The sequence below is a fragment of the Streptococcus sp. VTCC 12905 genome, assembly GCF_049893385.1.
GTDB lineage: Bacteria > Bacillota > Bacilli > Lactobacillales > Streptococcaceae > Streptococcus > Streptococcus suis_AA.
Window position 1 is genome coordinate 1 of record NZ_JBMVJC010000009.1, and the last position, 57,671, is coordinate 57,671.

A 57,671-nucleotide genomic window follows, 5' to 3' on the forward strand; every position below is an offset into this window, starting at 1 on the left:
CCTTGCCCACGAGAAAGATTACCAAGGGGCTGTTGAGAAGTATGGTGTTTCCTACCAACAGGTCTATTCTTGGGTCAGAAAGTTCGAGAAGGATGGTTCTAACGGTCTCCTAGATCGTCGTGGGAAAGGCCTGGAAAGCAAGCCTAATCTGACTCCAGAAGAAGAGTTACGCCTCAAAATCAAGCAACAGGAAGAGCGGATTAAGTATCTTGAAATGGAGAACGGCCTGCTAAAAAAGTTAGAAGAAATCAAACGACGAAACCGATGGTAAGACTAGGTCGCCACTTGGAATCCTTCCAAGCGATTAAAGAATATGCGGATGAACAGGAAGAGGCTTCTATCAGCCACTTGTGCCGTATTCTAAAGGTATCTCGCTCAGGCTACTATAAGTGGTTACAACATCAGGAAACAGCTTCTGAACAGGAAAATTTAGGATTGATGAATGTCATCAAGGACCTTCATAGCCAACATAATGGTATTCTTGGTTATCGTCGTATGACGCTATTTGTCAATCGCAAGCTTGGAACCAGCTACAACAAGAAACGGATTCGACGATTGATGCACATTCTAGGTCTACGTTCCATTATCAGAAGAGCCAAGGGTTATTGTACTAAGACTAGCTTTGTCAATGTAGAGGACAACATTCTCAATCGTAATTTTACAGCTACTGCTCCAAATCAGAAATGGTGTACAGATGTGACTTTCTTGAAGTACGGTTTCAGCTGTAAAGCCTATTTGAGTGCTATTAAGGATCTTTACGACGGCTCAATTGTCGCCTATGTAGTTGGTCAATTTAATGATAACGAATTGGTATTGGAAACACTTCGTAAAGCACAAAAAGCTAATCCTAATGCGACACCTTTAATTCACAGCGACCGAGGTTCGCAGTATACTTCGAAGGATTATTACCGTTTAACTACCCAGTATCAGATGACCCGCTCCATGTCTCGTGTTGGTAAGTGTATTGACAATGCACCAATTGAGAGTTTCTTTGGGCACTTTAAGACGGAGTGCTATGATTTGAAGAAATATATGACTTTTGAGGAGCTAGTTTCAGATATTGATGCCTACATCTATTTTTACAATCATCAACGTTTTCAAGAGCGCAAAAACGGCCTTGCCCCTCTTGAAATGAGGAACAAGGCCGTCGCCTAAAATTTTATTATTTCATTGTCCACTTGACAGGGAGCTGTTCAAACAGAGCGATTGGTTTTTGGTGTCTTCTTTACTAGAATGAATGAAACCCGTCACACCCACTTTATTATCCACATCTATCAGTTATTACGTATAAATATGTTAATTCGAGTCACACCACTATAGCCTCTAGTAATCAACTGGATATTTTCACACTTTACAATTTTAAAAAAACCGACATTACTGCCGGTCTTCACTTAATTTTTCTCTCAGTCTGCGCCGATATAAAATCTGCGAAGGGATGAAGTAAAGAAAACTCACAAGAATAATCCAGCGTTTATCCACTCCGCTAAAGAAAATCACTAGAATCAAAATAAATGCAATCGTCAAATAAAAGAAATGATTGGTGAACAATTTTTTCATAACCAGCTTCCATGACTACCTTTCGACATTAGTATATCAAAATAGAGATAGAGAGTACAGACTATTTCTGAAATTCTTACCTGTTTTTTGTATCTAAGATAATGGTAACTGGTCCATCATTGACTAGACTGACCTGCATATCAGCCCCAAAGACACCCACCTCGACTGGTACAAATTCAGACAAGGCCTGATTAAACTCATCATAGAGTTGACTAGCCATAGCAGGAGCTGCCGCTCCTGTAAATGCAGGGCGATTACCTTTTTTTGTATCCGCAAAAAGAGTAAATTGAGAAATGGATAATATCTTGCCTTCCACATCTTGAACAGATTTGTTCATCTTACCTGCCTCATCTGAAAATATCCGCATACTAACGATTTTTCGCACAGCATAATCTAAATCTTCTTGACCATCTTCCGGACCAATACCGACCAAAAGAAGAAGGCCTTGCTTGATCTGCCCATGTACCATATCTTCGATAGTCACACTAGCTTGAGAAACACGTTGTAATACTATTTTCATCTTATCCGTTGGTCCTTTTCACTGAATAAACCTCTGGAACCGACTTAATTTTGTCGACCAAACTTGTCAAGGTTGCCAAATTGGAAATCCCAAAGGATACGTGAATCGTCGCAAATTTCATATCCTTGGTTGGTTGTGCATTAACAGACGAAATGTTTTTGCTAGCATTAGTCAATACTTTCAAAACATCATTGAGAAGTCCCGAGCGATTCAGTCCATAAATATCAATATTGGCCATGTACTCTTTTGTTGAATTATCATCTTCCCAGTCAACATCAATTAAGCGCACATCGTAATTTTCTTGACTCTTAAGGTTCATACAGTTCACACGGTGAACAGCCACCCCACGCCCCTTGGTGATATAACCAACAATTTCATCACCCGGTACTGGATTACAACATTTGGCAATCCGAATCAGCAAGTCAGAAGCGCCCTCGATAACCACACCACCCTCGTGTCGGATTTTTAAACTGTCTTTATTGTCGTGTTTGACCTCTCCACCATTAACCAGTTCATCTGCTACCGCTTTTGCCTTGGCACGTTCGGCCTCACGACGTTCCTTTTCTGTCAAACGATTGAAGATTGACACAGCAGAAACTTCTCCAAAACCGACTGCCGCATAAAGTGCCTCGTCTGTTTTATAGCCGGTCTTTTGCAAAACTTCATCCATGTGACGACGATCTAGATACTGGTTCGGAACGTAGCCATTTTCTTGAAGCAAGCTTTGAAGCATCTCACGTCCTTTGGAAACCGATAATTCCTTATCTTGATTTTTAAAGAACTGCTTGATTTTGTTACGGGCTTTATGGGTTTTTACAAGATTAATCCAGTCACGACTCGGACCAAAGGAATTGGCTGAAGTAATAATTTCTACCTGATCCCCTGTTTTGAGTTTGGTTGTCAGAGGGACCATGCGACCGTTGACTTTAGCACCTGTCGCTCGCTCACCTACCTTGGTATGAATTTCATATGCGAAGTCGATTGGCACAGAGTCCTTAGGCAGTTCCCGTACCGCACCATCAGGAGTGAAGACATAAATTCGTTCTGTAAAAATGTCTTCTTTGACAGAATCTACAAAGGTTTGAGCATCTCCACCAGCACCTTCTTGAAGTTCGATCAAATTATTAATCCAACGCAATTCTTTTTCAGAAGCGGTTGCCTTACCACCACGCTTATAGGCCCAGTGTGCTGCAACCCCGTACTCTGCAACTTGGTGCATCTCTACAGTACGAATTTGAAATTCGATTGGACCTTTAGGCCCATATACAGTCGTATGAATGGATTGGTAACCATTTGCTTTCTGATTTGCGATATAATCTTTAAATCTTCCTGGCATTGGTTTCCACAACTCATGTATGTAACCTAGCATCGCATAAACATCACTTTGAGTATCCATGATACAACGAATAGCAGTCAAATCGTACAACTCATCAAAACGCTTCCTCTTATCATGCATTTTCCTATAAATAGAATAAATATGTTTTGGACGACCATAGATTTGTCCGTGAAGATGGCGTTCCTCTGTATACTCTCGCAGTTTGTTGACGACTTCAGTCACTAATTCCTCACGCTCACGGCGCTTCTCACGCATCATATGCGTAATTTTATAAAATTCAACTTCATTGAGATAGCGGAAAGACATGTCCTCCAATTCCCACTTAATGGAAGAAATACCTAAGCGGTGAGCAAGAGGTGCATAGATTTCCATTGTTTCACGTGAAATACGTTCCTGCTTGTCCTTGCGCAAGTGCTTAAGAGTCCGCATGTTATGTAAGCGGTCAGCGAGTTTAACCAAAATCACCCGCATATCTTGAGACATAGCAATTAGCATATTTCGGTGGTTTTCTGCTAGTTGTTCTTCATGAGATTTATATTCAACCTTACCCAGTTTGGTCACACCGCCGACAATATGGCGGACTTCCGGGCCAAATTCAGCTTCCATCTCATCCAAGGTCACCTCTGTATCTTCAACCACGTCATGTAAGAAACCACATGCAACCGTCACCGCATCTAGCTTGAGACCTGCTAAAATACCTGCCACCTGAATAGGGTGTACAATATAGGGCTCACCTGATTTACGAAATTGTGTTTTGTGCGCTTCTGTAGCAAAATCTAATGCTTTTTTGACAAAGGCAACATCTTCTTCCGGTAAGTAGGTCGCCGTTAAGGCAACCACTTCCTCCCCAGTATAATTTATTTCTTTCATGTCATTACTCTTCCTCTTATATTTCCTACTATTTTACCATTTTCATGAAAAAAGAAAAAGGATAGCGCTGAAAGGTTTGAGAAAGTCTACTTTTCAGATATACTATCTTTATGACTAATACATTATTTGACACTATTCCATTTCTTGACCACCCTCCGATTTTACTACGACACATCCAAGAAAGTGATCTAGACAATCTTTGGGAAATCTATTCCAATCCCCTTCATTTCCAATACACTCCTAACACATCAACTAAAAGTAAAGAAACCCTTCGCAAACGAATCAGTCATTTCCAACGTGATTTTAATAAGAAAAAAAGGTTGTTTTTAGGACTAGAATTTCAAGGAAAATTGATTGGCGTCTTGGAAGTTTTCGACTACAAAAAACGAACTGCGTCGGTGACCATTGGCTACCGTCTTCATCATGCTTTCTGGAATCAAGGTCTGGCTAGCCGAGCAGTCAGTCTGCTCTGCCATTTCCTACTAGAAGAATGCCCGATAACAACAATCGTCGCCTTTGTCCTGCCAGAAAACTATGCTTCTCAGCAGGTACTCCTGAAAAATGATTTTCAACAGGTCGGGCAAGTCGAGGAGGTCTGGAAGGGCTTGGGGCAGGTCAGCCTCTTGCAATTTGAACGAAAACAGTAAAAACCAGGGGAATCCTGGTTTTCTTATACAAAATGGCTCCAAATCACCGCAATAAGAATAGCTAGCAACATATTGGCCACGCGGATTTTTCGATCCCAAACAATATTAACTCCGACACAAAAAATAAGAACTGACCCTATTAGAGAAAGGTTCGCAAGTGCTTGTTCCGTCATAATCGGTTGAAGCAAACGTGCCAAAATTATTACTGAGCCCTGGAAAAAGAAGACGGGTACGGCCGAAAACCCTGCTCCCTTACCTAAACTAGATGTCATAATCAAAATAATTATAAAATCCAAAATGCTTTTAATAGCTAATAAACGGTAATCTCCCGTCAAACCATCTTGAATAGAACCAATAATGGCCATAGCTCCAATACAAACAGTCAAGGAAGCTGTCAAAAAGGCATCTAAAAACTGAGAATCTTGACTATTTCCCGATTTTTCACGGAGCCAAACACCAAGTTGCTCAAACCAACCTTCGATATGGAGTACTTCCCCCACCAAGGTTCCTAACGCCAAACTAATGACCAGAAGCATACTATTCTGACTTGTGATCTGACCATCTACAACTGTCAGTAACCCCTCTAAACTACCAGAAATCCCCAGAAAAAGAACAGCAACACCAATCGCCATCGTCAACCCCGACTGATGGCGTTCTTTTAGTAAATGCCCAAACCAAGACCCTAGCAAACCTGCTAGGGCAATGGCCAAGGTATTGATAATCGTTCCTAAAGCAAACACATACTACCTCAACAACTCCGTCGCGTAGCTAATAGCAGAAAGAGCATAGAGTGGAGCCGTTTCTGCTCGTAAGATACGAGGACCAAGACCTGTCTTGACCGCTCCTGCTCCTTCAAATGCGGCTACTTCCTCAGGCGATACGCCACCTTCTGGACCGACAATGACAAGGACTGATTGACCAGTTTCTAAACTAGATAAGGCCTTCACCAAATTGGCTTGTTCGCCCGCTTTTGCAGCCTCTTCGTAGGCTAAGATAATCTGGTCAAATCCTGTCAACTGAGCTAGGAAATCCGTTTTTTTCTCGAACAAGCGAATTGCTGGAATGCGATTGCGTTTGCTTTGTTCGGCTGCACCTTGGGCGATTTTTTCTAGCTTCTCTACTTTTTTGCCTAATTTTTTACCATCCCATTTGACCACTGACCAGTCAGCTGGAAAGGCCCAGAGGGCTATCATGCCTAATTCCGTTGCCTTTTGGGCGACAAATTCGAGCTTATCTCCCTTGGGGAAGCCCATGGCAATAGTGACGGAAACGGGTAATTCGACATTGTCTGCCAGTTCTTCGATGATTTCAACCGATTGGCTTTGGCTGTCCACTACCCGTGCCAAGCGTTTAATCCCGTCGTCAAAGACTAGGACAATCTGTTCATCTGCCTGCAAGCGCATGACAGAAAACATATGCTTGGCAGTGTCCTTATCCTTAATCTGGAAAATGCCCTGCGGTGCTCTGCCATTGACAAAATACTGCTGCATCCTAGCCTCCAATCACACCTGAGCGGTCCGCCGTTTTCTTGAAGATACAGCAATTCCACTCACCTTGAATCATGTGGGTCTCAAGAAAGAATCCAGCCGCCTCCGCAGATGCTCGCACCATGTCCCACTTTTCCGCTATGATACCGCTCATAATTAGGTAGCCCTCGTCCTTGACCAGACGGTAGGCATCCTCCGTCAGATGGATGAGAATATCCGCCAAGATGTTGGCAACGATGACTTCTGCTTCAATATCAACGCCACGAAGCAGGTCGCCTGCCGCGACATGGATGTTGCTGGTGTGGGCATTGAGGTCAATGTTTTCCTGGGCCACACGCACCGCCACCTCGTCCAAGTCATAGGCGTAAATCTCCTTGGCACCCAAGAGAGAACTTGCAATGGAGAGAACACCTGAGCCTGTGCCGACGTCAATGACCGTTTCGCCACCACGAAGGACCTGAGAAAGAGCAAAGAGGCTCATCTTGGTCGTCGGGTGGGTACCCGTACCGAAAGCCATGCCTGGATCCAAGCGGATAATTTTCTCACCTGCTGTCGCCTCGTAGTCTGTCCAAGATGGCACAATGGTCAAATCATGGGTAATGCGCGCTGGTTCATAGTATTTCTTCCAGTTGTCCGCCCAGTCTTCCTCTGCCAGTTCCTGACTTTCTAGACTGACCTGACCAATCTCCAAGCCAAAGCCTGTCAAATCCGCCAAGCGAGTCGCCAAGTCTGCCTTAACTTCCTCAATATCTACAGTATCAGGATAATAGGCCGTAATCGCAATCATATCTGACTGCTCCACTTCGGGATAGAGTTCACCAAAACGGTCCTCCTGTCCCACATAGTCAGCCGAGTCGCTAATGGCCACTCCCTGACTGCCCGTTTCAATCATGAGATTTGAAACTGCCTCTTCTGCATCACGATGCACGTGAACCGTTAATTCTTGCCATGAGTTCATGTTTGTTGTTCCTTTTCTTTTCTATGCGTCAATCACTGTATTATTGTACCGATTTCTAGCCTTTTTTACAAGTTAATGTTGCGCGATGGAGCCCTAATAATACTTTTTCGAAAATTTTCTAATCGCACTGCGAATAAACATGTGTAGGAAGGTTTGAGACGGCGGTTCCAAGTTTCTGAACGGAGGTGATGCCCATGAAAGTGGACAGCAAATCTGCTAGAAAGGCTAGCCCATGCCAGATGGTAAGTAAACTTACTCATCTGGCAACGACAAATCCTATAAGATTTGTCTAAGGCACGCACTAGCTCGAGTTTTGAAAAATATCGTTTCAAAACTCTCACGTCGGAGAACTCTGGATTTATATTTATCAGGTCTACTTGTTGAAATGCTGAGCTTGATAATCGTCATCATTTTAGCTATTCGAGATAAAAAATAACCGTCAGCAAACTTTGACACAGTTCTGACGGTTATTTAATCTAACGAACTGAACCACCGTTTGGCGATCCTACAAGGCGTTGAGTTACCGCTCAACGCTTTTTTTATTTTTAGAATAGCAAACTTTCACAATAAAGTTAAGTATTGCTCAGGTTTGATCGACTGTCGTTTTGCCATCCACCCGCTCCTGTAAATAATCCCGCAAGCGAGCTTGGAGCTGTGGGATAACCTGCTCATGCTCTAAAAATTCGGAAACGGTCATCATCTGATAGCCCTGCCCCTCATCGCCAAAAACAATCTCATCCACTTGCTCTTGCCTTATTCTTCCAACCATAAACACCGATTGTTTGGTCGGCTTTGTCACACTGGGATAGGCTTTCTGCCACAGAATAGCTGTCTCGTCAATGCGAATGCCTAGCTCTTCCACGATTTCACGTTGCAGACATTCGAAGGCTGTCTCACCATTCTCCCTTCCACCACCCGGCAAATCCCAGTGATTTGGATAGGGAATGGTCGGTTTATCATCCCGCAAAATCGTCAGCACCTTGTCGTCACAGAGCAGGGCGACCTTGCTTCCAATAAAATCCAATGCTTGTTCGACAACGACCATCATTTCATCCTTTCTTCAGCAGCTAAATCGCCTAATACCTCGGATATGGGTAAAATTCCCCTTCCAGCAATTCTGCTCTGCCTTTTTCAAAAGCCTCTCTATCCCATGCAATCGCAAATTCTTGGGCTTCTGGGTCCGCCAAAAAGTCCATGAGGTCATCTAAACCTTGGTCGGCGGTATCTTTGAGAAAACCTGCGAAGTAGGTCAGAAACTCCGCTGAAAAGCCCTTCTTGGCGTCAAATGGCAGAGCGACCAGGTAGTCTTCCTCGTCAAAGCGAGACTTGCCCTGGTTATAGAAAAGGACATACTCCTCCAAGAAAATATCCTCAGAAGACGCATTGCCTTCGTCATCCACCGTTTCAATCCCAGCCGCATTTTGTGCTTCCAAGATGAAAGCCAACTCAACTGCGTGGTTTTTCTTGTCCCAGTTAAGCTCGTAATCGTAGGTAAAATGTTTGTCCAGTGCCACTTCCAGCACATCTAAAAATCCTTGGTTCGCCATTCTATTTCCTCTTTTCTATAAATTCCAATAAATTTATTTCTCGACCGTATTTGACGGAAGCCCGCTCGTCTTTCTCCAAAATGGACTTGGTTAAATCTAGTTGATTCACCGCTGCCAAGGCTACAGCATAGTGAATAACGTCAGCTAGTTCTTCTGCCAGACAAGCACAGAGCTATCTTCTTCGCCGTCCATCATCTTGCGGCCTGCACGCTTGTTCAACAGCTCTGCCACTTCACCAATTTCTTCCACTAATTTCATAAAGAGACTTTGCTCGGGAACTGTCGTCCCATAGTGGTCACGCAAGTATTCTTCCAAAACACTCACCGTCAACTCCACCATCTTCGTTTCTCTCCAAATCTTAAAATTGTAGTATAATGATTATACCATAAATACACTGAAAGGAAGCCTATGCCAGCCAATCTCGCCCTTCGTATGAGGCCCAAATCCATTGATGAAGTCATCGGTCAGGAACACCTGGTCGGTCCTGGAAGGATTATCCGTCGCATGATTGATGCCAATATGCTGTCGTCCATGATTCTCTACGGTCCGCCAGGGATTGGCAAGACCTCGATTGCGTCCGCAATCGCTGGTACGACCAAGTATGCCTTTCGAACCTTTAATGCCACGACGGACAACCAAAAGCGCCTCCAGGAAATCGCTGAAGAAGCTAAGTTTTCCGGTGGTTTGGTTCTCCTGCTCGATGAAATCCACCGGCTCAACAAGACCAAACAGGACTTCCTGCTTCCTCTCTTGGAAAATGGCAATATCATCATGATTGGGGCAACGACGGAAAATCCATTTTTCTCAATTCTGCCTGCCATTCGTAGTCGGGTGCAGATTTTTGAATTGCAGCCTTTGCAAACCAGCCACATCCGACAAGCCTTGGAACTGGCTCTGACAGACAGCGAACGTGGATTTGACTTCCCTGTCACCATTGAACCGGAGGCTCTGGACTTCCTAGCCAATGCTACCAACGGTGACCTGCGAGCTGCCTATAATTCGCTAGAATTGGCTGTGCTTTCGACCAAGGAAAGTGATGATGGTAGTCGCCACATTGATCTGGATGCCGTGGAAAATAGCCTGCAAAAGTCCTACATCAGCATGGACAAGAACGGCGATGCCCACTACGATATTCTCTCAGCCCTGCAAAAATCTATTCGAGGCAGCGATGTCAATGCCAGCCTCCACTACGCCGCCCGTTTGATTGAGGCAGAGGACCTGCCTAGTCTGGCTCGTCGCTTGACGGTCATTGCCTATGAAGACATCGGCTTGGCCAATCCAGAGGCACAAATCCATACGGTGACCGCCCTTGAAGCTGCCCAGAAAATTGGTTTTCCAGAAGCACGGATTATGATTGCCAACGTGGTCGTTGATTTGGCTCTCTCACCTAAGTCTAATTCTGCCTATCAGGCTATGGATGCAGCTCTGGCTGATTTGCGGAAAAACGGTCATCTGCCTATTCCAAATCACCTGCGAGACGGTCATTATGCTGGAAGTAAGGAGCTGGGAAATGCCATTGGCTACCAGTATCCGCATGCCTATCCTGAAAAATGGGTGGACCAGCAATACCTGCCCGATAAGTTACTTCATGCGGACTACTTTACCGCCAATGACACCGGTAAATACGAGCGTGCCTTGGGTATGACCCAAGAAAAGATAAAAAATTTGAAAAAAAATAATAGATGAAACCTTGATAACACAAGGTTTTTAACCAATAATATTTTGGTGGCGCTTACATATTTTGATTTTTTCTCTTGATTTTTCTAAAAAAAGTGGTAAGATTAGATTATAGATAAGAACTGCTGTGGTATACGAATCCATACCTATGTGTTGACCGACTATTTTTGTATTATTAGGGAGACAAAGATCTTCTGACAGTATGCAAGCTGGCGCACCCAGAAGCAACTAAGTCAGAAACGTGTCACCCACCTGCTTCTAGCGTGCGGGATCAATACAAATCATGGATAACCGGTACCAATACAGCATTTTTATTTTTTTATCCTTCCTTAGCTCAGCTGGCAGAGCAGCGGACTCTTAATCCGTGGGTCGTAGGTTCGATCCCTACAGGGAGGATTAGTTGATATGTGGGAAACCACCTGTCCGAAGGGGCAGGTGGTTCCTTGCGTAAAAAACAAAAATTCAGTCACAAAGAATCGATATTCCTTCATTCAAAGTAAATATGTAATTAATTTAGATGAATCACCTTGTTTCTTTTAGCAATCGGAGGCTGGGCTTTTGGGAGAGCTCGTCAGTAGAGCGCATCCGTTTTGTCTTTGATTATTAAAATCAATAAGTCGTAAACCAAAAGCCCTTGCTAAGATTCTTCACTTAGCGAGGGCTTCTTGTTCATTTTTATTATTCAATGGAGAAACTGTCATAGACATCTCACATAGCCTATCATGGTATTTTACACGTCTTAAGTTGATAGAAAAAATGCATACTACCCAGTCTTGACCTAGCTTATTTAAAATCTGCTAAATAGTCTTGCAAATCACGAATCATTTGTTTTCGGCCACTAAAACTCTGCCCTGCTATCAATTTTTCGTATTGCTCTAGTTGTTCTGATTTTAACTGTTGCCGATAAGACTGTAACATATCTTGCAGAAGAATAAATTCATCGTTAACCAGTCCAGGTGATTTCACAACATGGGATAGGTCATGGATGTCTTCATGTGCCATTCTGTCAAATTTTCTTTTGTAACTTTCTTGCTTGCGTATAACATCCTTTATATGATTTCTAAATTTTACTTTAAAATATACATATAATTTTTCTTTATCATCATATAACTGGGGTTGTTTTTCTAATAATTCATATAATACCATCATTCCTTCTTGATCCCAGTCTGACTTTTCCCATAACTTGATATAAAATTCTTGACGAGCCTTATGTACAATACCACTAACCTTTGCGTAAGTTTGTTCAAATTTCATAAACTATTAACCTCTTAATTTTTTTCTTAATTCATTGGCTATAGTTTATCGAAAACAAGCAATACTTTACATGACATTTATGTCCTCTTTTTAGAGAATGTGGTCATTTTGCTCTCATCATTCAAGCAACGCGAATATACATTTGGATAAATAAAAAAAGGCCAAATAGAACTTATCTATTTAGCTATTCTTCAAATGAAATGATCATTTGCGGCCATTTCTGATCCCAGTTCTTCTTAGAAGCTCTCGTTTTATACAGCTGCATACGGTTTTTGTCCGCTAAAAAATGAGGGGTAGGCTGTACTCTATATCGATAGATATCCTCCATTCCAAATGGGGCGAACAGTTCCATGTTTCCCTCTTTTAGCAGTCGTACACCAACAGCTGTACATCTTTCTGGAAATTTTTCAATTGCATCTTTTGATGACTGGTAAGGAAGACTGTTCGGACTGTGAATATGCATAAAGACCTGATTTTTTAATTCCCATTTATATTCTGGATACATATAATGCAAATGGTTCTCTATTTCTAAAGTTTTCTCATAGGATATTCCTTCGTCAAAGAATACAATATCAACATCAGTTGTCTTATCAAAATGGTATTGATTCCAGATGAAATTACGAATCGTCCCAGCACATAGCCAAGAATCTTTTAAATCAAGTTCCCTAACGATTTCCAAAATCCTAATGATATCTGAGTTTGCTCTCAAATACTTTTCCAGTTCTCCACTCATCTCATTCCCCAGCTTTACAAAACTTCGTACTTGCATTTTGGGCATTTAGGGGCTGTGTAGTCCAATTGACCATGTAGTTCTAGGTGGGTTCCCGTATCATATTCATCAGTGATAACGATATTTTTGTCTTTAATTCTGAGAAAATTTGTGATAAGATTTAGTTGTTCCATATGAGTCTTTCTAAAATGATAGTTTGAGCACTTTTCATTATAGGTCATATGGGACTTTTTGTATATACTCAAAAAGGCTCCATAATTTCCATGGTGGATTTACCCACTACAGAAATTATAGAGCCAAAAAGATCCACTGGACTTTTGTTTTCGCTTTTCAAATTTGGGGCTCAAAGATAAAAAGGTCTACTGGACCTTTGTTTTCGCTTTTCAAATTGGGGCTCAAAGATAAAAAGGTCCACTGGACCTTTGTTTTCGCTTTTCAAATTTGGGGCTCAAAGATAAAAAGGTCCACTGGACCTTTTTATTCCTCTTCCATAAAGCTGTTGAAAACTTCTTCAATCATATCCCATTCTGCTGTTGCATCTTCTGGAATTGGTTGCAAGTCTCCTTCTGTGCCGTTCTCATTTTCAATGTATGAGTAGGCTTGGATTTCAACTTCTCCGTTCTCATCTTCTTCTGCACTAGCAGGAATCAGGAGGACGTAGTTCTTTCCAAATTCTTCCTGACCGTCAATTGTCAACAAGATTTCAAAAAGTGTTTCATTACCTTGATCGTCTACTAAAGTAATCAATTCAGGTTCGTCGTGATTATGGTCATGTTCATGATCGTGATGGTGTGCCATAGGTGTCTCCTTTAAAATGTTCTATCTAAATAATTTTGCAAAATCAGCTGAGCTGCTAATTTGTCAATAACTTTTTTACGTTTTCCTCGACTAATGTCTGCTTGTTCAATTAGCATTCGCTCTGCTGCAACAGTTGTCAACCGTTCGTCCTGATATTCTACTGGAAGTTTGTATCGCTCAGTTAATAAATCACCGTAAGCTTGACTAGCTTCTACTCGAGGGCCACTTGTATTGTTCATATTCTTTGGTAAGCCAACAACAAACTGATCAACCTTGTATTGTTCAACAAGCTCTGTCAAACGTTCCAAGCCAAATTCACCCTTGTCTTCATCAATCGAAATGATTTCCAAACCTTGAGCTGTAAAACCTAATGGATCTGAAATAGCGACCCCTACAGTTTTAGAACCAACATCTAATCCCATTATTCTCATTAAAGGTCTATCCCATTCCCTTTCAGGTAATAGCGTACCAATTCTTCAATGATTTCATCACGTTCATGCTTACGAATCTGGTTACGCGCGTCATTATAACGCGGAATATAAGCAGGGTCCCCGCTCAATACATAACCGATGATTTGGTTAATTGGATTATAGCCCTTCTCTTCCAAAGAACGATAAACACTAATCAATGTTTTGTTGATTTCCTGCTTATCGGTATCATCGAGACGGAAACGGACAGTTTCTTCCGTGAATCCCATACTTACACCTTCTTTCATTTTATGGTCTAGTCATTATACCATATTTAGACATTTTTCTCAAATAAATAAACGAAGAGAACCCTTTATTTTAGAGCTCTCTCAACACAATTTATAAAGCTGCTCTCATGCGGGCCTGTGCATTCTCAACATTTCTTACAGAGCGAGGTAAAAATGCACGAATATCATCTTCCTTATAGCCAACTTGAAGTCTTTTCTCATCAATTAATATTGGACTTTTTAAAATGCGAGGATTAGAGGTAATCAAATCGATTACTTCGTTCACACTTAACTCCTCGATATCAAAGTCTAAACTTTTTGCATAACGATTTTTCGATGAAACAATGCTTGCAATCCCATTTTCAGTCTTTGTTAAGATGTTAAGAATTTCTTCTTTTGTAATTGGCTCTTTTCCCAAATTGTGTTCATTATAGGATAGTTGATGTGCATTCAACCAATTCTTTGCTTTTTTACAAGAGGTACAACTAGATACTGTATAAATTTTTATCATGTAGTCACTCCTTTGCTTCATTTTATTAAACACATTATATTACATTATACCATATAAATACTCAGTCTGTAGACCTATTTTTTAGAAAAACTCAAAATTTATTGGCGAAAATTCGGAAATCCCAACTAAAATTCCTCAAAATATACGTTTCTTTCGTGGATATTCTCCAAAAAAAGAAAAAAGGGAGAAATCTTTCCCTCCCATTTCAACATCTTAATCTTCTAACTCAATCCCACCATCTAGATCAAGTACAACATCTTGTATATCTTCAACAGCAATCGTCTTTTCTTCTGCTTCCACTACTTCTTGTTCTTCATCCGCTTCAATCAAACCATAGTGAATACGAATCTTACGGTCGATTTCATCAAAGATTGCTGGATTGTCTGCCAAGAATTTCTTAGCATTTTCAGAGCCTTGTCCGATTTTTTCTCCATTATAAGAATACCAGGCACCTGCTTTTTGAATAATACCAAGGTTGCTACCGATCTCGATTAATTCACCTGTGCGAGAAATTCCCTCTCCATACATGATTTCAACGATAGCTTCCTTAAACGGAGGAGCCACCTTATTCTTCACAATCTTGACCTTGGTTTCCTTACCAACGTTTTGATCTTTTTGATCACCAGTACCTTTGATCTGCGTATTTCCGCGGACATCCATACGAACAGATGCATAGAACTTAAGGGCACGTCCACCAGGTGTTGTTTCAGGGTTACCAAACATCACCCCAACTTTTTCACGTAACTGGTTGATAAAGATAGCAATTGTCTTGGTCTTGTTGATAGAAGCTGACAACTTACGCATAGCCTGACTCATCATGCGTGCTTGCAAACCTACGTGACTATCACCAATATCACCATCAATTTCTGCACGAGGTACAAGGGCTGCTACAGAGTCAACGACAACTAAGTCAACCGCGCCAGAGTCAATCAACTTACCTGCAATCTCAAGACCTTGTTCACCTGAGTCTGGTTGCGACAAAAGTAATTCATCAATATTTACCCCTAGGGCTGCTGCATAGGCTGGATCCAAAGCATGTTCTGCATCAATAAAGGCTGCAATTCCACCTTCTTTCTGCGCTTGAGCCACAGCATGAAGAGCAACTGTTGTCTTACCGGAACTTTCTGGACCATAAATTTCAATGATACGCCCTTTGGGATAACCACCTGCCCCAAGCGCAATATCAATAGACAGACTTCCTGAGCTCATAACTTGAACCTTTTGCTCTGCACGTTCACCGAGACGCATGACAGCTCCCTTACCAAAATCTTTTTCAATAGATTTCAGTGCATCATCCAGCGCTTTTTTACGTTCATCTCCAAATTTTTTTGTAATATCTTCTAGTTTTTTTCCTGGTTTCTTAGCCAATGATTTTCTCCTCTTTTCTTAGTCAAACTATTATAGCAAATATCTGCTATTTCACAAAGTGTTTCGTACAAAATCTAACGCCTGTAAACAAGCAAGTTGACGAAGGTATTGCCATGAATAACCTCCTAAATCTACCTCTTTTTTAGAAATACCCGAGGTACTGGCCAAGGCTAGATATACTTTAGCAAGTACGTTGTCTACTGTTGATTCTGGTTTGACTGCCACCGACACAACTAGCCCTAAATCAGCTTGTAGTTCCTCCCGAATGCGACTTGCTTCTTCTGATAGCCCGCCCGATTCTGTCCCTAGCTGACCGATGATTTTTCCTCCACTATAATACGGCTGACCAGCCAAAGCCAGACTCAATTCTGCTTGTAATAAACCACCTGTTCCATTCTCTAGGATGCCCAAAGATTGTTTCTTTTCCTCTAAAAGAGTCGCTACGGTTTTAACCAAACTATTGTCATCCCCATATGCATAGAAAAAAACTCTCAAATGGTCACGTTGCAATATCTCTTCTTCCAACTGATTCAAACGAACGTTCGCTTCTTCCTGGCTATCTGCCTTTGTAGATAAACGAAGCGTCACCTCTCCAACTTTTGCATAAGGCGCAATAGTCGGGTCTGTCTGCTTGTCAATCAAATCCGCTAAAACAGTCACCAACTGGCTTTCACCTATTCCAAAAAAGCGTAGGACACGCGAGTAAAGTTGTTGCTGAGATTGAGTCAAAAAAGGTAACAGACTCTCAGAAAACATGGCCTTGAGTTCACTTGGTGGGCCAGGCAAAACAATATAGGTCACACCATCTTGCTCAATCATACCACCTACAGCTAAACCAGCTGGGTTCTGTAGCGCCTGACTTCCCTCCACAATCTGTGCTTGACGCTCATTATTAGGTGTGCGAACACGACCTGGTCGACTGGCAAAAAAACGGTCTAATTTTGCCATCGCTAGTTCGTCAACAACCAACTCTTTTTGCAAAAATGTCGCTAAAGTTTGCTTGGTCAAGTCGTCTTCAGTAGGACCTAAACCACCACATAAAATGACCAGATCACTTCGTTTACTTGCAATTTCAAGTACAGACAATAGTCGCTGTTCATTATCACCTACAGCAGTGTGGAAGTATACATCGATACCTAGCTCTGCACATTTTTCTGACAAGAATTGAGCATTCGTATTCACAATTTGACCTGTCAATATTTCTGTTCCAACAGCAATTAATTCTGCTTTCATGTTCCTCCCCTAACTAAGATACGATTGCTCGCTCATCTAATTAATTCGTAATTTCTTTCCAATTTCACAGGTTTCTTCATGGTCATTTAGAAGACCTGCAGCCTGCAAATAGGAGTAAATACAGACTGGCCCTACAAACTTGAAACCTCGTTTCTTCAAATCTTTTGAAATCCGCTCAGACAAGTCGTTCTTGGTCGGCAATTCTCGGAAGGACTTGACAGGGTTGTCAATTGTTGCACCGTTCACCCATTCCCAAAGGTACGTATCGAACGTACCGAATTCCTCCTGTACTCGAAGAAAAGCCTGGGCATTGGCGCGGGTAGCGTACAACTTTGCCTTGTGACGGATGATATGTGGATTATCCAAAAGTGCATCCAAATCTTCATCGGTCATTATTGCAACCTTTTGAATATTATAGTTGAAAAATGCGGAGCGAAAAGCCTGCCGTTTGTTGAGAACAATTTCCCAGGAAAGTCCAGCTTGGTAGGATTCCAAGCAAAGCAACTCAAACAAAGACTGCTCATCGTGAAGTGGCTTGCCCCATTCTTCATCATGGTAAGCAATATAAAGTGGATTATTTAGATTAACCCAAGTACAACGGGACATAGAAACTCCTTTTCACATACGGTTTACTTAATATAGTCGAATGAATTAGCTTTCAGACAAGGAACTGAGGCGCAGGCTGTACTAGAGTACGGCAAGGCGAAAGTGACGATGTATCAAAGCTAATTAAAATGACTATACTTTTAGCTACTTAATTCAGCAACCATCGTACTGGTACGGTAATTGAACACAACTACGATACTTTGCAAAAAGATAAAGACTTCCTAGATGCCAAAGCATCTGCGTCCGCTTTCCTATTTTCTCTTTGTCCTTTACGTCCTTTGTATCTGGACACGACATGAGCCGCAAAAATCGATATTATTTTTGTGGCGAATTAGTAAGGTACCTAGGCAAGTCGCAAATAGCGATTGCCGTAGTATGATGAGTTACTTTAGTAACCATCATACTGGTACGTTAGTTGAACACGGCTACGATACTTTGCAAAATTGTCAAACTGAATCCTAAATATCACCGAATAACGCAGTTGACATCTGGTAAAAGGCTTCGTCAAAACTCGCCTTTTACCTAGTTGTCATTGCGGAGGTCTCACAACGAAATTTCTAACAAAATTTCTGTTCGGCCGTCTATTTTGCTTTGTATCGCTTAACGCCTTAGTATCCTATTACTTCATCAGCATTTTAAGGGCTGACTTGATGTAGTTTTCTGCGGTGTCGTTGGTGCCTTCAAAGAATTTCTTGATTTTCTTGAGTTCGGCTGGTCGGTAACCGAGAGCTTCCATGGCTTCCATGGCTTCTTCGAGGGCGATATTTTCACTGGATGGTGCTACTTGTTGAACAGGACCCGCTTCTTCGTTCATGACAAACTTGCCTTCCAAGTCCAAAATCATCTGTTGGGCTGTTTTCTTGCCAATCTTTGGAAACTTGGTCAGGTAGGTAATATTTTTCTGCTCAATGGCACGAACAAGCCCATCATTATCATCAACAGCAATAATAGCCAGAGCCGTTGTAGGACCAATACCTGATACTGAAATCAGACTCAGAAAGACGGATTTTTCATTCTCTGTAGCAAATCCGTAGAGTAAATGAGCATCTTCACGAATCACCTGATGAGTATAGACCGTCACTTTTTGCTGCACTTGTCCTGAATAGGCGTAGGGATTAGCAACCTGCAAGATATAGCCTACTCCATGCGTTTCCACCACAATATATTTTGCAGTTATTTTCGTTAAAATTCCTTTGATATAGTCGTACATATGATTCCTTTACTAATGTGTCAACTTTTTGTTAATATTTATACTCAATAAAAATCGAAAACGATTAGCTCCAAAGGTTTGGGAAACCTTTGGAGCTTGGAGATTGAACGAACGAAGTTCGTTTCTCCAAGAGCAGATAGGCCCTTACTACTTTCGCGTTTTAAGATAGCAGGCTGTAAAGCTCACAGGAGCTTTACACTCATCAAATCAAGTCAATAAGGTCTGATGTTAATATTCGAAGAGTGTTAATACTTGCCCAATTCTCGCAAACTCGTGTGATTTTCCTGAATGCGACGGAACATTTTTTCCATATCCGATTTGCTAAAATGCACTAAAACTGGACGACCGTGCGGGCAGTTATAGGGGTTTTGGCAGTAAGACAATTGTCTCAATAAATCACGCGCCGAATAATCATCCAAAGCATGGTTGGCCTTGATTGACCGTTTACAAGACATCATGATAGCCAGTTCTGCCCGATACTGCATGATTGACACCTGATCCGTCAAGAGCAACATGTCACACATCTCATAGATGCCAGACTCAATCTCCTCTTCCTTCATCCAAATAGGATGTTCACGCAGAATAAATTGATTAGCTCCATATTCTTCTAAGTTGACACCAACTTGACGAAGAGCATCCATTTTGTGGACAAGGTTAAGGGCATCATTCTGCGGAAATTCAAAAATATACGGCACCAATAACTGTTGAGCTGAATTGTCAACCTGTCCAATTTTCTCACGATAGTATTCGTATTTGACCCGTTCTTGTGCAGCATGCTGGTCAATGATATAAAGTCCTGTCTTACCTTGCGCAAATAAATACGTCCCATGCATTTGACCAAAATATTCTAACTCTGGAAATGTCGAGGTTTCCTCCTGGTCTAATTTATGTGCCAGTTTTGCCAATTCTTTTGCACTTAGATTAGGATGCTCCTGATCTTCTGATTCCACCGACTGACGTTCTGCAAATTGAACAGATGTAGGTCTATTTTCGACAGGCGACTCAACAATCTCTTGCCTATCCTCTTCGAGAGGTTTGACATCCTCAGCGACCACGTCTGGTTTTAAGAAGAAGTCTTGCTTAATCGTATCATAATAGATTTTTGCTTCTTTGAGTGGTAAGGTGCCTTGCTCTGCTTTTACTTTTGGTCGAGTACTTGACTGAGCTAAATTCTCAAGAGCATCTGGTATCAAGTCCTGCTCTTTAAGCGCTTGACTAATCGCCTCTCGAATCAAGGTCATGAGTTCTTTTTCCTTGGAGATACGAACTTCCTGCTTGGTCGGATGCACATTGACATCAGCAAGATAAGGGTCAATTTCTATAGAAATGACTGCCAGCGGAAAGCGTCCAACCATCAACTTACTGCCATAACCTTCCAAAATCGCTCGATTAAGCAAAAAATTCTTGATATAGCGACCATTGATGAAAATGGAAATGTAGTTGCGGTTGGCACGAGTCAACTCTGGCAAAGAAACATAACCTGAAATCTGAAAATCCAGATCTTCTGCCTCAATTTCAACCATTTTTTTGGCAGAAGCAATCCCGTAGATCCCTGAAATTGCCTGACGAAGTTTCCCTGTCCCTGCAGTTCTAATTAATTCTCGTCCTTCGTTTACTAAGGCAAAAGCTATTTCCGGATGAGCTAGACTCAATCGATTTACAACATCAACAATATGTGATAATTCAGCCTGTTGACTGCGAACGTATTTGAGACGAGCAGGGGTATTGTAAAATAATTCTGAAACTGTAATCTGTGTGCCAACCGGACGACTAACTGGCTCCTCTTTCTCGATGACACCACCTTTGGCCTCTAATCGTAGACCATGCGAATGATTTGCAGTTGCAGTCTCAATAACCATCTGACTGACAGAAGCAATGGAAGGAAGAGCTTCTCCACGAAAACCGAGGGTGCGAATACGAAACAAATCCGATTGACTTTTTATCTTACTGGTGGCGTGACGGCGGAGGGCAAGCGCTACTTCATCAGGGGCAATTCCCTCACCGTTATCCGTGATTTGAATCATTTTAAGGCCAGCCTCTTCAACACTAATTTCAATCTGACTAGCCCCTGCGTCAATAGAGTTTTCCACCAACTCCTTAACCACACTGGCTGGTCGCTCAATGACCTCACCAGCCGCAATCTGGTTGGCTAGTATTTCTGGTAGTTCAATAATATGTGACATCATTTCTCCTACATTCTTTTGATAATTTTTCCTGAGTACTTATTTTTCCATTATATCACATATCCACTTTCCCTCCTTTTCCCAGATAAGCTAAAGAAAAAATGACTGCCTGAGCAATCATTCATTCTTTTGATAAATAATAAAATGGTCTGTTGTTTGAATAGCTTTATATTGAGATTCGAGAATTGTTTTCACCTTGTCTAACATGGAAATATACTTATTTACAACCACGTATTTTGCTTCACTCTTATTTAAGTCGTATATCAAACTATTCACATTTTCATCTGTATTTAGAAATGGCTCTGCTGTCGTTATCGTCGCTGCCGATAAGCGCTGGCTTGAAATGTAAACACCTGCACTATTATCCCAAGCATAAACTTTGTCTGAGTTTTCTGTTTGGCTACTGATGTATTGGGCAACTTCTTGACGATCGGCTCTTAAACCTCCTTGAACTAAGTAAATATAGGCAGGTTGTACAAGAATTCCTAATCCAATAAATACAGGTAGAAAGAAATGACGACGCGCATAACTACTGTTAGTATCCTCATGTTCCTCCTGATTATGTATTACCGCCATCACAAATCCATATGGCAAAAGTAAGACCAATTGACTCCACTGAAAATGTGCACTTCCAACGATGAAAATTAATTGGATAGTGAATACTAGTAACATTAAGACCTTAATGTAAGTATATTTTTCTTGTCTAAATGAAAATAAGGTATGGATAGCATTTTTTACAAATCCAGACAGTAGGAGGAAAAGAATGACAATTGTCAAATCCATAAGTACTGTCGCATGTTGAAAATCTAAACGAAGATTATATAAAAAGGTCTGCTGAATTGCTGTTCCTAAAACCTGTGCTTCAAATGCATAATACCCGACTGAGTACAAAATAAGCAGAAATCCAAAAACAGCTGCTAATAATTGGTAAAATCCGCGAGCCACCTGATGGTGCTGAACATTGTAGACAACTAAAACTATACCTGCTACTACCCAAAGAATTAAGCTTTTCGGATAGATAAGAAAAACGAGGGCGGCATCTATGCCATAAAGAATAAATTCTTCGTCAGTCACTGCGTTCTCAAAGTAACGAACTAAGAACCAGATACTGGTTAAAATGAAAGGGAGGGCAAACATCTCAGCATACAATCCTCCGAAGCCAAGAGCAAAGATGAATATATAAAACCAATGGCTTGCACTAAGGGCAACTTTTTCGGACCGGCTAAAATAAGCAATAATCTTATAAAAATAGACTCCTGCTATCAGCAATGCGATGAATTGGAGAACGCCAAAAATGATAAAATTTCCACCCACATTCCCTAATAAGGCCAATAAGTAAAATAATAAACCACTTGTTCCAAAAAAATCACCGTATGGAATTTGGCCCTTCATCATGGCCATTCCTGCATATAAATTCTGAGTCTGTATGTTGGTCGCAAACGATGTTAGCAACGGGTTTGCTACGCTACAAAAACTTAAGACAATACTCCAGACAAGCGCTGGCCAAACCTTTGTTTTTAATATTGTCTTACCAAATTCTTTGTTTAGCTTAACTGACTGCTTACGTGATGCTCTACGGCTACGTCGATAGGTTGCTTCGTGATCAACGACCTCAGAAACTATTTCTAATTCTGTCATTTTTTTCTCCTCAGATTTGCTTTTCTCATTATATCAAAAAGCCCTCCCAATGTCATTTCTTATCGGGAGTTCTAAACATTTTTCACTCCATGCTAATCCGCAAAAAATAAGGCTCTTTGGCGTTTTTTGTTCCTTTGAGAAGCTATTTCTATAATGTTCAACCGTTCTGTTTGAAAAGTTGCTTATTTTATAAACTTCCGACGAACTTCCGATATAAAGTAAAGGGAACCTGTGATAATCAAAATCCCTTGCCCATCAGATTGCCACTTCTCAATAAATTGTTGATAATCCGCAACAAAGTCTCGATCTTGTTGATTCTTCTCGGACAAGGCACCGTCATAAGCAAAGCTAGTCAAAATAAGGGGAACATGAGGTAGTCTTTTCTCTAACAACCCCAACATTTCTTGAAAGTCCTTACGCCGAAGGGCTGAAAAGAGAATAGTAACAGGTTCTTCTTGTTCTTGAATAAATTCAACCAGACGTTCGATAGCTGGGACATTGTGGGCTCCATCCAAATAGATTTTTGGCTCTTGAGCAACCAATTCCAAACGACCAGGCCAGCTGGTTTGGGCAAGGGCTTTTTGAATCAACTGAGGTTGAATGTCTTTTTGGATATTGGTCATATAGAGTAGAAAAGTTTGTAGGGCTACGGCCGCATTCTCTTCTTGATGATGGCCAGCCAGACCCAAAACCAATTCTGACAGGTCGATGTCCGGATTGCTGAACTGTCCTGTTTTATAGGTGAATTCCTGACCAAATTGGTAGACAGGTGCTTGATTGTCAAGGGCAATTTGGCGACAGATAGCTGTGGTTTCTGGAGAAAGTGGTCCTAGGACGACAGGCACGTTTTCCTTGATAATCCCTGCTTTCTGCTCTGCTATTTCCCTTAAAGTCGAGCCTAGTAAATCCTGATGGTCCATGCCGATGGAGATGATAACGCTTAGGGCTGGTGCCACGACATTGGTCGTATCCAAAAGCCCTCCGATGCCCACCTCTACTAGTGCCACATCGGGTTGTTGAGCTTCGAAATAGAGGAACATAATGAGCACCATGACCTCAAAATAGCGAAAAGGCTCATATCGAGCGGCGATTTCCTGCTCCAAGTTGTAGACTTTCTGTAAATAGTGATGAAAATCATGGTCTGAAATGGGCTCGCTGTCAATACAAATCCTGTCGTGCACACTCACCATGTGGGGGGATACAAAACTTCCAACACGCATACCATGTGCCTGAAATAGATGGCGCATAAAGGCAATGGTTGATCCCTTGCCATTGGTTCCAGCAACATGAATGACCGGAACTGCAAACTGGGGATTCCCTAGCAGTTCTAGGGCATACTCAATCTTTTCCATCTTGTAATGAAACACCTGACCCTGTTTGGTGTTTAACCAATTTTCTAACATAGCCACCTCCTACATACTGTCTAGTATAACAAAAAAGCTAACTACGTAGTTAGCTTTTTATGACATATTTTACAATCCCCACCAGCCAAGCCAACCAGTACCAAATACACAGATTGATTTTAAAACTGTAATCACTAGCTATCTCCTTTAAACTTTTTTTATTATAGTTTAATGGAAGCTAGTTAAAGTTAACAGGACATTTTTGTCCTAAAGTTGTGAATCCTCTTCCCAGTCTTCTTTAATTTTGTGAACTAGATAATCATTTCCAATTAGCTTCGCAAAAAGGGTAGCTTCTTCAAAGTAACTCTGTGCGGCATCTCGGTTCTTATTAACGTGGAGCTCGTATTTCCACTTCAATAAGTTTAAAATAGGTTTCTTTTGAAAATCTTGAGTTAAAACCATTATTTTATCTAAAGCATCAAAAAGAGACGGGATTTTCTCATAGTCTTCTCGATCCCCTAAAATCCCTATTGAGATTAATATAACATCCCTTAGAATAAATAACTCTTTTGAATCCATTACCTCCTGTTGATTAGGCAGGTGGGTAACAAGTGAGGAAAAATAGTGATAGATTGTTGCGTCAGTGTCCCTATTTCTAATATGCTCAAGGTATAGTCGAATGATTAACAAGTCATTTATCGAATACTTTTCTTTACGATGAACTTGTTCAAAATAATCGTCCAAAATCTCTTTGCCAAATTGATTAGACCGTGTTTCAAATACATCAATTGTCGACTGAAAAGCATCAATAGCTATTTTTTCTTCTTCTGGGAGCTCATCGTAATATTCATCATAAATGATTGTCAACATTTGATTGCGTTGTTCTACCAAAAATTGGTCTCCATAGGTAGGAGTTCGTAATACCTCATATTTTAGACGCGAATAGCGTTCCGGAAGTTGGACATAATCCGGCATAAGCTCATATAAACCCATATTCAACCTGCTTGCTATAAAACCTATCTTTGAAAAAGTTGGTTTGCATTGTCCCGCTTCTATACGACTCAATTGACGAACAGATAATTCTAGTTCATCTTCACAGAATTCTTCACGCGTAATTGCTAATTTCTCCCGTAAATATCTCACACGCTGCCCAAATTCCTTATCGTTCACAGATTCTTCTCCTAAATTTATTTTTGTATATTATAACAATTTTATTAATAATTTCACAATATATTTTCTGACTTCTACAGCCTGATACCGTTAACAATATGAACAGAACGAACGATGTGCACATAAAAATAGAGGCTGAGATATACACTCCGCCTCTAACTAAAATTTAGCTCCACAATCTCCTGTAAATTGGTGATCTTTTTGTTCTCTTTTATCCCGTCAATCTGCAAGTTGATACTGTGTATTCCCGCATGAATAGCTGTCTCCACATCAAGCCGACGGTCACCAATATAGTAAGTATATTCCTTTTCCAGACCGTACTTGTCTATGAGAAATAGCAGAGCTTCTGGACTTGGTTTGCGGGCAAAGCCAGAATCGCTTGTCAAGATTTCTGTGAAATAGTGTCGGACGCCCAAATCTTCCAACACCTGAAAGGCATTGTCACTCTTATGGGTATAGACAAAATTTTGTATTCCTTGCTCCACAGTCCAATCTAAAATATCACGTGCACCAGTCATCAAAGGAATTTGCGTATTTTTCTCCTTCAAGGAAGTCGCTCGTACACGGTTGAGCTCATCACTATTCAGACCATACTTATCTGCATCACGCACCAGCAAGTCTTTAACAGAATAACGGAGAATATATTTTCTCACCTCTTTACGGTCAAAAGGAAGACCAAACTGCTCATAAGTTTCTTGAATTCCAGCCAATATCGCCTCATAGGAATCCAACAGTGTTCCGTCCAAATCCCAAATAAATGTCGGTATCATCTTATCTCCATTCATATGCTCGATAGGGCTTGTCCAATTGGTAACCCAACTGTTCAGCTAGTTTCAAGGATGTCAAGGTGTGGGCATCCCAGCTTGGATAGAGTCCGCGGTCTAAACAAGCTAAAATTAACTGAGCCGCACAGGCTTTTGCCAAACCCAGACCTCGATAGTCTTCCCTAGTATCCACTTCTATCTCAATCCCAGCTGAATAGCTGGCATAGGATGAAGCCCCTGAGACCACCTGTCCCTTATGCAAGATGACATATCCCAGACCCAAGTCCAAAAATTGTTCCACATCTATATAATTTCCCACCAAATCCCGTGACCATTCCTCTACCAGACAAGCCTCGTACAGATTACGGTCAATCCGTTTCATATCAAATCTTTCAGGCAAGTCATCAACCAGTTTCTGTAAATGCCCAAGGTCAAACTCAGTGTCCTTTTTCGTAGCATAGCGGGTAAAGGACCGAATCCCGTCTCCGTAGGTCCCTTCTATCAAGTCAGACCAGTTTTGGTTTTGAGGGACTAGAATCATATCCTTACCTTCGCAGATTTTTAGCAAGTCTCGATGTGGCTGGCCAGCTAAAAAACCAAAGAAGCTCTGCCGTCCATAAAGAGCTAGAGCTGACTGGGGCGACTGACTATCATCAACATAAACTTGCCCCATTGTGCCTTCTAAACAGGACCAAATGATGGTTTCTGGCCAATTTCCAAATAAGCTAGCTATATGGTTCATCTGCTCTGCCATTATTTTTCCCTATAAGGATAGCCCAAATGCTCGTAGGCTTTGGCGGTCGCGACCCGCCCCGTCCGGGTCCGCATGAGGAAACCTTTCTGAATTAGGTAGGGTTCGTACATATCCTCCACTGTTTCGCGCTCTTCAGCGATATTGACCGAAAGGGTATTGAGACCGACGGGACCACCGCCATACATCTCAATCATGGTACGGAGAATCTTTTGATCCACATAGTCCAACCCTTCACGGTCCACATCTAACATCGTTAAGGCTTTATCAGTGATCGTTTCGTCAATCAACCCATCTCCCATTATCTGGGCAAAATCCCGTACCCGCTTCAGGAGGCGATTAGCAATACGAGGGGTCCCACGTGATCGACGAGCCAATTCAATTGCTGCCTCATGAGTAATCTCCATCTCAAAGATATCCGCTGTGCGCTCAACTATCTCAGTCAAATCAGCCAACTCATAATACTCCATGTGACTAGAAATACCAAAACGAGCCCGCAGTGGATTGGATAGCATCCCTGCACGTGTGGTAGCACCAATCAAAGTAAAAGGTGGTAAGTCCAAGTGTACAGAGCGATTAGCTTCTCCAGATCCAATCATAATATCAATGTAAAAATCCTCCATGGCACTGTAGAGAATTTCCTCAACAGCCATCGGCATACGATGAATTTCGTCGATAAAGAGAACATCTCCCGGTTCCAAATCATTGAGTAATGCAACCAAATCGCCAGCTTTCTCAATAACAGGTCCGCTGGTCTGCTTGATATTAACTCCCAACTCATTGGCAATAACAAAAGCCATGGTGGTCTTACCCAACCCTGGAGGTCCAAAAAGAAGAGTGTGGTCTAAGGCTTCATCGCGTAATTTGGCAGCTTCAATAAAAATTTTCAGCTGATCCTTGACCTTGTCCTGTCCAATATATTCATTTAATTTTTGCGGACGTAAGGTACGCTCAACGTATTCCTCGTCCTGCATCGGTTCCATATCTAAAATTCTTGTCATACCTCTATTATAACATAGCAAATTGACTGATAGGAAAAACTTATAGCCCTCTTTAAAAAAACGAATTTTTCAAGAAGTAGTATCTGTGTTACTATAAATTAAACACTTCACAAAGGAGGTGAATCTTCTGGATTGGACCTTTATTCGAGAATCTATCCCACTCTATCAAGAGGCATTCATTCTAACGATCAGACTCGCATTCATCGGGATTATAGGCGCTTTGGGCTTGGGTTTGATTATTAGTATCATCCGTTATTACCGTATTCCAGTTTTTCAACAAATTTCTACAGCTTATGTTGAATTGTCACGAAATACCCCCTTGGTCATTCAACTTTTCTTCCTCTACTATGGTTTACCGCGATTAGGAATTGTACTTGATGCAGAAGTTTGTGCAATTGCTGGTTTAATTTTTCTTGGTGGTTCTTACATGGCAGAATCTTTCCGCAGTGGCTTTGAAGCTATCAAGAAAAGTCAGATAGAAATCGGAGCTAGTTTGGGGCTAACAAAATGGCAAATTTTCCTATATATTTTGCTACCTCAATCACTAGCTATCGCCTTGCCTTCATTTAGTGCTAATATTATCTTTCTAATAAAAGAAACTTCCGTCTTCTCCATTATTGCCTTGGCCGACCTCATGTACGTCGCTCAAGATTTGATCGGACTACAATACGAAACTGACGAAGCCCTCTTTCTCCTAGTGAGTTCCTATTTAATCATCTTGCTACCGCTTTCGCTCTTCTTCTATTATCTTGAAAGGAGGATTCGCCATGCAGGATATGGGCATTAAAGTCTTACTAGAGGGGAATAATTTGCAACGACTATTAGTCGGACTGAGTGTCACACTCTGGATTTCCTTTCTCTCCATTGGCATTTCAAGCATTGCAGGGCTATTAGTAGGAATCATCATGACATCAAAAAATAGACTGATAGTATGGATATTCAGAATTTACTTAGAAACCATTCGAATTGTTCCACAGCTGGTTCTACTCTTTCTTTTCTACTTTGGATTAGCACGGGGATTCAATATCAATATTTCAGGTGAATTGGCCGCGATTATAGTATTCTCACTTTGGGGGACAGCTGAAATGGGAGATTTAGTTCGAGGAGCCATCACTTCTCTACCTAAACACCAATTCGATAGCGGATTAGCATTGGGGTTAAGCAAACGAAGTCTCTATCGCTATGTCATCATTCCTCAAGTTCTACGCAGACTACTCCCACAGGCAATTAACTTGGTCACCCGCATGATTAAGACCAGCTCCTTGGTTATCCTCATTGGCGTGGTTGAGGTAAATAAAATTGGGCAACAGATTATTGATTTTTACAGGACTAGCTCTCCAAGTGTGTCCTTATGGATTTACGGAGTGATTTTCTGTATTTACTTTATGATTTGTTTCCCAATATCTGCATTTTCTCGCTATCTTGAATCGATTTGGAAGGAGTGAAGTCGTGAGTCAACCTGTCTTAGAATTACAAAATATTACTAAAAATTTTGGTCAGCAAACCATTCTCAACCATCTTTCCTTATCCGTTAAGGAAGGGGAAGTCGTCGTCATCTTAGGCCCCTCTGGTTGTGGGAAGAGTACACTACTACGCTGTATTAACAAGCTGGAAAGCATTCAAGAGGGCGATATTTTACTAGATGGCCAATCTATTCTGTCTGGAACACTTTCTCTACAGGATATTCGGCAAAAAATCGGTATGGTTTTTCAAGATTATGAATTATTCCCACACATGGATGTCTTGCAAAATCTGACCCTTGCTCCTGTCAAAGCCTTAAAACGAAAAAAAGAAGAGGTCCAAGCAGAAGCCGAGACCTTGCTAAAACGGGTAGGACTTGAGCATAAAAAACATAGCTATGCCAGAGAATTATCTGGCGGGCAAAAGCAACGGGTAGCTATCATTCGTTCCCTGCTGATGCATCCTGAAATTTTATTATTTGATGAAGTCACTGCTTCCCTTGACCCAGAAATGGTTCGGGAAGTCTTGGTTCTCATCAATGATTTGGCAAAAGAAGGACGGACCATGCTGATTGTGACGCATGAAATGGAATTCGCACGCGCCATTGCTGACCGCATCATTTTCATGGACAAAGGAGAAATTATCGAAGAAAATACCGTTCAGAATTTCTTCCAACATCCACAAACGCAACGGGCTCAAGCCTTTCTAACAACTTTTGACTTTAAACATTTTTAAAAGGAGAATTTTATGAAAATCTTTAAACCTATTTTTGCTATTTTTAGTGTCTTAGCTGCAGTTATTTTAGTTGCCTGCAGTAACGCAAACAGTTCTTCAACTAGTTCCAGCAGTTCCACAAGCGGGGCAACCGCACGTACCCTTGAAGAAATCAAAGAAAGTGGAACAGTCAAAATCGGTGTTTTCAGTGACAAGAAACCATTTGGCTATGTGGATGCAAATGGTGAATACCAAGGATATGACGTCTATCTAGGCAACCGTTTGGCAAAAGAATTGGGCGTCGAGGTAGAATACGTCCCTGTCGAAGCCGCGAACCGTGTGGAGTATCTCACTTCTGCCAAGGTTGACATCATCCTAGCCAATTTTACAGTAACAGATGAGCGAAAAGAACAAGTAGACTTCGCCCTTCCTTACATGAAAGTATCCCTCGGTATCGTGTCTCCTAGCTCTGCTGTCATCACTGATCCAGAACAACTCAATGGTAAAACTCTCATCGTCAGCAAAGGTACCACAGCTGAACTTTATTTCGAAGAGAATTATCCAGAAGTCAAACTTCAAAAATACAACCAATACAGCGAAGCCTATGCTGCCCTCTTAGACGGACGTGGCGATGCCATGAGTACAGACAATACCGAAGTTCTCGCATGGGCCTTGGAAAACAAAGGTTTCGAAGTTGGTGTAAAAGCGCTAGGAGATGTAGACACTATCGCTCCTGCCGTCCAAAAAGGAAATACCGAATTACTTGATTTCATCAACCAAACAATTGAAAAACTTGGTGAGGAAGAATTCTTCCATAAAGCCTACCAAGAAACTCTTCAACCAGTATATGGTGATGCTGCTCAAGCTGATGATCTTGTTGTAGAAGGTGGAGTTATTAAATAATTTTTTACACAAAAAGGCGCAAATGCGCCCTTTTTAGTTTATCCAATCCTCTTATCTCCTTCCTTCATTATGCTTTTAAAGGACAAAAACAGCTGACAGGAGACCGTCAGCTATCTCGGAGATTATATGAAAAAGATATGCCAGCCGTTTGAGCTTTAGCTCTTACGGATGACGATACTGAAAGTGATGAGCTATTTCTAGCTTGGATTTAGTATAACTCGCCAAGCTTAAGGGAAACTAAATTGAATAGTTGAGCTTATTTTTTTTACGCTCCTGTCTTATATCCTTTTTCAAGTTTTTTATTTTAAGATACAGTCTGCTACTCTTCACTTTTCCATTTTTGAATCAATACACGATTAATAAAATGCATTATACCAATTGCGACCAAAGCTTTTTCCTGCATTATAAATACTACCAAAAGCTCGAGTTGCATAATCTACTAACTTATCAACATCAACTTTAAAATTATAACTACCGCCACTTACATAGTGTAAATCAGTATCACTTAGACACAGGAACTGATTCTCCAGTTTTCCAAAATTATTCATTGCTTATTTTCCTTTCCTACCTAAACATTGCATTGTAAACATAGCGACCAAAGTCTTTCCCAGCAGAATAAACTGGTCCTAACACCAGTGTTGCTAGGCAATATACAAGAATAACGCCTGCAATAAAAGTAACTATTTTTACAACAGGAGATTGTTGATCATAAAGCTGATTCAGCTTTTGAAACCCTAAGTCAATCGACTGCAGCATATTCCCCATCTAGTAGCCTCTTCGTTTCGCTTTCGCTTCAAAAGCACCATCTAATGCTCCAAAAATATAGGTTCCAGCAATTGCAACACCACTTGCTATTGCAACTCCTAAAAAGATGCTACCTCCTGAAGAATCTTGTAGTTGCTCATCCATTACCAATGGATACTTCATTTCTAATTCACCAAACATCTATTTTTTCCTCCTTATTATTTGTAATATATCTGTGTTGGTTTTCAATCAGATTACAATCTGCTCTCTGAACTATCTTACTCGACAACTGGAGGCCCGTTAATTGATATTGAATTGATGAATTGTGTTTTCAAGCAAATATTTGGTATGTTACGCCCTTGCACATTACATACATACCTCAGTATATCCTTCCCCTCCTTTCCATTCATTGTGACATGTGAAGGATAGCTCCCTCACTTTAATTATTCGTAAACAAACCACAATTTTTCCTTAATATCATTTATTACTACTCAATGAGAATGCAATTCACTAACTTCAAAGCGCGGAATCTTTCACGACTAGTATAAAAAAGGGCATGTCTATCAATCTGATAGATATGCCCCTTCTTCTATTCCTTACCTAAAAATTCATCTATGAAATATTGAAAATACGTCTTCTTACCTGTAATCACGACAAATTGGCCTTCCATTCCATACCTCAATTGTTCAGCCATTTCTGTTGATATTCTGGTTTCTGCTTCAACTTTGAAAAAATTACCAGCTTCCGTTTGAATGGCAGTACTTGCAATTTCTGATATGTTGGACTGCAGTGCTAGTCGCTTAACCCCCCTCCCTTGTATTGAAAACTGGATATTATCCTTTAATGAGATGCTTGCAATATCTTTCGAAGGAATATATGCTGTAATCTTCATTTTCTTAGCTTCCATTAGAACTGGATAAACATATGCAATAATTGTTCCTTCTGGAATCATCATTGAGCCCTCAACTTCTGTATTTAAATGAACGACCCCTGCCTGATCAGCAATAATTTTTGTCTTATCCATTGCTTGTTTTTGAACCGTAAGTGTCGCTTCTAGGTCTCTTAATTGAGAAGACAACAAGGTCATTTCCTGACCAACCTTGGTTAAATATTGAGCTTCCAACGATGCCGACTGACTATCCAAGCTATTCGTATACGATTGTTGCACTCCTGCACTGGCATATTGCAATTTATAACTGGCTAGTTGAGTCTCTACTTGACTAATTTGATTATCGATTTGAGCGATGAATGATTCTTGACTGGCAACTGCATCCTCTGATTGTGCTACCTGATACTGTGCATAGATTGAATAGCCAACATTCTCCTCATCAATGACACCATCAGACTGAATGGCCCATTTCAATTCTCTATAGTCTGCTAAGGCTTTCTCCGTTTGATGCATTACTTTATCCAATTCCAATTGTGATTGTTTTGCGGCTTGATTTTGAGATGCAATCGTTGCATTTTGTTGGTCAATCGTACTTGCCAATGTTTCTAATTGATTGCAATAATCCTTAAACATTTGAGAATAACCATATTGATCTTCTTTCTCAAATTGATTACTTCCCGATTCTAAACTTTTCTTCAAGACATTGAGTTGAGAAATCTGATTTTTCAAAACAGCTATGTTTTCTTTGATCTTGTCTTCTTGGATTTGCTCATTCTCTGATTGATATTCTACCAATAAATCTCCAACTGAAATCTCTTGATTTTCGAATAAATGATTCCTCAGAATCTGATGATTACTGATTGAGTGAATCTGTGCTAATCGTTGTACAGGTTCTACGGTTGCTCTCGTTGAAATCGTCATTTCTTTTTTAGCAACGATTGAAAAAAGAATGAGAAACAAAAACAATATACAACTAGGAATAATCACTCTACTGGCTGCATTATGATAACGTCTGTTGTAAAATTCTGCACTTTCTAACAGATGATGGTCCATATCTCACTTTCCTAACTATTTACTAAATATTCATAGAAGCCTTGCTTGTCTAACAATTCCTTATGACTCCCTTGTTCTACAATTCTTCCCTTATCTAGCACAACAATATGTTCAGTACGCTCTGCAATGGTTAACCGATGTGCAATAAAAATTAGAGTTTTGTCCAATGACAATAGGTTGTCCACAATACGCTTCTCTGTCAAAATATCCAGACTACTGGTTGCCTCATCCAAAATCATAATAGGGGCATCCGTAAGAAGGGCACGCGCCAAGGCAATTCGCTGCCGTTGTCCACCGGAGATTCCAGCTCCATCAGAAGTCAATTCCGTTTGGTAATTCAGTGGCATTTTTTCAATATCTTCTCTAATACATGCCATTTCAACAGCCCACAAGATATCTTCTTGACTTGTTCCCTCTTTTGCACCTAGCAATAGATTTTCGAGAATTGTCCCATTAAAAACATAGGGTTGCTGTGGAAGATAATTAATATGCTGACGAAGTGTTTGCTTATCGATTTGATTAATGTTGACATTATTTAATCGAATCTCACCCTTGTAAGGGTCATAAAAATCCACCATCATTTTAGCCAACGTCGTCTTCCCAGAACCAGAAACTCCAACAAAGGAGACCTTTTCCCCTCGTTTAATTTTCAAATTAATATCTGTCAAAACATCCCTACCATAGCCATATTTATAATGCACTTTGTTGCATTCAATATCCCCCGAAAGTAACGAAAGGTCCGTCACGGATTTCTTTTCAGCAAATTCCGATTCAACCAAATAGACCTCGTTCAAGCGGGTATTGGCAACTTGAGCTGTCTGTAGTTTTGTTTGTAAATTGATTATATTTTCCAATGGATTCGTGAAATAGACCAATAAAGTATTGAAGGTGATTAGCTGCCCCAAAGTCATTTTCTGATCCATAACAAGACAGGCTCCTAACCAAAGAATTGCTACATTTAATACGAGTTGGGCCAAGCGCTTTAACACTTTTTGCTGCCCTTCGGCCTTGTTGTATGCAAATGATTTTTGTAAATAATCTACAAATTCTCTATCAATTTTCTGATAACGTTGTTTCTCACTTGTCAATGATTTTATGGTTTCAATACCATTAATATCTTCAATAATAGACGAAGAAAGAATTGCATTACTTTCCATCACTTCTTGATTCATCTTTTCAAATGGTTTCATAAACGCAAAAATGATTAAAGTATAGATTGGCAATGCCAACAAGGAAATAAAGAAAAGATAGACATTCTGACTAAACAGCACTACCGAAACAACCACAACAATAGATACATCCAAAAATATTGATAGAATGGTACTAGCTAAAGCATCAATAATAGAATTGGCATCTGTAAATCGTGAAACAATTTCCCCAGTTCGCCGAGTAGCAAAAAATGACATTGGTAGATGAAAAACATGTCTAATATAAGACAAAATCACATCAATAGAGAGTCGTTGTCCAAGAATGATTAATAAATACTCTTGGGCATAAGATAACAATTGTTGCAGGGCATAAACAACCACCAAACCGACTGAAATGACACCTAATGTTGTTTTCATCTGATTTGGGACATAAGTGTCAATAATGGATTGTAAATAATAGGAGCCCACAATGTTGATGAAAGTAACCAAGAGCGTTGCGAGAACAATATTTGTAATCAATCCCTTTTGTTTAGTCAACAATGGAATGAAAGAAAGTAACCCATGACTCTTCTCTTTATGTGGTTGATATTCCGGTTTGGGAGCCATGAATAGCGAAACTCCTGTCCACTCCTTTTCAAATTGTTCATGGGATAACTTTGTTAATTTCACTGATGGATCCGGGTCTGCAATATAGATATATTTCTTATCTGCCCCAATGACAACATAATAATGTAGTAACGTGCCATCTTTTACCACATGAGCAATGAAAGGATAGACCGCTTCCCTCATCGAAAACAAAGACATATCTGCCTTAATCGCACGCGTCTCAAACCCTAGCTCTTCAGCAACCTTTACTAAACCAAATGCTGTCGTGCCTTCCATAGTTGTCTTTGCCATTTCTCGCAAACTTGCTAAAGAATGATGAGAACGATAATATTCCAAGATCATAGCAAGCGCTGCTACACCACAGTCTCGTGTATCTACTTGTGCTCTATAATGACGTTTTCCAAATTTCATACCTATTCCCTTTTTCACCACAATTTTTGAGAAGAGCCTCCTCAATTAATTTATTCGTAAAAAAGAAAGTGGAAAATGAAACAAACACTACTAGTTTTATTTGCTGAACTAGGATTAAGCCCAACAGAAGCAATGAACAAGATGAGGATATACTAGTCTTTTGTAGTATCTTAGCCACTGACACATTTCCACCCTGGATTAATAACTTTGGGTGACCGATAACGTTATTGTCAACTAGTCAACTCATTTCTAATGTATAATTTTATAAATAAAAATGAGAGGGAGCTGAGCAAAAGGTCCAAAATAAACAAAACCGCATGAAATCTTTCGCCCAAAAACGTTGATTTCATGCGGTTTATTATTTATAAAAGTTAAAAATATTAGTTGGATTTCGAATTTTTTCCCAGACCCTTCCTTGAAGTTTCGCTATCTTCACAATGATGAGGAATAAGCTTTTCAAACTGCAGAGAGATGAATCAGAATGATGCCTCAAGACTATTTATTTTCAATAATCCGTAAAAATCGCTCTACATAATGTGGATCCAAATCATTGTACTGACTACCTTCTGCCGAACTTTCTTTGGAAATTCCCAATTCCATCAGTCGCTGATCAAATTCTTCTAGCTCAATATAGGTGTCATCTGACACTAATTTCTGATTGACAGTCGGTTGCATGAACACTTTTTCTTCCCCATCTAAATCAATACAGTAGCTAAATGTTCCCTGTCGTTTAGTCTCATCTAGTGTAAACAACTTTGTCCCAAATCCTGTCCAGACCGACTTGACATCGCTGTAGACAAATTCTTTGGACGGAACAATCAGATTAATTTCAATGATACGATTATTAGTGACAGCTGTTGTTGTACTAATTAGCAGAGCCATCAACAAGATACAACTTCCTATCAGAGCAAGTAGATATTTCCATGACAGCCTCAACAGTCTCGCCAGTTTTCCAAAAAGCAATATAAGAAAAGTCATGATAAATAATATAAAAACCTTACTCAGACCAATCGAATACTCATAAAAGAGCCAATCACTTGGTAGAAAAAAAGTTTCTATCAACCAGCTAACCAAGATAAAGCAGGCAATCCCGACCACAAGGGAAACTAGTGCTATGGGAATCCACCAAACTTGACTGCGGTTTTTCTTACAAACCTTGTCCCGATTCTTCCACCAATTCACAAGATAATCTCTCCACAGGAGTGTTATCCAGGCGGAAGCAAAAAGCGAGAGAATAGATAGTAAGAGTAGGTTTTCTTGACGGCCTTGTTGAATTCTTGTAAACAACCAAAGAATCGGACCTGATAATATGAACGTCTGCAAAAGAGTCATCCAAATACTCGGTAGCAAGGCATATTCTATGTCTTTTTTCAACTCTTGGAAATCATCGCTTTCCACATAAGTAATAGAATTCTGTATTTCTTCAAGCCAACCATCATTCTTCCCCAAGTCTTTGACCACTTGGTCTAGCAAATCAATCTTATTCGTCAATCTTTCTTGCTTCTGAATGATGGCTTGCTTTTTTCTCAACAAAGCCGATTTCAACCCTTCTTCTGACCATGTAAAAGGTTCTTCTATCTCTGATAAAGAAAAATCGAAATAGCGGAGCAACTTAATCAAACGAAGTTGCCGCACATTTTCCACTGAATAGTCACGATAATCGTTGACCGGATTTCTCTCCACAGAAATCAATCCCTTCTCCTCATAGAGACGTATTGCCTTAGTTGACAGCCCTGTCAACCTTTCCACATCTTTGACTCGCATCTTAATTCTCCATATTTGTTAATACATAAAGCATACACTATTCCCCTAGGGTTGAGTCAAGACTTATCAGAAAAAAACAAGAACAGGAGCTATCAACTCCCGCTTTATTAACTTGCATTTGGTAAGTTTCTTAGAAAATCATTGTACAAATGGCTATGAGTCATTAGCTGTTGATGGTTCCCATAATCAGAAACCTGCCCATTTTTATCCAAGACAAGAATAGCGTCAGCTCCTTTTACAGTATGTAGGCGGTGAGCAATGGTCAAGCGTGTCTTTCCAACTGTTAGACGATCAATCGCTTTGCTAATGATGTGTTCCGTCACACTATCTAAGCTTGCTGTTACTTCGTCTAAAAGATAGATAGGGTGTTCTAGTAACAACGCTCTCGCAATATTTAAGCGTTGTTTTTGACCCTCTGACAGACCTGCACCATTTTCTAGAATCTGTGTATCTAAGCCTTGTTCCATCTCCGAAACTAACTTATTGAGACCTAACTCTTTTAAAATAAAGCAAATTCGTTCCTCCGATACAGCTTCATTTTTACCATATATAAGATTTTCCCTAATCGTTCCCTGGAAAAGCGTATTGTCCTGTGGAATATAAGAAATCATGCTTCTCACTTGTTTTGCAGAAATTGACGATAGCGAGTGACCACCAATCAAAATATCTCCCAGGTAATCTTCATAAAACTTCATCAACAAAGAAAAAATCGTTGATTTTCCAGCACCACTTGGACCAACAACAGCCACATGCGAGCCCGCAGGGATTTCCACGGAAAGACCATTCAATACTTGATCTTCATTGTATGAGAAATGAACATTTTTCAATTGAATTGACGCATCTTGAATCATCAATTCAGTTAATGGTTGTTCTTCCTTACTCTGTTCTAATAATTCTACCAGTCTCTTAGAAATTGCTTTAAATTCTGTCAATTCATTCAATGATGAAACCATATCAATCACAGGTTCAATCAGTTGCATCATGTATAAAACAAAGGTTGTTAGTGTTGCTATTGTCATCACTCCCTCTGTTACTTCCATTCCCGCAACAAGTAACATCAAGATAATTAATCCCATCATTAAGCTACTAACTAGCGAATGTTGCACAACTGAATATTTTATTATGTTTTCAAAACTGAGAGCTAAACGGTCAAAAGCTCCTGTCATACTATGTAATTCAGATTCTTCTCCTTGAAAAGCCTTCATCAAACGGAAATGAGTAAATTTATGACTGATACGGCTAGAAATCTCACCCAAACCCTTTTGATAATTTGAATAGCTGTTTTCTAATTTGTGACTCATTGGCACCATTACTAAAGCTATAAGAGGCATCAGCAGTAGACTCATGAGAGTGAGAGAGGAACTAATAGTCCAAAGAAAATAAATTGAGCCTAGTAGAATAAGAACATTCATGAATAAATTCGGAAGAACTACCGTAATAAAATTTAAAACAGCAGACATATCATTGGTTAGACGACTGGCAATGTCCCCTGATTGAAAGTGATCCAATGCAGAAACTTCCGAGTGTAACAAATCAGAATATATTGTTACTTGTACCTCCTTTATCGCCAAATTTCCAACCCTACAAATCAAATAGTTTCCAAAAACTTTTATTACATTAATTAAGCTAAAAAGTGAAAGGTAACCAATCAGTTTGATAGGATGTTCCAATAAATCAACAAGGAAGTGACGATCTAGGAACTGTCCGATAACTTTTGGTACAAATAATCCCAAAATTACACCTATTATACTTAATAAAATACCTAAAATGAATAGATTCTTTTTCAGATGACGATATATAAGCCTGCCTATTTTTTTCATAGTACTAAAATTCCAAATTTTTCATACGAAATGCACCTGCAACATAAGAGAATAGACAATAAATAATGCCTACGCCCAATAACATTAAACAGCCTATGGTAATATTTGTTTTTTCAAAGATAGTGACATAACCACTCGGAAAGAATGGGGCCAATGATGGAAAGAATATTGCGATACTCATTAATGCATTAAGGATTAACGCAATGATTAATGTAATACCGTTCCTGAAATATAGCGAACACACACTTGTCACAACCCCAACAATAACATATGACGAAATTACTGAGATTACTGAAAGAATAGAATAATTAAAATCTTGACTCCAAAAATTTAAACTCCCATACGGCAGATGTGCAACTTGAAGATAGTACACACCGAGCGAAATGATAAAGTACCCTATACTATAAATCAAAATTACTGTAAGCATACTTAATAATTTCATCAGTAGAATTTTAAATCTATTTATATCCTTATATAATAACAGTCTTTTTGATTGAACCTCTTGACGCATCATACTGATTGAAACAAAAGCTAATGCAATAGATGGGATGATCGAGTTGAACTGTAGATTAAATTGGCCATAATAAAAATCAAAAAATGCGATTTTAATATTTTCAGGGCCCGCAAAAGAGAACATTCTAGAATTCAACAATGTTGATATCAAATATAAAACTGGCGTTAAACAAAGTGACAGAAATATCTTGGTTTCTTTACGACTTAAAGTTGACCGTAATTCTGGAAAAAACATCATATCTTTAGTCTCCCATCTCAAAATAATCTTTCAAATGGTTTTCTTTTATTTCAATTTTTTTAATGGCTTTTTGACTGGATAGTGTGTACATTAATTGATTCAAATAATCCGCCTCCGAATCGATTGTAACCTCAATTTTGCCATCTTGGATACTTTCAAACAGTTCAATAGGTAATTGGACTTCTGATAAATCATCTTTCAATTGAATAATAACACTTGGGGCAGATTGAATCTGCATTTCCGTTTCAAGCCTGCCTCCTTCAATGTATACATAACGATTGCATAAAGCCTCTAATTCTCCTAATTGGTGACTAGAGATAATCATTGAAATATTTCGTTCTTGTGACCACTGTTTTAGTATCGAAATTAATTGATTTACTCCTAATGGATCTAGTCCAACAAATGGTTCATCAAGCAACAAGAATTCTGGCTCCGATACCAGGGCTATAGCCAAGGCTGTCCTTTGTTTCATTCCAAATGAAAAGCCTTTCGGTTTCCTATTTCTTGCTTCCCATAAATCAACTAAACGAAGTGTTTTCTCAATATTAGAATATTGTTCTTTTTTTCCATGAATATCTAGATAAAATTTCAAATTATCCATTACTGTCATTTCTGGATAAAAAACTGGTTCAATCATGATTCCAAAATTTGACAGAATATGCTTTGTCTGATGAATATTATGTCCAAAATACTCAATGCTCCCATCCGTAGGTCTTAGAGATTTTGCAATTAACTTCAATAAAGTAGACTTTCCTGCTCCGTTTTTCCCGATTAATCCTACAATATCTCCTTGATTAATCGTTAGATTCACCTCTTTTAAAGAGTAGAAATCATTTCCTGAAAATCTTTTTGATAAATTCTCTATTTTTAACATACTATGCCTCCACTGGTGTTGTATTTCTATGCATCTGATAATAGTAATTTAATCCAAATATACTAAAATATAGAATTGTGGCAAAAATTAACTGAGAAGGATAAAGTAGAGAATTACTTACCTCCACTGTAAAATTACTTGTCTGTACTGTGTTTTGTAAAATATATTGTTGCCATTCTCCACTTTGTTCAGCAAAAATACCAAAAGAAATATAAAATAGTAGTGATAATAGTGGTACCGTGATCAGTTTCGCTATGCCTGTATTCTTAGATTGTTTTATCAATTTATTCGTAACAACAACACTAACGATAAGTGGTAACACATATAGAAGACCAGCTAAAAAAATTAGGGGCATATCGCTCAAAAATGTTATGGATATAAATACTAAAGCAGCATATAACATGGAAACAACAAACAACATAAATATTTTTCTCCTTAAATAATTTTTCCAACCACTACATTGTGTAACCAATGAAGGGCAATAGAATATTGTAAACCAAATTTCAGACCTACCCTAGACAACAGATAACCTGCAGGTACTTTAATCATCGCATTTAACCAAAAATCTCCATTTATATGAAGCAATAACCCAAAAAGTAATGATGTCACTATAATAGTGAAAAAAGTATGATATTCCTTAAATAAAATATGAAATGCGACATATCGAAATAAGTATTCCTCACAGATTGCAACAATCAGTGCTGTAAAAATTTCATCTGATTTAATAAAAATTGAATTCATCAGAAGAATGATAACGAGTATCAATATAGACTGATTTTTGCTAAACGGAACCAATTCCTCTTCAAACTCGATTCCGATTTTCTTTGAAATAAAAGTGGGAATTAATATAAATCCTGTACTCATTCCTACTAACTTAACAAATAAATGACCACTATCATTCTGTAGAATTTCCAACATTACTAATGCAACATTGCCAATATTTGCTATTAAACCAGCTAACATAATAAGAGCAACAACTATTATCAAATAAAATATTTTATTATTTTTAGCATGTGTATTCACAAACTATCTCCTAATATTCTATTCTTTCAAATGCCCTCATTCCTAAATAATAGAAAGTGCAGCAATAGATACCACTAATAAAAATTAATCCAAATACAGCAAATAAGGTTGAGCCACCCAACTCAGCATACCCTGTTGGAAATAAGAATTTACCTAACGATAATTGAGGAGCTACATTTGAAAATAGCATAAAGAGTACCCCTCCAAGCACTGATGCTGCAACATTATACCGTATAGAAAGATTAGCTACTAAAAGAATAACAATAACATATACTGCTATACGGGCTAAAATAATCAATAAATGATGTGATAGTGATTTGGGGGAACTTGGGAAGAAATGTCCTGAAATATAGTTATGAGGTAACATGAACACATAATAACAAATAAATGATGTGATAAATGTACCAATAATAAAAATTCCTAAAATTTTCATCAGGTTATAGATCTTCGCTTTAAATATGAGTGGTTTTTCGATATCTTTAAATAAAAACAGACGTTTTGAAGAAATTTCATTTCTAAAGACACTCATCACACTGTAACTTAATAATAATGTTGGAATTGTGAGTTGCCACTGAGTATGCACGATTATCTGCCAAAACATGATAAACGAAATCTGTTCTCCTTCAGCGTAACTTGCAATACCAGCTTGAAAAATACTGACTAAAGCAGTTATCAACGGATATATCATACAAATTAAAAATAATACTATTTCTCTCTTACTTAAAATTGAACGAAAAACAGGTTTTAATAATTCCTTCATTTCTTTTCCTCTGTTTTTATAAACTAAGCTAGACGCGTAAATAGATACACGTCTAACTTCTTTTGTTTCCAAATTTTCACTTTATTTTATATGATTACCAATATAATCTCTTGCCTTTGTACCCAAATTTTAAGAAACCAAAATTAAGTTCAAAACGAGAAGCAATTTTTCCAAACAATTTGTGCATATTTATCTCCTATCTATTTTATTTATTATTTAATAAGACAAAATCAATCTCTCCATTCTAGTCAACCAATACTTATATTCTTATTCGGTATTATCAGATTCATAACTATTTTGGAACATATATGTATTTCAGGTATTATTACCAATGGAAGACTTTACCACGATAACCAAATTTCAAAAAACCTAGGTTTAATTCACAACGCCCCAATGTTTGACGAAAAAGTTTCTTCATATTCTTTCTCCTTTCATTTTTCCTACACTTGTTTATTCGTAAATCATTTGGAAAATGATTTTTTTCAAGTGTGTATCTCCTTGAGGGGTGTTTTCCCTCTCACTTACTTATTCGCAAATCGTTGTTATTTTTTGAAAAAATCTTATTTTTTTTGAATGAGTTGTGAGCTTTTTTTCCCCTTCACCTATTTATTCGCAAGTAAAAAAAAAATTCTCTGGAAAATCCAAAGAATTTTGATTTTTTATAATCCAAGTCGTCCAAAGATGTCATCCACCCGCTTAGCATAGTAGTCTGGGTTGAAGAGTTCATCGATTTCTTTCTGACTAAGTTTAGCTGTCACACGCTCATCCGCTTCAAGAAGAGGCTTAAAGTCCACTTGATTGTCCCAAGATTGTGCCGTTTTTGGTTGCACCAAGTCATAGGCTTCCTCACGGGTCATACCTTTCTCAATCAATTTGAGCATAACACGCTGACTGTAAATCAAGCCAAAAGTCGACTCCATATTGCGTTTCATATTCTCAGGGAAGACCGTCAAATTCTTAACAATATTGCCAAAACGATTGAGCATGTAATTAATAAGGATAGTCGTATCTGGCGTGATAATCCGCTCCGCTGACGAGTGGGAAATATCACGTTCGTGCCAGAGGGCCACATTCTCAAAAGCCGTCACCAAGTGACCGCGCACCACACGAGCCAGACCAGTCATATTTTCAGAGCCGATAGGGTTACGTTTATGAGGCATAGCAGAGCTACCTTTTTGGCCTTTGGCGAAATACTCTTCTACTTCGCGTTGTTCAGATTTTTGTAGTCCACGGATTTCTGTCGCCATACGCTCGATAGACGTTGCAATCAATGCTAGGGCTGAAAAATATTCTGCGTGGAGGTCACGAGGAAGGACCTGGGTCGAAATTTCCTGCGGACGAATGCCCAATTTGCTACAAACATACTCTTCCACAAATGGAGGAATGTTGGCAAAGTTTCCAACTGCACCTGAAATTTTACCAGCCTCAACGCCTTTAGCCGCCACATCAAAACGCTCCATGTTGCGTTTCATTTCGCTATACCAAGTCGCCAACTTAAGACCGAAGGTCGTTGGCTCCGCATGGACACCGTGGGTCCGCCCCATCATAATGGTGTACTTGTGTTCACGCGCCTTGTCGGCGATGATATTGGTAAAGTTTTCAAGGTCGCGACGGATAATGTCGTTGGCCTGCTTGTAGAGGTAGCCGTAAGCCGTATCCACCACGTCGGTCGACGTCAGACCGTAGTGGACCCACTTGCGTTCCTCACCAAGACTTTCCGAAACCGCTCGCGTGAAAGCCACCACATCGTGACGAGTTTCCTCTTCAATCTCTAAAATGCGGTCGATGTCAAAAGTCGCTTTCTCACGAATCAAAGCCACATCTTCCTTCGGAATCTCACCCAACTCAGCCCAAGCCTCATCAGCGAGGATTTCCACCTCCAACCAAGCCTTGTACTTGTTCTCTTCACTCCAAATAGCCGCCATCTCTGGGCGGGAATAACGATCAATCATTGTTTATGATACAGAGGGCGTTAAGAAAGCAAGAGAAAAAATAGGAAACTAACGCTGTGTGCTAACACAAAAGGCAGTTTATATTTTTTCCGACGCTTTTAGACCGAGTTAAAATACTCGAACTTGCCCTCTCTCCTTCCTATCTTTAAATGTAATGGGTTTTACTTGAATTTCGAAATCCCCTACAACTCTACCTCAACGTCATCCGTCAACACCGTCACATGTCCCATTTTGCGATTGTGCTTCGCTTCTAGTTTACCATAAAAATGAAGATACGCGTTAGGATTTTCTTGAGAAAAGGCTTGTGCTGCTTCCATGTCTTGTCCGAGGACGTTGATCATAAAGGCTGGAGAGAGCAGACGGATAGGGGGTAGAGGTTCCCCTAAAATGCCTCGGATATGGGTATCAAACTGTGAAAAATTACAAGCTTCAATAGAATAGTGTCCTGAATTGTGTGGTCGAGGGGCAATCTCATTCACAAGAATTTCCTGCCCTGCCACAAACATTTCAACACAGAGGGTACCTGCTAATTGAAGTTTATCTGCTATTTGCAAGGCCATTGTTTTGGCTTTTTCAGCAAGTTCATCTGAAATACGGGCAGGCACGATGGTCTTGTAAAGAATATTATTGCGGTGGATATTTTCCTGTACAGGAAAGACGGTATAGTCGGAGCCATTCCCAGACACAAGGACGGAGATTTCTAGGTCGAAATTCACAAACTCTTCCAAGACACACTCGGCAGAATTTGCCAGTTGACTAGCCTCTACCAAGTCCACCCCTTCTCGAATGACCTTCTGGCCATGTCCATCATAGCCCCCAGTGGCTGTTTTCAAGACGTAGTTTTTACTAAGGTCCAAACCTTCTAGGTCTAGGCTAGATGTGACGACTTTGTAGGGGGCGACTTGCACACCAGCTTTTTTGGCCAAAAAATCCTTCTCAAAAATGCGGTTCTGGGAAATGCGAAGAAGGTCTGTTCCCTGAGGGAGCTGGCCGTCTTTGATGACCGCGTCCAGTCCGTCGGCATCGACATTTTCAAACTCGTAGGTCAGGACATCGCACCGCTCCGCCAACTGTTTGAGGGCCGCCACATCGTGATAGGGAGCGACGATAACCTCGCTGACCTTGGAGGCTGGGCAGTCCGCTGCAGGATCCAGCGTGATCACCTTGTGACCCATGTAAATAGCGGAAATGGCCATCATCTGACCTAGCTGACCACCGCCAATAATTCCTATCGTTTTAGATGAGTTCATCTGACATAGCCTCCGCAATTTTTTCCTGCTCCTTGGCAAAGTCTACCAGCTGAGCTGCAATGGTTTGGTCTTCAATGGAGAGAATGCGAAGAGCTGTCAGAGCCGCATTGGTCGCACCTGCTTCACCAATAGCCATGGTTGCAACAGGCACACCGCCGGGCATCTGCACGATAGAATAGAGCGAATCCACACCACTTAGGGCACGAGATTGGACAGGGACACCGATGACAGGCAGGGTTGTCTTAGCTGCCACCATACCCGGCAAATGAGCCGCACCACCCGCTCCTGCGATAATAACCTTGATACCACGGCCACGCGCTTCCTCGGCGTGACGGAACATTAGGTCGGGCGTGCGATGGGCAGAAACCACTTTCTTTTCATAGGCTACGCCAAATTTATCCAGCACTTCGGCTGCTTTTTTCATGGTTTTCCAGTCAGAACTAGAACCCATAATGATGGAAATTGGAATGTTCATATTTGCACTTTCTTTTCTTATACCAAGTTATTTAACAGCTTTACTTCCAATATCTGTCCGATAAAAGAGGCCTGTTGTATCTTGTTTCTTCAGCTCCGAGTAAATTTTTTCCTGGGCTTCTTGGACGGTGTCTGCTGTGGTGACTAACATATAGACCCGACCGCCGTTTGATAGCAGTGCTCTGCTATTTTCCGCAAAACGAGCCCCTGCGTAGTAGGTCGTGATGTCTCCCTCGGTCTTTGCTGGCAATACCATACCTTTTTCGTAATCCAAAGGATAGCCATTTGATGCCACCACTACCCCAAGCGTCACGCCACTATCTAGCCAAGTCAGCTGTGTCGTACGTTTGTGGAGGATGTCGTCAATGTTCTGAGCCAAGTCAGAGGTCAAGCGAGGTAAGATAATCTGAGTTTCTGGATCGCCAAATCGAGCGTTGAACTCAATGACTTTAGGACCTTGATCGGTCAGAATCAAGCCAGCATAGAGCACGCCAAGATAAGGTCGCTCTTCAGCAATCATGCCCGCAAGAATAGGCTTGACAATGGTGTCAACTGCTGTGTCCACCACACTTTGAGATATGTGAGGCACTGGAGCGTAGGCACCCATCCCGCCTGTATTAGGACCTTGGTCGCCGTCAAAGGCACGCTTGTGGTCCTGGGCTGTCGGCAGGATATAGAACTGGTCGCCGTTGACCAAGGCAAAGAGCGAGAACTCCTCACCCTCCAAAAACTCCTCGATGACTACGCGGGCACCCGAGTCACCGAACTTGTTGTCCAAGAGCATCTCCCGTGCCGCTTCGACCGCCTGCTCGACGGTTTCCGCCACGACCACACCCTTGCCCAGTGCCAATCCGTCCGCCTTGACCACGATTGGTGCGCCCTGCTCTTCGATGTAGGCTTTGGCTTCTTCGAAGTTGGAAAATGTGCCAAAGGCTGCTGTTGGAATGCCGTATTTGACCATGATTTGCTTAGCAAAGTCTTTTGACCACTCTAGCTCCGCGGCGAGACGACTCGGACCAAATACCTTTAACCCAGCCTGTTCAAAATCATCAACGATACCTGCTGCCAGAGCATCATCTGGACCAACAAAAGTCCATGCAATGTCATTTTCCTTTGCAAAGTTAATTAATGCAGAATGTTCGGAAATACCGATATTCACTAATTCAATCCCATCTAAAGTCATTCCATCATTTCCAGGAGCAACAAAGACCTGTTCTACCTGATCAGATGCCAACAACTTCTTTGCAATCGCATGTTCACGACCACCAGACCCAACAACCAAGAGTTTCATGTATTCACCTCAAAAACGGATTTTATATGAACAGTATAGCAAAAACAGACGGATTTTAATAGAAAAAACAGGACAATGTTCGGGAATGGAAAAAGCTCACACAAGGTGAGCAAAATTCTCAATGTCTAAAATGTCTGACTCCCGTAAAGACCATGGTCAAGCCGTACTTGTTGGCCATGTCAATGGAATCCTGGTCACGGACGGATCCACCTGGCTGAATGATAGCCTTAATACCTGCTGCAGCAATCTCTTCCACATTATCTGCAAATGGGAAGAATGCATCCGATGCTAAAACAGCACCATCCAAACGTTCCTTAGCTTGCTCGATAGCAATGCGGACGGAAGCTACACGGTTGGTTTGCCCCGGTCCCACTCCCAAGGTCATCTTGTCATTGGTGATGATGATCCCGTTGGATTTGACATACTTAGAAGACTTCCAGGCGAACTCCATGGCCGCCCACTCTTGCTCGGACGGTTGACGCTCAGTCACAACCTGCCAGTCCGCTGGGTTTTCCACCACCACGTCCTGATCCTGCACCAAGAGACCACCAACAACGCCTGTGAATTCCTTTTCTACTTCACTAGCATCTTGAGCATCAAAAGCCAATTCCAAAATGCGAAGATTTTTCTTTTTATTGGTCAAAATTGCCAACGCTTCTGCCGAGTAGCTCGGTGCGATGATAATCTCTAAGAAAATCGGATGCATCTTTTCAGCAGTCGCAGCATCTACTTCCCTGTTGAGTACAACGATTCCTCCGAAAATCGATACTGGATCAGCCTCATAAGCATAATCCCACGCATTTTCAATAGTATCTGCTTGTCCGATACCACAAGGATTCATATGTTTAAGAGCTACAACAGTTGGACGGTCCTTGAAATCACGGATAATACGAATAGCGGCATCCGCATCACGAATGTTATTGAAGGATAGTTCCTTCCCGTTTAACTGCTTAGCAGATGCAATGGAATATGCAGTCGGAAGTGCGTTTTGATAGAAATCCGCATTTTGTTGTGGATTTTCTCCATAGCGCATTGGCTGATTAAGGTCATAAGTAAGAGTAAGTTTCTCAGGTTTCTCTTCACCTACTTGCTTAGTGAAATAATCAGCTATTAAAGCGTCGTAAGCTGCGGTATGACGAAAGACTTTCGCTGCTAATCGCTGACGCGTTGAGTAGCTAGTTTCCCCCCGCTCTGCTATTTCTCCTAAAACTGTTGGATAATCTGCCGGGTCTACCACAACTGTCACACTGGCATGATTCTTGGCCGCTGAGCGCAACATAGATGGACCACCAATGTCAATGTTCTCCACTGCCAAATCATAGGTTACATCCGGGCGAAGAATTGTTTCTTTGAATGGATAAAGGTTGACTACCACCAAATCAATCAAGTCAATTTCATGGTCGCTGGCAGCTTGCAAATGGCTGTCCAAATCCCGACGTGCCAACAAACCACCGTGAATTTTCGGATGAAGAGTCTTGACACGACCATCCATCATCTCTGGAAAACCTGTCACATCATCAATGGCAATAGTGGGAATACCCGCCTGATCCAATGTAACTTTTGTACCGCCAGTTGAGATAATCTCCCAACCAAAACTGTTTAATTTCTTAGCAAATTCAACGATACCATTTTTATCAGATACGCTAATTAACGCACGCTTTGTCATGTTTACTCCTTCTTCTACACTTTTACTATTTGATTTGAGTCATTAAAAATCCTGATAAAATCAAGGATAATCCATAGGCCAATATCAAACGTGCTGGATTTTCTAAGTTTGCAAAAATAAAGCTATTAAATAGCAGAGCAGCTAAAACAAATACCAAAACGAATGAGATTATTTTCTTTATCATAACTCTATCCTTTCCACCCCCAGCTCTTCTAAAACTGTTGGATAAAGCTGATATTCTGCGGCGTGAATCCGTTCCTCAAACTGCTCCAAATGATCATCAGCCAACCTAGGTACACGGACTTGTTTAATAATTTGACCTGTATCAACACCACTGTCGACCCAGTGAACCGTCACACCACTCTCTGGAACGTCAGCTTCCCAGGCATCTACAATCCCATGGGCTCCTGGAAATTCTGGTAGATAAGCTGGATGAATATTGATAATCCGTCCCTCGTACTTAGCAAGCAATGTAGGGCCAACAATCTTCATATAGCCAGCTAAAACAACCAGATCAATCTGGTGTTTGTCCAATAAGTCAATGAGTGCTTGTTCATATGCCTGTTTATCAGCAAACTCCTTCAGTTCAAAAGCATAGGCTGGAACTCCTAATGTTTCAGCTCTCTTTAAAACGAAAGCATCTCTATGATCTGAAAAAACAAAATGTACCTTGAATTGTTCAGCTATAACTTGAAAATTGGAACCATTACCAGAGGCAAAAATTGCTATTCGCTTCATTTGATTATCACACTCTTGTCTTCTTTGGTTACAATACGACCAATTTCATAAACATCTTCATTGACTGATTCTCGAACCTTGTCAACCTTTTCAGGACTAACTGCTAACACCAAACCAATCCCCATGTTGAAGATTTCAAACATTTCTTCGTGCTTGATTTTGCCATATGTTTCAAGGGCGGTGAAGATAGGAAGGACTGGAATCTTATCTTCTTCAACCTCTGCTGCTAAATCATCTGAAAACATACGAGGAATATTTTCAATAAATCCACCACCAGTGATATGAGCGATACCATTTACAAGTTCATCTTTTACCAATGGTAGTACTTGTTGGACATAAATACGTGTTGGTTCTAGTAAGACATCCTTAAGAGCTTTGCCATTGAGCTCTGGCAACAGAGCGTCACCATCAAAATCCGCAAAAACACGGCGAACCAATGAATAACCATTAGAGTGGATGCCACTTGAAGCTAACCCGAGTAAGATATCACCTTCTTTGACCTTACTTCCGTCAATAATTTGTGATTTCTCAGCGATTCCGACTGCAAAACCGGCTAAATCATAATCATCTTCGCGGTACATGCCAGGCATTTCAGCAGTTTCACCACCAATCAACCCGCAACCTGCTTGGACACAGCCTTCTGCAACACCTGCCACTACTTGTTCCAATTTAGCTGGCTCATTTTTTCCTGTCGCAATATAGTCAAGGAAATAAAGCGGTTCTGCACCTGCTGCAACAATATCGTTGACACACATCGCAACACAATCTTGGCCAATTGTGTCATGTTTGTCATATTGAATTGCAAGCATAAGCTTAGTACCGACACCATCAGTTCCTGATACTAAAACAGGCTCTTTCACATCTAATTTGGTTAGGTCAAACATACCACCAAAACCGCCTAGTGCCCCCATGACACCCAATCGCTCTGTCCGAGCAACGTGTTTTTTGATACGTTCAACTACTTCATAACCCGCTTCGACATCCACTCCTGACTGAGCATAAGCATTTTTATTCGTCATTCTATTTCCTTTCCTCTAAAAACTTTACTGTTGATTGACAAGGTTTACAAGGTTGTCAATATTGATTGACACTTATTTATCTCTTTTGACATTCTCTATGTAGAAACTAGTTTTCTCTTCTAAGCTTCGAAGATATTCTTCCTCATAGTCATAAAGGGGCGTTGGAAATTCTCCATCAAAATACGCCACACAGAGCCCACCCTTTGGTGCATCTGTTTTTATACCAATCGAGTCTATCAAACCATCTAATGACAGATAGGTAAGGCTATCAGCTCCTATAATTTCACAAACCTCATCTACAGAATGATTGGCTGAAATCAGTTCTCTACGTGTTTGAATGTCAATTCCATAAAAACATGGATACTTCAGTTCTGGACTACCGATAGCAACATGGACCTCTTTCGCACCAGCATCACGTAACAGTTTGACAATACGACGACTCGTTGTTCCTCGAACAATTGAATCGTCAATCATAACCACGCGCTTATCCTTAACAACACTGGAAACAGCTGATAACTTCATGCGAACACCCTGTTCCCGTAATTCCTGTGTAGGCTGGATAAAGGTCCTTTGAATGTACTGATTTTTAATCAGCCCCATCTCATTTGGCAAACCGGACTCCTCTGCAAAACCCATTGCAGCTGAAAGTGATGAATTAGGCACACCAACAACAATATCTGCTTCGTGTTGAAATTCTTGAGCCAAACGACGCCCCATATTTTTTCGGGCGGTATGAACATTTATCCCATGAATGACAGAATCTGGACGCGCAAAGTAGATATATTCCATCGAACAAACTGCAAGTTGTGTATCCGTCGTATAGGTATCATAGCGAATTCCTGAATCATCAATAATGACCATCTCTCCCGGCTCAACATCACGAACCCATTCTGCTCCAACAACTTCAAACGCACATGTCTCGCTGGCGACAACCCAAGCCCCGTTCTTCATCTTTCCAATAGATAATGGACGAAAACCGTTTGGATCCAAGGCTGCAACCATTTTATCCTCTAACATAATCAAGTAGGCAAATCCACCCTTGACAGTATTAAGAGCTTCCTTGATTTTACCCATCAGGTCTGGATTATGACTGCGACGAATCAAATGGATCAGAATTTCAGTATCAGATGAACTTGAAAAAATCGAACCATTTTTTTCTAATTCTGCCTTTAAACTAACTGCATTAGTCAAATTGCCATTATGAGCTAGTCCAACTTGCATATCTGAAAAATCAAAGAGAAAAGGTTGAATATTATGGATAGAAGCTGAACCTGACGTAGCATAGCGAACATGACCTATCGCTGCTCTCCCAGTGAGACGTTCTAGGTCTTCTGACTTTTTAAAAACATCCGCAATCAACCCTGTATTCCGATGACGACGTAAATGTCCTTCATCATTTGCTAAAATCCCTGCGCCTTCTTGACCTCGGTGCTGCAAACTATGGAGTCCAAAATATGTGACCTGAGCAGCTTGCGGATGACCCCAAATCCCGAAGACTCCGCATTCTTCATTAAGTGATTTAACTTCGTACATGTTATTCCCTTTATTATGTTTATTCAACCAGAATGATTGCTGAACTTTCCTATTCTGTAAAATAGCGAACCGCTGATGCAAATAAGCCCTGGTCTTTATTCCCCGGGATATTTTGGAAGAGACCAGTTTCATAACGCTCTGAATGTCCCATTTTCCCAATGATTTGACCATTGGCACTAGTAATTCCTTCTATCGCATGATATGAGCCATTTGGATTGTATTTTGAATCCATACTTGGTTGACCAGTGAAATCCACGTATTGACTGAAAATTTGGCCATTGTTGCGCAAGACTTCAAATTCTTCATCTGTAACTACAAATTTCCCTTCACCATGAGAAACTGGAATAGCGTGAATATCTCCAACTTGAACCCCTGATAACCATGGAGAATTTACATTAGCAATGCGTGTCTCAACCATTTTTGCAACGTGCTGGTTAGCATCGTTATAGAAGAGAGTTGGACTGGTTTCCACTACTTCTTCAAAATTCCCATAAGGTAATAAGCCTGATTTAACAAGGGCTTGGAAACCATTACAGATCCCGATAATGAGACCACCTTTTTCGATAAACTGGTCGATAGCTGAACGGACCTTGGCATTTCGCAAGATAGTCACGATAAATTTAGCAGAACCATCTGGCTCATCTGCTGCTGAAAAACCACCTGCAAAGAAAAGAATATTAGCCTTTTCAATATTGTCCACCATTGTATCAACGGAATGTTCGATACTCTTTCCATCTAAGGTAACAAATGGTACTAGATTTACCTGGGCACCAGCTTGTTCAAACGCCTTGGCTGAGTCATACTCAGAGTTAGTTCCTGGGAAAACTGGAATGTACACCTGTGGAACATCAACTTTTTTCTTGGCTCTACGAATCGTTGTTTTCGCAATAGCTGGGACATCCTCTATAGAAGTGTTTTGTTTAAATTCTGTAGGATAGACTTCTTCAAGTTTTCCTTCAAAAGCAGCTTGTACATCTTGTCCAAACAACTTGACACCATTGACAACAAGTGCAAACTCTTCTGTTGTCTGTCCAATTTTCACTGCTTCTGAAATTTCTTCAGTAGAAGTAAAGACAAAACCACCTAATTGACCTGTCAGACATGTTTCCACGGTTTCTAATTCAATTGTCGCACCAATCTGATTTCCAAAAGTCATCAAGGCGATACTTTCTAAAACACCACCATACTTAACAGCACTTGCTGCTGTAATCGAATAAGTATTCTGCCATTTTTCAAAAGTCTCAAAGTTTGACTTGATGAATGTAAAATCTATATCTTCCGATAAAATTTGACCTGGAAGATAATAGATATTCTCACTGGTTGTTTTGAACTCAGGAGAAAGAACCTTGCGACTATCTGCAGTGGTTACACCAAAAGCAACTAGGGTCGGAGGAACCGTTAGTTCTTCAAAGGTACCAGACATAGAGTCCTTACCCCCAATAGATGGTAAACCTAGCTGAATTTGAGCCTCAATTGAGCCTAGTAAAGCCGCTACAGGCTGTCCAAAACGTTCCGCCTGTTTATCCATTCTTTGGAAATACTCTTGATAAGAGAAACGGGCCTTAGACCAGTTTGCACCTGTTGCAACCAAACGAGCTGTTGCTTCAATCACCGCATACGCTGCACCATGATATGGAGACCACTCTGCTAAATATGGATGGTACCCTTGTGCCATAACCGAAGCTGTTGTCGTCACACCATCTTGGACAGGTAACTTTTGAACGGAACTTTCTGTCGGCGTCAACTGATAACGCCCACCAAGTGGATGATTCACTGTTGAACGACCAACTGAAGAGTCAAAAATAGTCTGCAATCCTTTTTGGCTAGCATGGTTGAGGTCTGAAAGAATTGTCTTCAAATCCTCTTGTAGGGTTTCAAGTGATGTCTGACGTAATTCGGGAAGGTTGACGGCATTGTCAACTACTTTTGCATCAACTACTACACGAACACCATTTGTATCAAGGAAAGAACGTTCCAAATCAACAATCGTTTGGCCATTCCAAGTCATGACTAGATTTGGTTTATCCGTCACTTTAGCTACTACAACAGCATGGATATTTTCTTCACGACAGGCTTCGATAAAAGTTTCTACATCCTCTGGACGAACGACTACACTCATCCGCTCTTGTGATTCTGAAATGGCAATCTCAGTTCCATTCAAACCTGCATACTTGAGTGGCACCTTATCTAAATCTATTTCCAAACCATCTGCTAACTCACCAATCGCTACACAGATACCCCCTGCACCAAAGTCATTCGACTTTTTAATCAGACGTGTCACTTGTCCATTTCGGAATAAACGCTGAATTTTACGTTCTTCAATAGCATTTCCCTTTTGAACTTCTGCACCAGCTGTTTCGACCGATTCGACAGTCTGAACCTTAGACGAACCTGTTGCTCCACCAATACCATCTCGTCCTGTTTTACCACCAAGTAAGATGACCACATCACCAGCCACCGGTTTTTCACGGACTACATTTCCTTTCGGAGCAGCTCCAATCACCGCTCCAAGTTCCATACGTTTGGCAACGAAACCTGGGTGGAAGTATTCACGGACATAGGTCGTCGCAAGACCAATTTGGTTGCCGTAAGAAGAATAGCCATGTGCAGCTGTTTTTGAAATGATTTTTTGTGGTAATTTCCCATCACGTGTTGCAGTTAATGGTTGAGTGATATCTCCTGCACCTGAAATCCGCATTGCTTGATAGACATAAGACCGACCTGACAACGGATCACGGATAGCACCACCAATACAAGTTGCTGCCCCACCAAAAGGTTCAATCTCTGTTGGGTGATTATGTGTTTCATTTTTGAACATGAGAAGCCAAGGTTCCTTCACTCCATCCACGTCCACTTCAATTTCTACTGAACAAGCGTTAATCTCATCAGAAACTTCCATATCATCCAATCGACCATTCACACGCTCATAGCGACCAAAAATAGTAGCCATATCCATTAAAGTTTGAGGCTTGTCTGATCGACCTAATTCTGATCGCATCGCAATGTATTTGTCATATGTCGCCTGCAATTGCTTTTGGAATTTTGAAGCTGAAAAGTCAATCGTTCTGAGTTCTGTTTCAAATGTCGTATGACGGCAGTGGTCACTCCAATAAGTATCTAAGACTTTGAGCTCTGTTTCAGTTGGCACTCGCCCGATTGATTTGAAATAGTCTTGGATAAATAATAAATCCTCTACTTCCATGGCCAAACCAACTTCACGCTTGTACATCGCAAAGTCTTCAGCACTATAGTTTGCAAAAAATTCTAAATTTGGAATAGAACTGTCTGAAACAGAAAATTCCTGTTCCAGCAAAGGCGATTCCATATCTTTGAAACGAGAATCAACAGGATTAAGAAGATAATTCTTAATTGCAGCCAATTCTTCTTCTAGTACATTTCCATTTAAGATAAAAAGCTGACCAGTACGAACACGTACATTTTGACGGCTACCCAATAAAAGGAGAGCCTCTTGGCTACTAGCTGCACGTTGATCAAATTGACCAGGGAGAGCCTCAATGGCAAAATAGACTGAGCTTTCTAAACCCAGTTCTTCTTCCAACAACGCCTTATCTGTTACCTGTTCCATGAAGATATGCTTAATCGCTTGTTCAAGCAATTCTTCCTCTAAATTGAAAATATCATATACCTGTACTAATCGAAGATTGGATAGACTAGTCAACTGCAAATTGTGAACCAATTCTTCGAGAAGAGCTTGTGCCTTAATTTGAAAATCTGCTTTTTTTTCAACAAAAATACGTTTTGCCATATTCAAGATACCAAGTCCGACAAGAAAAGCTGTCTTACACTTAGAAATCACCAAATACATTTAGTGGATTCCCAGTCTAATCATATTTTCCGGACGGTTTCAATCCCTTTCTAAAATCCCCTATTTCACGCTCTGCAATTTTTCTAAAACAACCTCATAAACATCGGTCAACTCTCCAAGACCACGACGGAATACATCTTTATCAAGATGGTTTCCATCCACATCCCACAGACGACAGTTATCTGGTGAAAATTCATCAGCCAATATAATTTGTCCTGTTTTATCAAATCCAAATTCCAATTTGAAATCTACCAACTTTAAACCAATCTGAGCAAACAGCTCTTTCAAGAAAACGTTGATTCGGCGAGTTTCTTCTTTAATATAAGCAATATCCTCTTGGCTAGCTATATTGAGAAACGCAACATGTTCATCATTAATAAAAGGATCATCTAGCTCATCTTTTTTATAGTAAAACTCAACAATAGGGTGAGTTAACTCAATACCTTCTTCCACACCAAATCGTTTTGAAAATGATCCAGCTGTAATATTACGCAATACAACCTCAAGAGGAATGATATCCACCTTCGTATTTAATTGTTCCGTATCTGATAAACGCTTGATATAATGCGTTTTTACACCAGCCTCATTTAACTTTTCAAAAATAAGTGAAGAAATCAGATTATTAAGCCGACCCTTCCCAGCAATCTGTTCTTTCTTACCACCATTAAAAGCCGTTGCCTGATCCTTGTACACTGCAACAATTTGATCATCATCGCTTGTAGCAAAAATATCTTTAGCTTTTCCTGAATAGATAAGGTCTGTTTTCATAAAAATGTTCGCCTTTCACAAATTATTCTAACCTTTTTGTTTATTTTATCACAGCTTGTTCGTATATTCAAGAAATACCTTAATCTTCCTGTAAAAGTAAAGAAAAACGCCCGTAAACTACGAACGTTTTTGTATTTCTTCATAAACAAAATCAACAATATCAGAAAGGGTTTCAAAGCGCTCAATCGCAGCATCTGGAATATCAATTCCAAACTCATCCTCCAAATTTAACACAAATTCCATAATTTCAACAGAATCTGCAGCAATATTATCAGCCAAAGTCGACTCAGGTTGAACATCGAAATCCTCACCTTTTTCATCTTGAATCAATTCAACAACCCGCTGATAGACTTGTTCTCTATTCATTGTCTTCCTCCACT

General features: G+C 40.3%; 56 protein-coding genes, 1 tRNA gene, 1 other RNA gene and 3 pseudogenes (1 of these 61 running past the window's edge). 9 read left to right on the forward strand and 52 right to left on the reverse strand.

Annotated features, from left to right (window positions below; translation table 11 throughout):
* A pseudogene (locus ACPC58_RS04585) lies at nt 1–1,155 on the forward strand (IS3 family transposase); the annotation flags it as partial.
* 219 nt (nt 1,156–1,374) lie between these two features.
* Here the strand turns inward: ACPC58_RS04585 and ACPC58_RS04590 are convergent.
* The 3 genes from ACPC58_RS04590 to ACPC58_RS04600 all read right to left on the reverse strand — a co-directional run bounded on the left by ACPC58_RS04590 (nt 1,375) and on the right by ACPC58_RS04600 (nt 4,283).
* Nucleotides 1,375–1,557, reverse strand: a complete 183-nt coding sequence (locus ACPC58_RS04590) for a hypothetical protein (protein ID WP_217374505.1) — start codon at nt 1,555–1,557, stop codon at nt 1,375–1,377.
* Nucleotides 1,558–1,633: 76 nt separating this feature from the next.
* Complete coding sequence (gene dtd / locus ACPC58_RS04595) at nt 1,634–2,077, reverse strand: D-aminoacyl-tRNA deacylase (RefSeq protein WP_130554438.1); 444 nt, start codon at nt 2,075–2,077, stop codon at nt 1,634–1,636.
* A 1-nt stretch (nt 2,078) separates the two neighbouring features.
* Nucleotides 2,079–4,283: a RelA/SpoT family protein gene (locus ACPC58_RS04600; protein ID WP_274504443.1), complete on the reverse strand. Its 2,205-nt coding sequence runs from the start codon at nt 4,281–4,283 to the stop codon at nt 2,079–2,081.
* 110 nt (nt 4,284–4,393) lie between these two features.
* Here ACPC58_RS04600 and ACPC58_RS04605 point away from each other — a divergent pair, with 110 nt between their 5' ends.
* Complete coding sequence (locus tag ACPC58_RS04605; RefSeq protein ID WP_024391544.1) at nt 4,394–4,930, forward strand: GNAT family N-acetyltransferase; 537 nt, start codon at nt 4,394–4,396, stop codon at nt 4,928–4,930.
* A 23-nt stretch (nt 4,931–4,953) separates the two neighbouring features.
* Here the strand turns inward: ACPC58_RS04605 and ACPC58_RS04610 are convergent, their stop codons facing one another.
* From ACPC58_RS04610 to ACPC58_RS04635, 6 genes and pseudogenes are all read right to left on the reverse strand, one after another.
* Complete coding sequence (locus ACPC58_RS04610) at nt 4,954–5,670, reverse strand: DUF554 domain-containing protein (protein WP_434065393.1); 717 nt, start codon at nt 5,668–5,670, stop codon at nt 4,954–4,956.
* 3 nt (nt 5,671–5,673) lie between these two features.
* Complete coding sequence (locus ACPC58_RS04615; RefSeq protein WP_434065394.1) at nt 5,674–6,420, reverse strand: 16S rRNA (uracil(1498)-N(3))-methyltransferase; 747 nt, start codon at nt 6,418–6,420, stop codon at nt 5,674–5,676.
* Between the two features lies 1 nt (nt 6,421).
* On the reverse strand, nt 6,422–7,375 hold the full coding sequence (gene prmA, locus ACPC58_RS04620; protein WP_434065395.1) for a 50S ribosomal protein L11 methyltransferase: 954 nt from the start codon (nt 7,373–7,375) through the stop codon (nt 6,422–6,424).
* Between the two features lie 583 nt (nt 7,376–7,958).
* On the reverse strand, nt 7,959–8,423 hold the full coding sequence (locus ACPC58_RS04625; RefSeq protein ID WP_398577300.1) for an NUDIX hydrolase: 465 nt from the start codon (nt 8,421–8,423) through the stop codon (nt 7,959–7,961).
* Between the two features lie 28 nt (nt 8,424–8,451).
* The gene (locus ACPC58_RS04630) at nt 8,452–8,922 is read right to left on the reverse strand and encodes a DUF3013 family protein (protein ID WP_434065396.1); all 471 of its coding nucleotides are present in this window, start codon (nt 8,920–8,922) and stop codon (nt 8,452–8,454) included.
* Between the two features lies 1 nt (nt 8,923).
* Nucleotides 8,924–9,261: pseudogene (locus ACPC58_RS04635) on the reverse strand (MazG nucleotide pyrophosphohydrolase domain-containing protein).
* Nucleotides 9,262–9,330: 69 nt separating this feature from the next.
* Between ACPC58_RS04635 and ACPC58_RS04640 the strand changes: the two are divergent.
* The 3 genes from ACPC58_RS04640 to ACPC58_RS04650 all read left to right on the forward strand — a co-directional run bounded on the left by ACPC58_RS04640 (nt 9,331) and on the right by ACPC58_RS04650 (nt 10,995).
* Nucleotides 9,331–10,608: a replication-associated recombination protein A gene (locus ACPC58_RS04640; RefSeq protein ID WP_277837256.1), complete on the forward strand. Its 1,278-nt coding sequence runs from the start codon at nt 9,331–9,333 to the stop codon at nt 10,606–10,608.
* Between the two features lie 110 nt (nt 10,609–10,718).
* Nucleotides 10,719–10,912: non-coding RNA, 6S RNA (gene ssrS, locus ACPC58_RS04645), on the forward strand.
* A 10-nt stretch (nt 10,913–10,922) separates the two neighbouring features.
* Nucleotides 10,923–10,995 (forward strand) — tRNA-Lys (locus ACPC58_RS04650).
* Nucleotides 10,996–11,382: 387 nt separating this feature from the next.
* Here ACPC58_RS04650 and ACPC58_RS04655 read toward each other — a convergent pair.
* The 18 genes and pseudogenes from ACPC58_RS04655 to ruvB all read right to left on the reverse strand — a co-directional run bounded on the left by ACPC58_RS04655 (nt 11,383) and on the right by ruvB (nt 27,853).
* Complete coding sequence (locus tag ACPC58_RS04655; RefSeq protein WP_277837255.1) at nt 11,383–11,853, reverse strand: sigma-70 family RNA polymerase sigma factor; 471 nt, start codon at nt 11,851–11,853, stop codon at nt 11,383–11,385.
* 184 nt (nt 11,854–12,037) lie between these two features.
* Nucleotides 12,038–12,586, reverse strand: coding sequence for a nucleotidyltransferase family protein (locus tag ACPC58_RS04660; RefSeq protein WP_277837254.1), 549 nt, complete (start codon nt 12,584–12,586; stop codon nt 12,038–12,040).
* A gap of 29 nt (nt 12,587–12,615) precedes the next feature.
* Nucleotides 12,616–12,756 (reverse strand): annotated as a pseudogene (locus ACPC58_RS04665) (ISL3 family transposase); the annotation flags it as partial.
* 304 nt (nt 12,757–13,060) lie between these two features.
* On the reverse strand, nt 13,061–13,381 hold the full coding sequence (locus tag ACPC58_RS04670; RefSeq protein ID WP_024392832.1) for a DUF1292 domain-containing protein: 321 nt from the start codon (nt 13,379–13,381) through the stop codon (nt 13,061–13,063).
* An 11-nt stretch (nt 13,382–13,392) separates the two neighbouring features.
* Nucleotides 13,393–13,812, reverse strand: coding sequence for a Holliday junction resolvase RuvX (ruvX, locus tag ACPC58_RS04675; RefSeq protein WP_277837253.1), 420 nt, complete (start codon nt 13,810–13,812; stop codon nt 13,393–13,395).
* Nucleotides 13,812–14,078: an IreB family regulatory phosphoprotein gene (locus ACPC58_RS04680; RefSeq protein ID WP_130554425.1), complete on the reverse strand. Its 267-nt coding sequence runs from the start codon at nt 14,076–14,078 to the stop codon at nt 13,812–13,814. Before ACPC58_RS04680 ends, ruvX begins: the two co-directional genes overlap by 1 nt.
* A gap of 109 nt (nt 14,079–14,187) precedes the next feature.
* Nucleotides 14,188–14,586, reverse strand: coding sequence for a transcriptional regulator Spx (gene spx, locus ACPC58_RS04685; protein WP_217374497.1), 399 nt, complete (start codon nt 14,584–14,586; stop codon nt 14,188–14,190).
* 213 nt (nt 14,587–14,799) lie between these two features.
* Nucleotides 14,800–15,954, reverse strand: a complete 1,155-nt coding sequence (gene recA, locus ACPC58_RS04690; RefSeq protein WP_172036461.1) for a recombinase RecA — start codon at nt 15,952–15,954, stop codon at nt 14,800–14,802.
* Nucleotides 15,955–16,005: 51 nt separating this feature from the next.
* Complete coding sequence (locus ACPC58_RS04695) at nt 16,006–17,187, reverse strand: competence/damage-inducible protein A (RefSeq protein ID WP_217374496.1); 1,182 nt, start codon at nt 17,185–17,187, stop codon at nt 16,006–16,008.
* A 36-nt stretch (nt 17,188–17,223) separates the two neighbouring features.
* A complete protein-coding gene (locus ACPC58_RS04700; protein WP_217374495.1) occupies nt 17,224–17,793 on the reverse strand; it encodes a DNA-3-methyladenine glycosylase I in 570 nt (189 codons plus the stop codon).
* A gap of 619 nt (nt 17,794–18,412) precedes the next feature.
* Nucleotides 18,413–19,003 carry a Holliday junction branch migration protein RuvA gene (gene ruvA, locus ACPC58_RS04705; protein WP_434065397.1) on the reverse strand — a complete coding sequence of 197 codons (591 nt, stop codon included), beginning with the start codon at nt 19,001–19,003 and terminating at the stop codon, nt 18,413–18,415.
* 245 nt (nt 19,004–19,248) lie between these two features.
* Nucleotides 19,249–21,186 (reverse strand): DNA mismatch repair endonuclease MutL, encoded by a 1,938-nt coding sequence (mutL, locus tag ACPC58_RS04710; RefSeq protein WP_434065422.1) that lies wholly within the window; start codon nt 21,184–21,186, stop codon nt 19,249–19,251.
* A gap of 117 nt (nt 21,187–21,303) precedes the next feature.
* Complete coding sequence (locus tag ACPC58_RS04715; RefSeq protein ID WP_434065398.1) at nt 21,304–22,824, reverse strand: quinol oxidase; 1,521 nt, start codon at nt 22,822–22,824, stop codon at nt 21,304–21,306.
* Nucleotides 22,825–23,006: 182 nt separating this feature from the next.
* Nucleotides 23,007–24,227, reverse strand: coding sequence for a bifunctional folylpolyglutamate synthase/dihydrofolate synthase (locus ACPC58_RS04720; protein ID WP_434065399.1), 1,221 nt, complete (start codon nt 24,225–24,227; stop codon nt 23,007–23,009).
* 207 nt (nt 24,228–24,434) lie between these two features.
* Nucleotides 24,435–25,337, reverse strand: coding sequence for a helix-turn-helix domain-containing protein (locus tag ACPC58_RS04725; protein ID WP_434065400.1), 903 nt, complete (start codon nt 25,335–25,337; stop codon nt 24,435–24,437).
* Between the two features lie 155 nt (nt 25,338–25,492).
* Nucleotides 25,493–26,107, reverse strand: coding sequence for an HAD-IA family hydrolase (locus tag ACPC58_RS04730; protein ID WP_434065401.1), 615 nt, complete (start codon nt 26,105–26,107; stop codon nt 25,493–25,495).
* A gap of 1 nt (nt 26,108) precedes the next feature.
* Complete coding sequence (locus ACPC58_RS04735) at nt 26,109–26,855, reverse strand: GNAT family N-acetyltransferase (RefSeq protein WP_434065402.1); 747 nt, start codon at nt 26,853–26,855, stop codon at nt 26,109–26,111.
* On the reverse strand, nt 26,855–27,853 hold the full coding sequence (gene ruvB, locus ACPC58_RS04740) for a Holliday junction branch migration DNA helicase RuvB (protein WP_130555556.1): 999 nt from the start codon (nt 27,851–27,853) through the stop codon (nt 26,855–26,857). The genes ACPC58_RS04735 and ruvB overlap by 1 nt, the downstream gene beginning before the upstream one ends.
* Before the next feature lie 127 nt (nt 27,854–27,980).
* On the opposite strand from ruvB, the gene ACPC58_RS04745 reads away from it, so the two are divergent.
* Genes ACPC58_RS04745 through ACPC58_RS04760 form a run of 4 tightly spaced genes read left to right on the forward strand, consistent with a single transcriptional unit; the run spans nt 27,981 to nt 30,931 of the window.
* A complete protein-coding gene (locus ACPC58_RS04745) occupies nt 27,981–28,640 on the forward strand; it encodes an amino acid ABC transporter permease (protein WP_172036558.1) in 660 nt (219 codons plus the stop codon).
* The gene (locus ACPC58_RS04750) at nt 28,621–29,298 is read left to right on the forward strand and encodes an amino acid ABC transporter permease (protein ID WP_130555555.1); all 678 of its coding nucleotides are present in this window, start codon (nt 28,621–28,623) and stop codon (nt 29,296–29,298) included. The genes ACPC58_RS04745 and ACPC58_RS04750 overlap by 20 nt, the downstream gene beginning before the upstream one ends.
* A 4-nt stretch (nt 29,299–29,302) precedes the next feature.
* Entirely contained in the window at nt 29,303–30,049 is a 747-nt protein-coding gene (locus tag ACPC58_RS04755) for an amino acid ABC transporter ATP-binding protein (RefSeq protein WP_130555554.1), read from the forward strand.
* A gap of 12 nt (nt 30,050–30,061) precedes the next feature.
* Nucleotides 30,062–30,931: a cysteine ABC transporter substrate-binding protein gene (locus ACPC58_RS04760; protein ID WP_130555553.1), complete on the forward strand. Its 870-nt coding sequence runs from the start codon at nt 30,062–30,064 to the stop codon at nt 30,929–30,931.
* Nucleotides 30,932–31,287: 356 nt separating this feature from the next.
* Here the strand turns inward: ACPC58_RS04760 and ACPC58_RS04765 are convergent, their stop codons facing one another.
* From ACPC58_RS04765 to plsX, 25 genes are all read right to left on the reverse strand, one after another.
* On the reverse strand, nt 31,288–31,479 hold the full coding sequence (locus tag ACPC58_RS04765; protein ID WP_024397557.1) for a hypothetical protein: 192 nt from the start codon (nt 31,477–31,479) through the stop codon (nt 31,288–31,290).
* A 16-nt stretch (nt 31,480–31,495) separates the two neighbouring features.
* Nucleotides 31,496–31,696 carry a hypothetical protein gene (locus ACPC58_RS04770; RefSeq protein ID WP_239604410.1) on the reverse strand — a complete coding sequence of 67 codons (201 nt, stop codon included), beginning with the start codon at nt 31,694–31,696 and terminating at the stop codon, nt 31,496–31,498.
* Entirely contained in the window at nt 31,697–31,876 is a 180-nt protein-coding gene (locus ACPC58_RS04775; protein ID WP_024392853.1) for a hypothetical protein, read from the reverse strand.
* A gap of 388 nt (nt 31,877–32,264) precedes the next feature.
* Entirely contained in the window at nt 32,265–33,617 is a 1,353-nt protein-coding gene (locus ACPC58_RS04780; protein WP_217374486.1) for a bacteriocin secretion accessory protein, read from the reverse strand.
* Nucleotides 33,618–33,628: 11 nt separating this feature from the next.
* Nucleotides 33,629–35,782, reverse strand: coding sequence for a peptide cleavage/export ABC transporter ComA (gene comA / locus ACPC58_RS04785; protein WP_024403979.1), 2,154 nt, complete (start codon nt 35,780–35,782; stop codon nt 33,629–33,631).
* A gap of 495 nt (nt 35,783–36,277) precedes the next feature.
* Nucleotides 36,278–37,546 carry a MerR family transcriptional regulator gene (locus tag ACPC58_RS04790; RefSeq protein ID WP_434065403.1) on the reverse strand — a complete coding sequence of 423 codons (1,269 nt, stop codon included), beginning with the start codon at nt 37,544–37,546 and terminating at the stop codon, nt 36,278–36,280.
* A 107-nt stretch (nt 37,547–37,653) separates the two neighbouring features.
* On the reverse strand, nt 37,654–39,366 hold the full coding sequence (locus ACPC58_RS04795; protein ID WP_434065404.1) for an ABC transporter ATP-binding protein: 1,713 nt from the start codon (nt 39,364–39,366) through the stop codon (nt 37,654–37,656).
* 4 nt (nt 39,367–39,370) lie between these two features.
* Entirely contained in the window at nt 39,371–40,117 is a 747-nt protein-coding gene (locus ACPC58_RS04800) for a hypothetical protein (protein WP_434065405.1), read from the reverse strand.
* Between the two features lie 4 nt (nt 40,118–40,121).
* Nucleotides 40,122–40,991: an ABC transporter ATP-binding protein gene (locus tag ACPC58_RS04805; RefSeq protein ID WP_434065406.1), complete on the reverse strand. Its 870-nt coding sequence runs from the start codon at nt 40,989–40,991 to the stop codon at nt 40,122–40,124.
* 1 nt (nt 40,992) lies between these two features.
* On the reverse strand, nt 40,993–41,412 hold the full coding sequence (locus ACPC58_RS04810; protein WP_434065407.1) for an Msa family membrane protein: 420 nt from the start codon (nt 41,410–41,412) through the stop codon (nt 40,993–40,995).
* A gap of 14 nt (nt 41,413–41,426) precedes the next feature.
* Nucleotides 41,427–42,014, reverse strand: a complete 588-nt coding sequence (locus tag ACPC58_RS04815) for a CPBP family intramembrane glutamic endopeptidase (RefSeq protein ID WP_434065408.1) — start codon at nt 42,012–42,014, stop codon at nt 41,427–41,429.
* A gap of 10 nt (nt 42,015–42,024) precedes the next feature.
* The gene (locus ACPC58_RS04820) at nt 42,025–42,774 is read right to left on the reverse strand and encodes an amino acid transporter (RefSeq protein WP_434065409.1); all 750 of its coding nucleotides are present in this window, start codon (nt 42,772–42,774) and stop codon (nt 42,025–42,027) included.
* A gap of 659 nt (nt 42,775–43,433) precedes the next feature.
* Nucleotides 43,434–44,726, reverse strand: coding sequence for an adenylosuccinate lyase (purB, locus tag ACPC58_RS04825; protein ID WP_434065410.1), 1,293 nt, complete (start codon nt 44,724–44,726; stop codon nt 43,434–43,436).
* 182 nt (nt 44,727–44,908) lie between these two features.
* Nucleotides 44,909–45,976: a 5-(carboxyamino)imidazole ribonucleotide synthase gene (purK, locus tag ACPC58_RS04830; RefSeq protein ID WP_434065411.1), complete on the reverse strand. Its 1,068-nt coding sequence runs from the start codon at nt 45,974–45,976 to the stop codon at nt 44,909–44,911.
* Nucleotides 45,963–46,451 (reverse strand): 5-(carboxyamino)imidazole ribonucleotide mutase, encoded by a 489-nt coding sequence (gene purE / locus ACPC58_RS04835; protein WP_171989031.1) that lies wholly within the window; start codon nt 46,449–46,451, stop codon nt 45,963–45,965. The genes purK and purE overlap by 14 nt, the downstream gene beginning before the upstream one ends.
* 27 nt (nt 46,452–46,478) lie before the next feature.
* Nucleotides 46,479–47,741, reverse strand: a complete 1,263-nt coding sequence (purD, locus tag ACPC58_RS04840; protein WP_434065412.1) for a phosphoribosylamine--glycine ligase — start codon at nt 47,739–47,741, stop codon at nt 46,479–46,481.
* Between the two features lie 118 nt (nt 47,742–47,859).
* Nucleotides 47,860–49,407 carry a bifunctional phosphoribosylaminoimidazolecarboxamide formyltransferase/IMP cyclohydrolase gene (gene purH / locus ACPC58_RS04845; protein WP_434065413.1) on the reverse strand — a complete coding sequence of 516 codons (1,548 nt, stop codon included), beginning with the start codon at nt 49,405–49,407 and terminating at the stop codon, nt 47,860–47,862.
* 25 nt (nt 49,408–49,432) lie between these two features.
* A complete protein-coding gene (locus ACPC58_RS04850; protein WP_105127391.1) occupies nt 49,433–49,591 on the reverse strand; it encodes a phosphoribosylaminoimidazolecarboxamide formyltransferase in 159 nt (52 codons plus the stop codon).
* The gene (purN, locus tag ACPC58_RS04855) at nt 49,588–50,145 is read right to left on the reverse strand and encodes a phosphoribosylglycinamide formyltransferase (RefSeq protein ID WP_217374474.1); all 558 of its coding nucleotides are present in this window, start codon (nt 50,143–50,145) and stop codon (nt 49,588–49,590) included. The genes ACPC58_RS04850 and purN overlap by 4 nt, the downstream gene beginning before the upstream one ends.
* Nucleotides 50,142–51,164 carry a phosphoribosylformylglycinamidine cyclo-ligase gene (purM, locus tag ACPC58_RS04860; protein ID WP_434065414.1) on the reverse strand — a complete coding sequence of 341 codons (1,023 nt, stop codon included), beginning with the start codon at nt 51,162–51,164 and terminating at the stop codon, nt 50,142–50,144. The genes purN and purM overlap by 4 nt, the downstream gene beginning before the upstream one ends.
* Nucleotides 51,165–51,236: 72 nt before the next feature.
* Complete coding sequence (purF, locus tag ACPC58_RS04865) at nt 51,237–52,697, reverse strand: amidophosphoribosyltransferase (protein WP_313093878.1); 1,461 nt, start codon at nt 52,695–52,697, stop codon at nt 51,237–51,239.
* Nucleotides 52,698–52,746: 49 nt separating this feature from the next.
* Nucleotides 52,747–56,463 carry a phosphoribosylformylglycinamidine synthase gene (locus ACPC58_RS04870; RefSeq protein WP_434065415.1) on the reverse strand — a complete coding sequence of 1,239 codons (3,717 nt, stop codon included), beginning with the start codon at nt 56,461–56,463 and terminating at the stop codon, nt 52,747–52,749.
* A 120-nt stretch (nt 56,464–56,583) separates the two neighbouring features.
* On the reverse strand, nt 56,584–57,291 hold the full coding sequence (gene purC, locus ACPC58_RS04875; protein WP_434065416.1) for a phosphoribosylaminoimidazolesuccinocarboxamide synthase: 708 nt from the start codon (nt 57,289–57,291) through the stop codon (nt 56,584–56,586).
* Between the two features lie 117 nt (nt 57,292–57,408).
* Complete coding sequence (locus tag ACPC58_RS04880; RefSeq protein WP_130555198.1) at nt 57,409–57,657, reverse strand: phosphopantetheine-binding protein; 249 nt, start codon at nt 57,655–57,657, stop codon at nt 57,409–57,411.
* Nucleotides 57,650–57,671, reverse strand: the 3' end of a protein-coding gene (gene plsX, locus ACPC58_RS04885) for a phosphate acyltransferase PlsX (RefSeq protein WP_434065417.1). Its footprint extends 986 nt past the window's final position; only the last 22 of its 1,008 coding nucleotides appear in the window; its start codon lies beyond the right edge, outside the window — the gene reads right to left on this strand; its stop codon occupies nt 57,650–57,652. The genes ACPC58_RS04880 and plsX overlap by 8 nt, the downstream gene beginning before the upstream one ends.

What these genes read in the sequence shown, in the direction of transcription:
- ACPC58_RS04590 (WP_217374505.1), bottom strand. Translation starts at nt 1,557, where the DNA reads ATGAAAAAATTGTTCACCAATCATTTCTTTTATTTGACGATTGCATTT.
- dtd (WP_130554438.1), bottom strand. Translation starts at nt 2,077, where the DNA reads ATGAAAATAGTATTACAACGTGTTTCTCAAGCTAGTGTGACTATCGAA.
- ACPC58_RS04600 (WP_274504443.1), bottom strand. Translation starts at nt 4,283, where the DNA reads ATGAAAGAAATAAATTATACTGGGGAGGAAGTGGTTGCCTTAACGGCG.
- ACPC58_RS04605 (WP_024391544.1), top strand. Translation starts at nt 4,394, where the DNA reads ATGACTAATACATTATTTGACACTATTCCATTTCTTGACCACCCTCCG.
- ACPC58_RS04615 (WP_434065394.1), bottom strand. Translation starts at nt 6,420, where the DNA reads ATGCAGCAGTATTTTGTCAATGGCAGAGCACCGCAGGGCATTTTCCAG.
- prmA (WP_434065395.1), bottom strand. Translation starts at nt 7,375, where the DNA reads ATGAACTCATGGCAAGAATTAACGGTTCACGTGCATCGTGATGCAGAA.
- ACPC58_RS04625 (WP_398577300.1), bottom strand. Translation starts at nt 8,423, where the DNA reads ATGATGGTCGTTGTCGAACAAGCATTGGATTTTATTGGAAGCAAGGTC.
- ACPC58_RS04630 (WP_434065396.1), bottom strand. Translation starts at nt 8,922, where the DNA reads ATGGCGAACCAAGGATTTTTAGATGTGCTGGAAGTGGCACTGGACAAA.
- ACPC58_RS04640 (WP_277837256.1), top strand. Translation starts at nt 9,331, where the DNA reads ATGCCAGCCAATCTCGCCCTTCGTATGAGGCCCAAATCCATTGATGAA.
- ACPC58_RS04655 (WP_277837255.1), bottom strand. Translation starts at nt 11,853, where the DNA reads ATGAAATTTGAACAAACTTACGCAAAGGTTAGTGGTATTGTACATAAG.
- ACPC58_RS04660 (WP_277837254.1), bottom strand. Translation starts at nt 12,586, where the DNA reads ATGAGTGGAGAACTGGAAAAGTATTTGAGAGCAAACTCAGATATCATT.
- ACPC58_RS04670 (WP_024392832.1), bottom strand. Translation starts at nt 13,381, where the DNA reads ATGGCACACCATCACGATCATGAACATGACCATAATCACGACGAACCT.
- ruvX (WP_277837253.1), bottom strand. Translation starts at nt 13,812, where the DNA reads ATGAGAATAATGGGATTAGATGTTGGTTCTAAAACTGTAGGGGTCGCT.
- ACPC58_RS04680 (WP_130554425.1), bottom strand. Translation starts at nt 14,078, where the DNA reads ATGGGATTCACGGAAGAAACTGTCCGTTTCCGTCTCGATGATACCGAT.
- spx (WP_217374497.1), bottom strand. Translation starts at nt 14,586, where the DNA reads ATGATAAAAATTTATACAGTATCTAGTTGTACCTCTTGTAAAAAAGCA.
- ACPC58_RS04695 (WP_217374496.1), bottom strand. Translation starts at nt 17,187, where the DNA reads ATGAAAGCAGAATTAATTGCTGTTGGAACAGAAATATTGACAGGTCAA.
- ACPC58_RS04700 (WP_217374495.1), bottom strand. Translation starts at nt 17,793, where the DNA reads ATGTCCCGTTGTACTTGGGTTAATCTAAATAATCCACTTTATATTGCT.
- ruvA (WP_434065397.1), bottom strand. Translation starts at nt 19,003, where the DNA reads ATGTACGACTATATCAAAGGAATTTTAACGAAAATAACTGCAAAATAT.
- mutL (WP_434065422.1), bottom strand. Translation starts at nt 21,186, where the DNA reads ATGTCACATATTATTGAACTACCAGAAATACTAGCCAACCAGATTGCG.
- ACPC58_RS04715 (WP_434065398.1), bottom strand. Translation starts at nt 22,824, where the DNA reads ATGACAGAATTAGAAATAGTTTCTGAGGTCGTTGATCACGAAGCAACC.
- ACPC58_RS04720 (WP_434065399.1), bottom strand. Translation starts at nt 24,227, where the DNA reads ATGTTAGAAAATTGGTTAAACACCAAACAGGGTCAGGTGTTTCATTAC.
- ACPC58_RS04730 (WP_434065401.1), bottom strand. Translation starts at nt 26,107, where the DNA reads ATGATACCGACATTTATTTGGGATTTGGACGGAACACTGTTGGATTCC.
- ACPC58_RS04735 (WP_434065402.1), bottom strand. Translation starts at nt 26,855, where the DNA reads ATGGCAGAGCAGATGAACCATATAGCTAGCTTATTTGGAAATTGGCCA.
- ruvB (WP_130555556.1), bottom strand. Translation starts at nt 27,853, where the DNA reads ATGACAAGAATTTTAGATATGGAACCGATGCAGGACGAGGAATACGTT.
- ACPC58_RS04750 (WP_130555555.1), top strand. Translation starts at nt 28,621, where the DNA reads ATGCAGGATATGGGCATTAAAGTCTTACTAGAGGGGAATAATTTGCAA.
- ACPC58_RS04760 (WP_130555553.1), top strand. Translation starts at nt 30,062, where the DNA reads ATGAAAATCTTTAAACCTATTTTTGCTATTTTTAGTGTCTTAGCTGCA.
- ACPC58_RS04765 (WP_024397557.1), bottom strand. Translation starts at nt 31,479, where the DNA reads ATGAATAATTTTGGAAAACTGGAGAATCAGTTCCTGTGTCTAAGTGAT.
- ACPC58_RS04770 (WP_239604410.1), bottom strand. Translation starts at nt 31,696, where the DNA reads ATGGGGAATATGCTGCAGTCGATTGACTTAGGGTTTCAAAAGCTGAAT.
- ACPC58_RS04775 (WP_024392853.1), bottom strand. Translation starts at nt 31,876, where the DNA reads ATGTTTGGTGAATTAGAAATGAAGTATCCATTGGTAATGGATGAGCAA.
- ACPC58_RS04780 (WP_217374486.1), bottom strand. Translation starts at nt 33,617, where the DNA reads ATGGACCATCATCTGTTAGAAAGTGCAGAATTTTACAACAGACGTTAT.
- comA (WP_024403979.1), bottom strand. Translation starts at nt 35,782, where the DNA reads ATGAAATTTGGAAAACGTCATTATAGAGCACAAGTAGATACACGAGAC.
- ACPC58_RS04790 (WP_434065403.1), bottom strand. Translation starts at nt 37,546, where the DNA reads ATGCGAGTCAAAGATGTGGAAAGGTTGACAGGGCTGTCAACTAAGGCA.
- ACPC58_RS04795 (WP_434065404.1), bottom strand. Translation starts at nt 39,366, where the DNA reads ATGAAAAAAATAGGCAGGCTTATATATCGTCATCTGAAAAAGAATCTA.
- ACPC58_RS04800 (WP_434065405.1), bottom strand. Translation starts at nt 40,117, where the DNA reads ATGATGTTTTTTCCAGAATTACGGTCAACTTTAAGTCGTAAAGAAACC.
- ACPC58_RS04805 (WP_434065406.1), bottom strand. Translation starts at nt 40,991, where the DNA reads ATGTTAAAAATAGAGAATTTATCAAAAAGATTTTCAGGAAATGATTTC.
- ACPC58_RS04810 (WP_434065407.1), bottom strand. Translation starts at nt 41,412, where the DNA reads ATGTTGTTTGTTGTTTCCATGTTATATGCTGCTTTAGTATTTATATCC.
- ACPC58_RS04820 (WP_434065409.1), bottom strand. Translation starts at nt 42,774, where the DNA reads ATGAAGGAATTATTAAAACCTGTTTTTCGTTCAATTTTAAGTAAGAGA.
- purB (WP_434065410.1), bottom strand. Translation starts at nt 44,726, where the DNA reads ATGATTGATCGTTATTCCCGCCCAGAGATGGCGGCTATTTGGAGTGAA.
- purK (WP_434065411.1), bottom strand. Translation starts at nt 45,976, where the DNA reads ATGAACTCATCTAAAACGATAGGAATTATTGGCGGTGGTCAGCTAGGT.
- purE (WP_171989031.1), bottom strand. Translation starts at nt 46,451, where the DNA reads ATGAACATTCCAATTTCCATCATTATGGGTTCTAGTTCTGACTGGAAA.
- purD (WP_434065412.1), bottom strand. Translation starts at nt 47,741, where the DNA reads ATGAAACTCTTGGTTGTTGGGTCTGGTGGTCGTGAACATGCGATTGCA.
- purH (WP_434065413.1), bottom strand. Translation starts at nt 49,407, where the DNA reads ATGACAAAGCGTGCGTTAATTAGCGTATCTGATAAAAATGGTATCGTT.
- ACPC58_RS04850 (WP_105127391.1), bottom strand. Translation starts at nt 49,591, where the DNA reads ATGATAAAGAAAATAATCTCATTCGTTTTGGTATTTGTTTTAGCTGCT.
- purN (WP_217374474.1), bottom strand. Translation starts at nt 50,145, where the DNA reads ATGAAGCGAATAGCAATTTTTGCCTCTGGTAATGGTTCCAATTTTCAA.
- purM (WP_434065414.1), bottom strand. Translation starts at nt 51,164, where the DNA reads ATGACGAATAAAAATGCTTATGCTCAGTCAGGAGTGGATGTCGAAGCG.
- purF (WP_313093878.1), bottom strand. Translation starts at nt 52,697, where the DNA reads ATGTACGAAGTTAAATCACTTAATGAAGAATGCGGAGTCTTCGGGATT.
- ACPC58_RS04870 (WP_434065415.1), bottom strand. Translation starts at nt 56,463, where the DNA reads ATGGCAAAACGTATTTTTGTTGAAAAAAAAGCAGATTTTCAAATTAAG.
- purC (WP_434065416.1), bottom strand. Translation starts at nt 57,291, where the DNA reads ATGAAAACAGACCTTATCTATTCAGGAAAAGCTAAAGATATTTTTGCT.
- ACPC58_RS04880 (WP_130555198.1), bottom strand. Translation starts at nt 57,657, where the DNA reads ATGAATAGAGAACAAGTCTATCAGCGGGTTGTTGAATTGATTCAAGAT.